Source organism: Bradyrhizobium sp. Leo114 (assembly GCF_055229415.2).
In genome coordinates, this window is the sequence record NZ_JBUYEN020000057.1 from 1 (window position 1) to 40,867 (window position 40,867).

The 40,867-nt window shown below is 60.9% G+C and carries 30 protein-coding genes and 15 pseudogenes; 19 read left to right on the forward strand and 26 right to left on the reverse strand.

The genetic code is table 11. From position 1 onward, the window contains the following. The first annotated feature begins 280 nt into the window (after positions 1-280). Complete coding sequence (locus tag ACZIRK_RS38610) at positions 281-403, forward strand: PIN domain-containing protein (protein WP_283813350.1); 123 nt, start codon at positions 281-283, stop codon at positions 401-403. Positions 404-427: 24 nt separating this feature from the next. Here ACZIRK_RS38610 and ACZIRK_RS38615 read toward each other — a convergent pair. Together ACZIRK_RS38615 and ACZIRK_RS38620 are read right to left on the reverse strand one after the other, a co-directional pair. Then, positions 428-1,436, reverse strand: a pseudogene (locus tag ACZIRK_RS38615) (murein L,D-transpeptidase catalytic domain family protein). Positions 1,437-1,531: 95 nt separating this feature from the next. After that, on the reverse strand, positions 1,532-2,473 hold the full coding sequence (locus ACZIRK_RS38620; RefSeq protein ID WP_130231400.1) for a metal ABC transporter substrate-binding protein: 942 nt from the start codon (positions 2,471-2,473) through the stop codon (positions 1,532-1,534). Between the two features lie 212 nt (positions 2,474-2,685). On the opposite strand from ACZIRK_RS38620, the gene ACZIRK_RS38625 reads away from it, so the two are divergent. From ACZIRK_RS38625 to ACZIRK_RS38655, 7 genes and pseudogenes are all read left to right on the forward strand, one after another. Next, positions 2,686-3,657, forward strand: a complete 972-nt coding sequence (locus ACZIRK_RS38625) for a CobW family GTP-binding protein (protein WP_130231398.1) — start codon at positions 2,686-2,688, stop codon at positions 3,655-3,657. A gap of 10 nt (positions 3,658-3,667) precedes the next feature. Next, positions 3,668-3,874 carry a hypothetical protein gene (locus tag ACZIRK_RS38630; RefSeq protein ID WP_130581344.1) on the forward strand — a complete coding sequence of 69 codons (207 nt, stop codon included), beginning with the start codon at positions 3,668-3,670 and terminating at the stop codon, positions 3,872-3,874. Between the two features lie 78 nt (positions 3,875-3,952). Then, complete coding sequence (locus ACZIRK_RS38635; RefSeq protein ID WP_130231394.1) at positions 3,953-4,393, forward strand: hypothetical protein; 441 nt, start codon at positions 3,953-3,955, stop codon at positions 4,391-4,393. A 147-nt stretch (positions 4,394-4,540) separates the two neighbouring features. Next, positions 4,541-5,177, forward strand: a pseudogene (locus tag ACZIRK_RS38640) (DUF1007 family protein). A 209-nt stretch (positions 5,178-5,386) separates the two neighbouring features. Then, a pseudogene (locus ACZIRK_RS38645) lies at positions 5,387-5,635 on the forward strand (HoxN/HupN/NixA family nickel/cobalt transporter); the annotation flags it as partial. A 265-nt stretch (positions 5,636-5,900) separates the two neighbouring features. Further along, on the forward strand, positions 5,901-6,302 hold the full coding sequence (locus ACZIRK_RS38650) for a HoxN/HupN/NixA family nickel/cobalt transporter (RefSeq protein WP_349644902.1): 402 nt from the start codon (positions 5,901-5,903) through the stop codon (positions 6,300-6,302). Positions 6,303-6,757: 455 nt separating this feature from the next. Then, positions 6,758-8,225, forward strand: a pseudogene (locus tag ACZIRK_RS38655) (replicative DNA helicase). A 108-nt stretch (positions 8,226-8,333) separates the two neighbouring features. Here the strand turns inward: ACZIRK_RS38655 and ACZIRK_RS38660 are convergent. The 5 genes from ACZIRK_RS38660 to ACZIRK_RS38680 all read right to left on the reverse strand — a co-directional run bounded on the left by ACZIRK_RS38660 (position 8,334) and on the right by ACZIRK_RS38680 (position 12,670). Further along, positions 8,334-8,921 carry a hypothetical protein gene (locus tag ACZIRK_RS38660; RefSeq protein ID WP_130228686.1) on the reverse strand — a complete coding sequence of 196 codons (588 nt, stop codon included), beginning with the start codon at positions 8,919-8,921 and terminating at the stop codon, positions 8,334-8,336. A gap of 387 nt (positions 8,922-9,308) precedes the next feature. Next, positions 9,309-9,515, reverse strand: a complete 207-nt coding sequence (locus tag ACZIRK_RS38665) for a hypothetical protein (RefSeq protein ID WP_165421328.1) — start codon at positions 9,513-9,515, stop codon at positions 9,309-9,311. Between the two features lie 82 nt (positions 9,516-9,597). After that, complete coding sequence (locus tag ACZIRK_RS38670) at positions 9,598-9,945, reverse strand: hypothetical protein (protein ID WP_349645111.1); 348 nt, start codon at positions 9,943-9,945, stop codon at positions 9,598-9,600. Positions 9,946-9,980: 35 nt separating this feature from the next. Then, complete coding sequence (locus ACZIRK_RS38675; RefSeq protein WP_130228688.1) at positions 9,981-10,868, reverse strand: DUF7007 domain-containing protein; 888 nt, start codon at positions 10,866-10,868, stop codon at positions 9,981-9,983. 125 nt (positions 10,869-10,993) lie between these two features. Then, positions 10,994-12,670 (reverse strand): ParB N-terminal domain-containing protein, encoded by a 1,677-nt coding sequence (locus ACZIRK_RS38680; RefSeq protein WP_130228685.1) that lies wholly within the window; start codon positions 12,668-12,670, stop codon positions 10,994-10,996. A gap of 300 nt (positions 12,671-12,970) precedes the next feature. On the opposite strand from ACZIRK_RS38680, the gene ACZIRK_RS38685 reads away from it, so the two are divergent. Continuing rightward, positions 12,971-13,156 (forward strand): hypothetical protein, encoded by a 186-nt coding sequence (locus ACZIRK_RS38685; RefSeq protein ID WP_130228684.1) that lies wholly within the window; start codon positions 12,971-12,973, stop codon positions 13,154-13,156. 93 nt (positions 13,157-13,249) lie between these two features. Here the strand turns inward: ACZIRK_RS38685 and ACZIRK_RS38690 are convergent. The 3 pseudogenes from ACZIRK_RS38690 to ACZIRK_RS38700 form a co-directional block, all read right to left on the reverse strand. Next, positions 13,250-18,351, reverse strand: a pseudogene (locus ACZIRK_RS38690) (helicase-related protein). A gap of 98 nt (positions 18,352-18,449) precedes the next feature. Next, positions 18,450-18,843, reverse strand: a pseudogene (locus ACZIRK_RS38695) (DUF3085 domain-containing protein); the annotation flags it as partial. 11 nt (positions 18,844-18,854) lie between these two features. Then, positions 18,855-19,455: pseudogene (locus ACZIRK_RS38700) on the reverse strand (DUF1419 domain-containing protein). A 731-nt stretch (positions 19,456-20,186) separates the two neighbouring features. Between ACZIRK_RS38700 and ACZIRK_RS38705 the strand changes: the two are divergent. Further along, the gene (locus ACZIRK_RS38705; RefSeq protein WP_130228683.1) at positions 20,187-20,375 is read left to right on the forward strand and encodes a hypothetical protein; all 189 of its coding nucleotides are present in this window, start codon (positions 20,187-20,189) and stop codon (positions 20,373-20,375) included. A gap of 46 nt (positions 20,376-20,421) precedes the next feature. Here ACZIRK_RS38705 and ACZIRK_RS38710 read toward each other — a convergent pair whose 3' ends face one another. From ACZIRK_RS38710 to ACZIRK_RS38730, 5 genes and pseudogenes are all read right to left on the reverse strand, one after another. After that, positions 20,422-20,604: a hypothetical protein gene (locus ACZIRK_RS38710; protein WP_130228682.1), complete on the reverse strand. Its 183-nt coding sequence runs from the start codon at positions 20,602-20,604 to the stop codon at positions 20,422-20,424. Positions 20,605-20,664: 60 nt separating this feature from the next. Next, a complete protein-coding gene (locus tag ACZIRK_RS38715) occupies positions 20,665-21,606 on the reverse strand; it encodes a DUF3991 and toprim domain-containing protein (RefSeq protein ID WP_130228687.1) in 942 nt (313 codons plus the stop codon). 226 nt (positions 21,607-21,832) lie between these two features. Beyond that, on the reverse strand, positions 21,833-22,015 hold the full coding sequence (locus tag ACZIRK_RS38720) for a hypothetical protein (protein WP_130228681.1): 183 nt from the start codon (positions 22,013-22,015) through the stop codon (positions 21,833-21,835). 798 nt (positions 22,016-22,813) lie between these two features. After that, a pseudogene (locus ACZIRK_RS38725) lies at positions 22,814-23,543 on the reverse strand (class I SAM-dependent methyltransferase). A 257-nt stretch (positions 23,544-23,800) separates the two neighbouring features. Further along, on the reverse strand, positions 23,801-23,974 hold the full coding sequence (locus ACZIRK_RS38730) for a recombinase family protein (RefSeq protein WP_245474955.1): 174 nt from the start codon (positions 23,972-23,974) through the stop codon (positions 23,801-23,803). Between the two features lie 290 nt (positions 23,975-24,264). On the opposite strand from ACZIRK_RS38730, the gene ACZIRK_RS38735 reads away from it, so the two are divergent. From ACZIRK_RS38735 to ACZIRK_RS38745, 3 genes are all read left to right on the forward strand, one after another. After that, positions 24,265-25,008 (forward strand): DUF6088 family protein, encoded by a 744-nt coding sequence (locus tag ACZIRK_RS38735; protein ID WP_130228679.1) that lies wholly within the window; start codon positions 24,265-24,267, stop codon positions 25,006-25,008. Further along, a complete protein-coding gene (locus tag ACZIRK_RS38740) occupies positions 24,989-26,101 on the forward strand; it encodes a nucleotidyl transferase AbiEii/AbiGii toxin family protein (RefSeq protein ID WP_130228678.1) in 1,113 nt (370 codons plus the stop codon). The genes ACZIRK_RS38735 and ACZIRK_RS38740 overlap by 20 nt, the downstream gene beginning before the upstream one ends. Positions 26,102-26,162: 61 nt before the next feature. After that, complete coding sequence (locus tag ACZIRK_RS38745) at positions 26,163-27,266, forward strand: hypothetical protein (protein ID WP_130228677.1); 1,104 nt, start codon at positions 26,163-26,165, stop codon at positions 27,264-27,266. 272 nt (positions 27,267-27,538) lie between these two features. On the opposite strand, the gene ACZIRK_RS38750 is transcribed toward ACZIRK_RS38745, so the two are convergent. Next, complete coding sequence (locus ACZIRK_RS38750) at positions 27,539-28,357, reverse strand: aminotransferase-like domain-containing protein (protein WP_130228676.1); 819 nt, start codon at positions 28,355-28,357, stop codon at positions 27,539-27,541. Positions 28,358-28,750: 393 nt separating this feature from the next. Here ACZIRK_RS38750 and ACZIRK_RS38755 point away from each other — a divergent pair, with 393 nt between their 5' ends. After that, entirely contained in the window at positions 28,751-29,521 is a 771-nt protein-coding gene (locus ACZIRK_RS38755; protein ID WP_283813302.1) for a DMT family transporter, read from the forward strand. A gap of 543 nt (positions 29,522-30,064) precedes the next feature. Here the strand turns inward: ACZIRK_RS38755 and ACZIRK_RS38760 are convergent. The 4 genes and pseudogenes from ACZIRK_RS38760 to ACZIRK_RS38775 all read right to left on the reverse strand — a co-directional run. After that, the gene (locus ACZIRK_RS38760) at positions 30,065-30,655 is read right to left on the reverse strand and encodes a nucleotidyl transferase AbiEii/AbiGii toxin family protein (protein ID WP_130228674.1); all 591 of its coding nucleotides are present in this window, start codon (positions 30,653-30,655) and stop codon (positions 30,065-30,067) included. A 90-nt stretch (positions 30,656-30,745) separates the two neighbouring features. Continuing rightward, a complete protein-coding gene (locus ACZIRK_RS38765; RefSeq protein WP_474419290.1) occupies positions 30,746-32,191 on the reverse strand; it encodes an IS1182 family transposase in 1,446 nt (481 codons plus the stop codon). Between the two features lie 140 nt (positions 32,192-32,331). Next, positions 32,332-32,616, reverse strand: coding sequence for a hypothetical protein (locus ACZIRK_RS38770; protein WP_165421627.1), 285 nt, complete (start codon positions 32,614-32,616; stop codon positions 32,332-32,334). A 516-nt stretch (positions 32,617-33,132) separates the two neighbouring features. Beyond that, positions 33,133-33,387: pseudogene (locus ACZIRK_RS38775) on the reverse strand (sigma factor-like helix-turn-helix DNA-binding protein); the annotation flags it as partial. A gap of 111 nt (positions 33,388-33,498) precedes the next feature. Between ACZIRK_RS38775 and ACZIRK_RS38780 the strand changes: the two are divergent. Continuing rightward, positions 33,499-33,915 (forward strand): annotated as a pseudogene (locus ACZIRK_RS38780) (transposase); the annotation flags it as partial. Positions 33,916-34,299: 384 nt separating this feature from the next. On the opposite strand, the pseudogene ACZIRK_RS38785 reads toward ACZIRK_RS38780, so the two are convergent. Then, positions 34,300-34,527 (reverse strand): annotated as a pseudogene (locus ACZIRK_RS38785) (IS110 family transposase); the annotation flags it as partial. Between the two features lie 65 nt (positions 34,528-34,592). Beyond that, on the reverse strand, positions 34,593-36,683 hold the full coding sequence (virD4, locus tag ACZIRK_RS38790; RefSeq protein ID WP_130231356.1) for a type IV secretion system ATPase VirD4: 2,091 nt from the start codon (positions 36,681-36,683) through the stop codon (positions 34,593-34,595). Positions 36,684-36,728: 45 nt separating this feature from the next. On the opposite strand from virD4, the gene ACZIRK_RS38795 reads away from it, so the two are divergent. Further along, positions 36,729-36,986 (forward strand): hypothetical protein, encoded by a 258-nt coding sequence (locus tag ACZIRK_RS38795; RefSeq protein WP_207231181.1) that lies wholly within the window; start codon positions 36,729-36,731, stop codon positions 36,984-36,986. Positions 36,987-37,008: 22 nt separating this feature from the next. On the opposite strand, the gene ACZIRK_RS38800 is transcribed toward ACZIRK_RS38795, so the two are convergent. The 3 genes from ACZIRK_RS38800 to ACZIRK_RS38810 form a co-directional block, all read right to left on the reverse strand. After that, entirely contained in the window at positions 37,009-37,257 is a 249-nt protein-coding gene (locus ACZIRK_RS38800; RefSeq protein WP_130231358.1) for a hypothetical protein, read from the reverse strand. A 126-nt stretch (positions 37,258-37,383) separates the two neighbouring features. Then, on the reverse strand, positions 37,384-38,991 hold the full coding sequence (locus ACZIRK_RS38805; protein WP_474419291.1) for a VirE2 family protein: 1,608 nt from the start codon (positions 38,989-38,991) through the stop codon (positions 37,384-37,386). A 28-nt stretch (positions 38,992-39,019) separates the two neighbouring features. Continuing rightward, positions 39,020-39,244 carry a hypothetical protein gene (locus ACZIRK_RS38810; protein ID WP_130231354.1) on the reverse strand — a complete coding sequence of 75 codons (225 nt, stop codon included), beginning with the start codon at positions 39,242-39,244 and terminating at the stop codon, positions 39,020-39,022. Positions 39,245-39,488: 244 nt separating this feature from the next. Here ACZIRK_RS38810 and ACZIRK_RS38815 point away from each other — a divergent pair. Then, a pseudogene (locus ACZIRK_RS38815) lies at positions 39,489-39,929 on the forward strand (transposase); the annotation flags it as partial. A gap of 8 nt (positions 39,930-39,937) precedes the next feature. Further along, positions 39,938-40,105, forward strand: a pseudogene (locus tag ACZIRK_RS38820) (IS256 family transposase); the annotation flags it as partial. A 185-nt stretch (positions 40,106-40,290) separates the two neighbouring features. Here the strand turns inward: ACZIRK_RS38820 and ACZIRK_RS38825 are convergent. Continuing rightward, positions 40,291-40,437 (reverse strand): annotated as a pseudogene (locus tag ACZIRK_RS38825) (transposase); the annotation flags it as partial. Between ACZIRK_RS38825 and ACZIRK_RS38830 the strand changes: the two are divergent. Then, a pseudogene (locus ACZIRK_RS38830) lies at positions 40,437-40,764 on the forward strand (transposase); the annotation flags it as partial. The pseudogenes ACZIRK_RS38825 and ACZIRK_RS38830 sit on opposite strands and share 1 nt — an antisense overlap. Positions 40,765-40,867 lie beyond the last annotated feature (103 nt).

Below are 40,867 nucleotides of genomic sequence, written 5' to 3' on the forward strand. Positions count from 1 at the left end.
GCTTCGCCAAATCCAACCCGATGGTGCTAATCTGTTTCATGGAACGGTTCCTCCTTGTGGCGTTCGAATAACGACCACGTTTTAGCACGATGATGCTGTCGGAGCGGGCCGTTCCACCACATCAATCTGGGTGGGAAGCACTGTCATCCTGATTGCCGCGCGGCACGGAGCGCTTCGGCAAGCGCGCCCTGTCGCTCGATGACGACATCGTTCGGCGTTGGGGAGGATTTCCGGCGAGGCGAAGCGGGCGGGCCGCCATGCTCCGCCTGTGATCGACACGATGCTCGCCGCAACCGCGATGGAGCACGATCTCTATCTGGTCACACGCAACGTGAAGGACACGAAGCCATCTGGCGCGATGGTGTTCGATCCGTGGAACGAGGATGCACAGATGTTTCCTTGAGTCCGCGTGCCGGACGGTAGAAATTCACCGCCCCTTGCAAATCGGCATCGGCCCTTGCGCTGGTGCCGGATGATCCTTCTTGTATTGAGCCAGGATCGGCTCGTGGGTTTCCTTTGGCCAAAATTTTGGAGCGCGGGATTTCGTTCAGACAGGAAGCGTTCCAATATAGTCCCTGGCCGGATAGCGACCGGCCGGCCGCAACCGCTCGCGCGACGGCTTCGATGTCGGCAGAGTTAGGATAGATGTAAAGCGTTGTCGGATTATCCTTCACCATCGCGATGATTAGGTCGGCGTCCGATGGCGACCAACTGGTGCAGCCGTTGCTGCGGCCGCCAGCGTAATCCTCCAGTGTTCCAAACGGAACGTAACCGTCGTGGTTTGCGTACGGACTGCGTGGGTCCTTTCGAAGACAGACGTTCCTCAACAACTCGGCCGGATGCCCGCCGATCTCGCGCTCTCGGGCATTTGCGGTCTCGCCCTCGCCATCAAACTGAACAAACGAGCGTATCAGAACTGCGTCTTGTTTCGCCGAAACACGGTAGTAGCCTTTGAACGACGTCTTCGTCTCGCCGGTTACATAGGCCCCGCCGGCCGTCAGTCTCGAATCCATGGCGTTGCTGAAGTTCTTCGCGCAGCGTCTTCCGTTTGCGAAATCCGCGACGCCTTTCACATCGCGACCGCCGCCGTGACCGGCCGAAATTGCACGAAACAATCGCTCGGATTCGCAGATAACATAGAACCGACGCCCCAATTTGCCTTCGTCTAAATCGTTGGGACGCGTCGCGTCCATGGCGAAGTAGCAAGGATTCTTCACCGCGCCTTGGTTCACTTTTTGCTGGTAAAGCGCACGCGCCCTCTGCAAGACCAGTTCTGTGATTTGATGTTCGCCTTCGCCGACATGTGCCCTCAGCCAAGCTGGAACTCCCGACGGTTGCTGCGCGGCAAAAGACCGCGGCAACGCCAATAAGGCGATGATGACGATGGCACGACTGAAGATATTGACGATAGTCAGAAGAACGGATTTTAACCGCACCAGATCAATTCTCCTGTCGAAGCATTTTGCATGCTAGTTCAAGCGTCGCGGCGTGTTCAACCGTTGGGGCAGGGTCACCCGCCCGGACAAGCACGTCAGTTCCCAAGAGCGCTCGCGATCGTCCTGATATTGTGCCTGACCATCTCGATGTAGTTCGGAGCCTCGCCATTCTCGCTCGTCAGGCTATCCGAATAAAGCGTTCCGCCGATGGCTGCGCCGGTTTCGGAGGCAATCTGGCGCATCAGTCTGGGGTCGCTCACGTTCTCCAAAAACACCGCCGGAATCTTCTCTTTCTTGATCTGCGTGATGATGGTTGCGATATCCCGCGCGCTCGGCTCGGTTTCGGTCGAAACGCCCTCCGGCGCTACGAACGTGAGGTCGTAGGCAGCGGCAAAATAACCAAAGGCATCGTGGGTTGAAATCACCTTGCGCCGCTCTTGGGGGATCGGCGCCAGCGCCTCGCGAACCTCGTGGTCGAGTGCCTCCAGCTTGGTCAGATAGGCCGATGCATTGGCCCTGTACGTCGCAGCGTTGGCGGGATTGGCGGCGATCATGGCGTCACGGATATTGGTGATATAGATCTCGGCGTTCGCAACGGATTGCCAGGCGTGCGGGTCGACTGCCCCCGCGCCGCGATCACGACTCAGTATCTCGCCGGCAGCGACCTTGCGCAACATGATGCCATGGGCAGCGACGAAGGTGGTCGCGGTGCTGCCAGATGATTCCACAAGCCGCGGTAACCAACCCTCCAGTCCGAGGCCATTGACGATGACAAGTCTGGCGCTCCTGATCGCCTCCGCATCGGCGGTCGGCGGCGTGTAGACATGGACGTCACCGTTGGGACCGACCAGCGTTGTGACGTCGACCCCATCACCGCCAACGTTCCTGGCAAAATCACCGAGGATCGAAAACGTCGCCACGACCTTTAGCTTTGTTGCGCCCTGTTGCGCAGAAGCTGGCAAGCTCACCGAGGCTAGTGTAAGGCCAACAAAAATCAGCAGCCGAAACCGTCGAAAGCAGGCCTGCTGCCACGGCATAGAGATGTCGTGTGGCGAACGACGGGTCAATCGAAATGAAATCGCCGTCGAGCGTCCGCGTGTCTGCTCTCAGCCGCCAGAACGGTTGTCCCGCATCTGCCAAGCCCAAGTCTTTCCCTTTGCATCTCCTCCTATTACCTGTAATGTTATAACATTACAATACGGTTTCGCGGCGGCGTTTCGCATCACGTTGCTGAGTGGAAAATGGCCCCATGCCCGATGCTGCACCCCGGCTTCCCGTCACCGTTCTGACCGGTTATCTCGGCTCCGGGAAGACGACGCTGCTCAACCGCATCCTCTCGGAAGCGCACGGCAAGCGATATGCCGTGATCGTGAACGAGTTCGGAGAGGTCGGTATCGACAACGATCTCATCGTCGACGCCGACGAAGAGATTTTCGAAATGAACAACGGTTGTATTTGCTGCACGGTTCGGGGCGACCTCATCCGGATCATCGCAGGGCTGATGCGGCGCAGCCGAGCCTTCGACGGCATTGTCATCGAGACGACAGGGCTCGCAGATCCGGCACCGGTGGCGCAGACGTTCTTCGTCGACGAGGACGTCCGCCGCAAGACGAAGCTCGACGCCATCATCACCGTCGCGGATGCCAGGCATCTCCTCGAACAGATAGACCGCGCGCCGGAAGCGCAGGAGCAACTCGCGTTCGCCGACGTCGTTCTCGTCAACAAGGTTGATCTTCTCGATGTGGACGGGCTCGCAATAGTCGAACGTCGTATCCGAAACATCAACCCATATGCGAAGATTCACAGAACGGAGCGCTGTGGTATCGAGCTCGCCCAGATACTGGGGCAAGACGCCTTCAATCTCGAGCGCATCCTCGAAGTCGAGCCCGGATTCCTCACCGAGGAACACGAGCACGAACACGACGACGGGATCGGCAGCCTGTCCCTGGTCGCAGACCGACCGATGAAGCCCAACAGGTTCATGTCCTGGATTCAGGATGTCACCCAACGCTTTGGTCCGGACATCCTACGCATGAAGGGCATCGCATCGATGGAGGATGACGATCGGCAATTTGTCGTTCAGAGCGTGCACATGCTCGTTGAAGGCGGAAGTCGGCGTCCCTGGAAGGCCCAGGAAACGCGCGAGACACGGCTCGTTTTCATCGGGCGCGACCTGCCAAAGGACCTGCTAAGGCAGGGCTTTGAGGCTTGCTGTGCCTGACAGTGCGCTGATGGGTGAGATCGTAGGATTTGTTCCAAAATCCGAGCTCGAGCGGCTTCGCCTCATTCGCGAAGCGCGCGCGATCTATGACAGCATCTTTCCACCAACCGATGCGGTCGGTGAGCGACCGCATGACGGAGCCGGCAAAGGTGATGCAACCGAACTCAAAGAACCCGCTCCCTCGAAAGGAAACGTCCGGCTGACGGGGCGCTCCTAGCCGCTCGATCGCCATATTTTTCTCGTCCAGTGCGGGGAGATCGCAAATGAAAGGGCGGCCATTGCGCGCGTTCGGCTGATGGCGGTCGAGGCCCAGACGTCGGAAGGGAACGGCTCTTTGGCAGCGGCGACAATGATGATGGCAGGGGCCTTCGCGCGATGCGGAGCCTATCTCGCGCTGGCGGCGCTGATGCTGCAGCTCGCGCTGTCTTTCGCCCACGTCCACACGCATGATCTCGCCTTTTCAGGGGGCGACCGCCCCGATGTCGTGAGCCTCAGGCACGCCAGGTCGACACAGCACGCCGTAACGCAGCTGCCGTCGCGGCTGGCCGATGACGACGACCACTGCCCGATCTGCTTCTCGGGTTTCCTGCTGTCGAACTCTTCGCCACCGGATGCGCCCGCAGATTCGCATCCGCTGCGATTCACCGCGATTGATCGTGCGTTCAATCCGGTTTCCTATCGGATGTTTCAGGCACGTCACGCGGCGTTCCTATCGCGCGCGCCCCCCGCCGCCTGACGTCTTGCTGCCAATTCAAGTCTTCCCGCAGCACAAGTCTTGCGTGGCCCGACGCAAGATGCATGCGTCACCTGACTCCAAACGCATTTGAGACCATCGCTCCCGCTTCTTGCGGAAGCCGTCAGCATCCGATTCGGCGGATAGACCATGACCAGACGCACCTGTTGCTACTGCGCGATCTTTCTCTTGTGGTTGTCCGTCAGCCGCGCACAGGCGCATCCCCATGTCTGGGTCACGTTCCATAGCGAAATCCTCTACGCCGCCGATGGCATCATGACGGGTATCCGCCACGCCTAGACCTTCGATGACATGTTTTCAGCCTATGCCCTTCAGAGCATCTCGCATGCGAAAAAGGGCCAATACACGCGCGAGGAACTGGCCTCGCTCGCCCAAACCAACGTGGATTCGCTCAAGGAATATGACTATTTCACTTACGCCCGTGCCGACGGCAAGAAGCTGAAATTCACTGACCGGAGCGACTACTGCCTCGATTACAAGAACGCTGCCCTTACTGCATTTCACTCTGCCTTTGAAAGCGCCTGCCGTCGCAAAGGCCATGCAGATCGAGATCTACGACCCCTCGACCTTCGTGGATTTCGAGTTCGCCAAGGACAAGCCGGTTTCCTTAAGCGGCGCGCCGCAATGCCTCGTGACCTACGATCTGCCGCACCAGCCAACGCCGGCTGAGCAGGCGCGGCTCGGCCAGCTCGACAGCGTCCCGCTCGACCCCTCCAGCACCTATGGAGAAATTTTCGCCAACAAGATCCTGGTGAAGTGCCCATGACCAGATCGCGTGCTGTCGCCCTGACCACCCTGGCGACGATCCTCGTCGCCTGCACGACCGGTATCCTGTCGGCATCGAGCGCGCCGTTTGGCGCGCCGCATACTGCTGTGCCCATGCCCGGCGTGACGGGCTGGGTTTTTGCCGAACAAGCCGCCTTCTACCGTTCGCTGTCGACCTTCATCCGGGCCGCCAAGGAGGATGGGGCCGCGATGTGGGAATTATTCGGCATCTCCTTCGTGTATGGCGTTTTTCATGCTGTTGGTCCAGGACACGGCAAGGCGGTGATCTCCTCCTACCTCGTCGCCAGCGAGGAGACCTGGCGCCGCGGTGTTGTGCTGTCCTTTGTGTCTGCAGCCATCCAGTCTGTCGTTGCCATCATCGTCGTAGCCATCGCCGCCGTTCTGCTTGGCGCAACCGCAAAAGCGATCGGATTAACCGTCCATCTGGTCGAGATCACGAGTTATGCTCTCGTCATCCTTATCGGCCTCAGGCTTCTTTATGTCAAAGGCCGTGGCTTCCTGATCGGCTGCCGCGAACTGAGCTGGCATCGGACGCCCGATCTGGCTTTTGCGTCGGTTCCGGCTGCCAAGAGTCTAAGCGCTACGACCTTCCGATTGTCCGAGCGGCCGCCTGGCGCCACGGCGATGCGGGGCGGGCAATGCCAGGTCGAGGGATGCGCCGCTCACGAACACGCCTTCCGGTGCCACGACGATCATGAGCATCATGAATCGGCCTGTGGGCCACGTCCATGGGCCCGAGCCGGCGGCGCTCGCCGGCGCAGGCGGCTGGCGGCGAGGGCTCGCCGCGGTGGTCGCGGTCGGTTTAAGACCCTGCTCCGGTGCGATCATCGTCCTTATCTTCGCGCTGGCTCAGGACCTGTTCTGGACCGGTGTGGGCGCAACGCTGATCATGGGCTTGGGTACGGCTGCGACGGTAGCGGCAATCGCAACCCTCGCGGCCAGCGCGCGCGAGGTCGCCAGTCGCATAGCGAAAACGCGGGTAGGACCCGGCATGCTCGCGATGCGCGCGATCGAAGTCGGCGCCGCGGCGCTCATCGTCGTCCTCGGGGCCCTGTTGCTGGCCGGCTACATGGCCAGCGAGCAACTCTGGATGTTCACCGGGTAGGCCTGACGCCATCATTCAAATCGGACGAGCCGACCTGTCATGGCAATTTGTGGCGTTCGCTTTGGTACCAGCCGATCGTCCGCTGCGGTCGGATGCCCGGGGAGGTGAAGCGGACGAGCGGCCATACCAGTCATCGATGCGATCCTCGCCGAGACCGCGATCGGACGCGGTCTTTGTCTCGTGACGCGCAACGTGAAGGACACGAGGCCGGCGGCAGCGATGGTGTTCGATCCGTGAAACGACGATGCAGAGAAGTTTCCGCTGAGCCCACGTTCCGGGCGGTCGCGATAAAAATTCGCAATTCAGCGATTCGGCTCATCACGCACGCGATTCTTTCAGCGGCGCTAACGATTTGGCGCGTCTCTCCCCGGTGCGAACGACGCGCACAAAAGATAGCCTTACGCGGCGGCACTACGATTCGGATGTGTCGTTGATTTCGACCAGCGCAGGACGCAATGGCGCAAGCGGCGCACAGACTGGAACTGGCGGAGATCGAGCGACATCGCGTGATGCCGCACAACATCGAGGCCGAACAGGCGCTGCTCGGGGCGATCCTGATCAACAATGCTGCGTTTTATCATGTGTCCGATTTCGTGAGACCGGACCACTTCTTCGAACCGCTTCACGGCACGATCTACGAGATCGCAAGCGGGTTGATCAGTGCGAACAAGACCGTCACCCCGATCACTATCAAGACTTTCCTTCCCGCCGATCTGGATATCGCAGGGTTGTCGCCATCGCAATATCTCGCCCGCCTCGCTGCGGAAGCGACCACGATCATCAACGCGGCCGACTACGGGCGCACGATTTATGATCTCGCGCTTCGGCGCGAGATCATCAATGTCGCAGACGACATGCGCAATGCAGCCTTCGACGCGGCCATCGATTGCGCGGCGGCAGAGCTGATCGAACGGGCAGAGCAACGTCTCTATGATGTCGCCGAGACCGGACGTTTCGGCGGAGGGTTCGAGACCTTCGACTCGGCGCTCTCCCATGCCATCGACCGCGCGGCGCAAGCGTATCAGAGCGACGGTAACCTCTCGGGCTTGCCGACCGGACTCAGGGACCTCGATGCGAAGATGGGCGGCTTGCAGCCGTCCGATCTCATCATCATTGCTGGTCGGCCGGGCATGGGTAAGACGGCGCTTGCGACCAATGTCGCCTACAATGTCGCAAGTTCATATCAGCCTGCGGCGGCAGACGACGGCTCGCGGAAGGCTGCTGCCGGCGGGATCGTGGCGTTCTTCTCGCTCGAGATGTCGTCGGAGCAACTCGCCACGCGCGTCATATCCGAGCAAGCCGAGGTGTCGTCATCGAGCATCCGCCGCGGCGCCATCGATGAACGGGAGTTCGAGCGGCTTGTCGGCCGCCGCAACGCGATGCGCCGAATCCCGCTCTATGTCGACCAGACCGGCGGCTTGAGTGTTGGCCAATTGGCTGCGCGCGCAAGGCGTTTGAAGCGGCAGCGCGGGCTCGATCTCATCGTGATCGACTATCTTCAACTGATGCAAGGCCGGACACAGCGCGCTGCGCAGAACCGTGTCCAGGAGCTCACCGAGATCACGACCGGCCTGAAGGCGTTGGCCAAGGAGCTCAACGTGCCCACCATCGCACTCTCCCAACTCTCCCGCCTGGTCGAGAACCGGGAGGAGAAACGGCCGCAACTGTCTGACCTGCGGGAATCGGGCTCGATCGAGCAGGATGCGGACGTCGTGCTGTTCGTGTTTCGTGAAGAGTATTACCTGCCAGGAGCCGAGGCCGGACACTGAAGAACATCTGAATTGGGAGGCTGATTTTGCGGCCGCGCACGGCAAGGCCGAGATCATTATCGGTAAATAGCGTCACGGGCCTACGGGCGCGGTGATGCTGTCGTTCCAGGGCGAGTTCACGCGCTTCTCAGATCTGGCGGATGATCGGGGCTGAACGATCGGCGCAAGAGAGAGCAACATGGCAAAGGCCGCTCGTTCGGAGCGGCCTTCGTGCGTGTCGACGACGAGATGATCGGCGGGGCCGAAGCCCCGCCTGCGGCGCTCAGCCGAACGCCGCCATCTGGAGTTCGGCCGCCTTGCGATCGACGGTCTGCCCGGGGTTCTCGATCGGCCGTTCGAAGGGCTTCCAGGCTTCACCGACGACCTGTTCGTAGGCTGCAACAGTGCCTTCAGCCGCCATCCGCAGCGCGTGCGACTGGATGGCCATGTCGGCGGCGAATTCGCGCTTACGCTGCGCGGTGCTGTCGAAGCCGACCGGACCGTCGAGGTCCACATCACGAGCGTCATTGGCGGCCTTCGCCGTAGCGTCGCGGGCTTCCGTCACCGCGCGGCTGTAGAACTGACCCGCTCCGTGGGCGGAGCCGACATAGGCGCCGACGATCCGCTGGAGATGGATCTGCATCGCACGCTCGCCAAGGCCATCGCTGAGGCTCGCGGCCGTCTCGACGATCAGGCGCTCATGGAGATCGCGGATGCCATCGCTGTCGAGAACGGGAAGGCCGAAGCTCTCGGAGATGAGGGTGGCCTGGGTGGCGTCGGGGCAGGCGAGCCTGACCATTTCGAGAGTGGTGCTTTTACGAAGCTGGACGACCTTGGCGGGCTGGCGGGGAGTGCGAGCAGTCTTGGTCATGGGAACATCCTTTCCTTCGGTTTCTCCCTGAAGGCTTGGGCCGGCTCCTGCCGGTCCTCCCTTCGGGTGCGATCGAGAAAAACCGGCGGAAAGACGGGCGCTTCAGGGTCCGGGGCTGCCGGATCGAGCGGAGCGGGTTTGCGGACAAGCAGGGCTTGCAGCCCTCGCGCGGGACGCGGACACGCTTTGCCGAGATCGGCAGTCCCGGCCGCAACGCGGCGCGATAGCGGCCTTGAAGCGCCCGGCCGCCGGTTTACGAGCGCGACAAACCCGAGGGGAGATCCGGCGGGCCGGAACGATGAAGAGAAAACGGGCAAGGATCGCAATGACCTACCGCGAACTCATGCGTCACCCGAGATCGAGAACGACGGGCCAACTTCCTTGATGTCAGGCGATTGCGACTGTGCGCGTCCAGACCTCCGGCCGCCAGAGCCTGATGAGCTCCTCGATCTCGGCGCGGTAGGCCTCCAGATATTTGCGCGACTGGAGAATCGGCGAGGCGGTGCACGACCATTGCCATGGCGATATCGCGATCCGCAGCGAAGACGTTGGACAGGTCGAATCCGCCGAGGCTATCAGCGTCTCACCAGGCAAGGGATGAAGTTCCGACGGTCACGACTGGCCGGTGTTGCTCCTGGCAGTGCGGAGCCGTCGTTCGAACGCCGCGCGGGCGTTGTCATTCATGGTCGCGGTGCCCACGGCTGCGCGATCGCACAGCAAGGCCGGGCCGACTGCACTGGCCGCGAGCATCGAGCCGGTCGGAGAGGAGGCCGCTGCGAGCACAGTACGCCGCGATCGCGGCATCCTGCTGCACGAGCTTGCGGGACAGTGCGTCGATCTCCGGCCGGCGTTCCGCCGTGATTGCCGAAAGATGCGAACGATACCGCTCGAGGAAGGCACTCGGGTCCGGCGCCCTGCCGGCAGGTTTCAGCTTCAGCTGCAGGATCAGCGCCGTCATCCGCCGCGTGATCTGGCGGTCGATCGAATCGAGCTGGCGCTGAATCTCCCGCCGCGCCTCCCGCATGCGGTGAAGGGGCGCCAGGCGATCCGGGGATAGGCTCATGTGACCCTCCCGATCTGCCAGCCGACGAAGTCCGATGGCCCGCCATAGACTTGGTGCCGGCTCGGGTCGATCACGAAGCCAAAGCGTTTGACCTCGTAGTCGGAGGATGGAACGAGGAAGCGCCGCTCCTCCGTTCCAGCTCCGCGCCTGCCGCCGGGCGTTGCAACGCACTCCACGAAGCCTTCGAAGCGACTTGAGGTGATCGCCGAAATCACGATCCAGTCGTTGGCATGCGTCAGCTCAAAACTGCGGCGATCCTTCTCATAGGACTCTCCCGGCGCGAGCACGGTGCCGAAGATCGTCTCCCAGGCGTCCGGCCATGAATCCTTGATCGTGCGTTCGGCGCAGCGGCGCTCGAACGCCGTGAAGAGATGCGGAAAGGTGATCGCAACGATCGCCCATTCCGAATCTTCCTCATACCAGCCGCCCGTCGATCGCAGCGTGGGATGGACCTTGCGGTTTTCCTCGGCCGAAAGCTTGAAGCCTCCATGTCCGGCCGTCGAGTGTCGTTCGACGCCTTCGGCATAGACGGTCGCGCCCTGCGAGGCGCCCCAGGGCGTGTGGGCACGCGAATACACCTCGACGCGGCCGAGCATCTTACGCTCGCGCTGGTGCTCGGCGTTTTCGAGCACGGCGGCGCGGAATGCCGCCTCGTCGGCAAGCACGCCGGAATGGCCGTAGAAGTCGCCGCGCGTCCATTCGCCCATGGGGCGGGAGATGCGCCGGGCCGTGACGAGATAAAGCCGACCGTCGCGGCGGGGCGCCATCGCGAAGGCCGATTCGCCGACAAGTGCGACGAGAAGGCCGTCAGCGCCGCGGCCGAAAGTGACTGCGGGGAATTCAGGCACGGTTTGGTTCTGGCGTGTGGGAGATGACGCATTCATGCTGCGGTCCTGTCCCTCGGTGACATGTGCGGACATCGTGTCCTCCGGTTTTGCGGATGTGTGGAAACAGAACCGCCGCCGGCTTGGCCGGCGGCGGCAGTCGTTCGGAAGAAGAAGGTAGGGACCTATTCGGCCGCCTCCCTGAACGTAGCGGCGTCACCGTCAGCGAGTTCATCGCGGATGCCGTCGACGTCCTCATCCGTCTCATCGGCGTCGTCCGCAGCGCTCGCGTTGGACGACAGCCATTCGGAAAGCTTCGTCGGGTCCGGTGCGAAGAGCGCCGCGGAGTGGACGAAGCGACCCTCCTTGAAGTGCTCGGCGAGCGCAGCGCGGGTGTCCTTCGCGCGCTGGCGCGGCAGGACCGGCGTGTCCTTGCACGACGCCTCGAGCGCGGGGCGCGACAGGCACGAGAGAAAGTCCTCGGTGCCCATGTTGGGCAAGAACTCGTCCGCGCCGATGGTCGCGCCGGCGATACGGGCGACGATGCCGCTGTTGGTGGCGTTCTCGCGGCACGAGAACACATCGATGAGCATGGCGCGGGCTGAGATGCGCAGCGTGTCCATGTCGAAGGCGAGCTTGCCGTCACCGTCGAACAGCCCCGCCGTGTGCTTCGCCAGGCGGCTATGGCCGTTATGGAAACCGACGCTTCCCGTCGTGACGGAGACGTTCTGACCGAAGGCAAGGATCAGCAGCGCCATCAGCGTGTCGTCCTCGACCGGCGCACGGCCGAGGGCTTCGCGCAGCGCGTCCGTGCGGTAGTCGCCCATCATCTCGATGCCTTTGCGCGTCACATCGGGACGAGGTTTCGAGACTACGCCGACATCGTCCGGAGCGCTGACCGCGTCCGGCGCAGCCTTGCCCTTCGACTTCTTCGCTTCGGACATGCGGTAATGCACCGTCTGCACGCGGCCCTCGCGGTCGAGATACATTGCGGTGCAATCGGACTTCGTCGGCTTGCCGTGGACCCGTTCGGCCTTCGCCGGCAGCTTCACCTCTCCCCAGTTCGTGGTCTCAGCGATGACGCCCTTCTTCGGCAGGTTGTTCGCCATCCACTCATGCTGCGCGCCGAGATAGGCCTCGACATTAGTGGTGTAGCGGCTGTCCTCGTCGGCCGGAGCAAACAGGTCCTCGACCCACTGAATTCCGTACGCCCGCGTGAGATCGTCACCGAAGCTGGCGTGCCGTGCATACATGTGCGTCTTCTGGAGGCCTTGCGCGACGCTCCACCAGGACACCTGCGGGTCCGCCTTGGATGGCTTATGCTTCTTCCAGACCTCCTTCTGCTCGTCGAGCGAGGCGGCGGCGATAGTACGAAGCTGCTGCTCGTTCGGCATGTCGCCCCTGGCCATGTGGTCGAGCATGGCGGGCAGTACGTTCGCGAGCAGGCGCAGCTTCCTGATCTGACGCACGGGAAGCGCAAGCGCGACGCCGATCGCCTCCTCGGTCCAGCCAAGCGCCACGAGGCGCTCGATCGCCCGCCACTGGTCGACCGGGTTGAGCGGTTCGAAGGCGATGTTCTCGACCATCGAGCGCATGGCGCCATTGTCGTTCGCCGCCTCGTCGACGATGACGTCGATCTCGTCAAGACCAGCAGCAATCGCTTGTTTCACGCGGCGATGCCCGGCATAGATGATGTAGGCGTTGCTGCCGCCGGCCTCTGACGTGATGACGGGCGGCTGCACGATGCCGACAGCCTTGATCGTCGCCAGCAGCAGCGCGTCGGCCTGCGGCGTGGATTTCGTCTGACGCAGGCGGTCGGGGTTTTCCTTCAGCGCGCGCGGATCGACCTTGATGAGACGCATGGGAATGCTCCTTTTTGGGGTTGCAGACCGGCTCGGCCGGCCTTTCTCGTCTTCTTTCCGAAGACATCCCCTGGCCCCGCGGAGCGGGCGGGCCGGTGCAACTGCGGCCGAGCATCCCTGCCCGGCAGGACCAGCAGGGCCAAAGCCCTGCGCAGGACGACGGGCCGGGATCGCGCAGGCGGCGGTTGAGCTTCAGCGCCAGCGACCCGCCCGGTCTGCGAGCGGGCTTTTTCCTCTTTTCCTCTTCTTTTCTCACGACCCGCGGGTTCTCTTTTCAGGCCATCTCCTGCATAGTGCGGCATGGCCAAAACAAAAGTGACCTTCAAAGCCGTCCGCATTTCAGAGAGCGACTGGAAAATACTGGCGGATTACCCGGGCAGCGAACAGCGCGAAATCACAGGATTCACCAGCAAGGCAGATGCCGACGACTGGATAAACGGAGACCGCAAGATCGCGTGGCTCCGCTCTCAGGGTTACGCCAAGTGACGCGGTAGCTCTTCAACGCGTCATTCAGTGTACTGGACTGCACCCCTGAAGTGAGACACGGTAATTGCGGTGACAGAGGGGTGCTGAGAGCGTCTAAGCCGCGATCGCCCTCACCTCGCCTACCCCTTCGATGTCCGAGGAGAGCGCCTTCTCGACCTCGACGAGTTGCCGGCGCTTCTCGGCGAGCTCGTCGGCGAAGGCAAAGGCGCCGCCTTCGCGGGACTGATAGGACGCAAGGCGCCGCCGTGCATCGGCGAGACGCTGACGAAAGCGTTCCCGTTCCCCCTCGAAATCAGCGAGCGCGTGCTCCAGGCGGGAGACTGCGCCAAGCGGGGCCACGGTGACTGACAGGTCGATCTCGTATTCGGCGGCGGTCCGCAACAGCATGGTGGTGTAGCGATAGCCGTCGCGTCCGAAGCGCTCGCCGGAATATTCGAGGTCGAAGCCGCCGATCGAGGCGATGACGGTTTCGCCTTCCTGCTGAAGCTGCACGAGGGTCAGAATTTCCCTCATCAGCGCGCGGCCGGCCTCCTTGCGTTCGGTATAGGGCCTGCCATTCATGCTCATCGCAAAGGCCTCGCCCGCTGTCGGCACAAGGCGTTCGATGTCTTGTCCGATCTGCGCGATGCGCCGGGTCGAAAACTCGATCTCGCGCTCGGCGTCGCGCATCTGACGGCGCACGGCATGCTGATCATCGACATGAGCGGCGCGCAAACGCTCCAGCCGCGCGATGTCGGCCTCTAACCCCGCCTTCTGCATCAGGCGCTGGTCGCCGGATGCGATCGCCTTCGCCATGGCGAACTGGTTCGCCTGCCCCTCGCCCAAATCTTCGAGCCGGCGAATCGAGGTATCACCCGAGAGCGCGGCCGCGATGAAGCGGGCCTTGCGCTCATTGTTCTGCCACATGGTCGCATCGAGCGAGCCCTCAGTCGCGTAGGCGAAAACATCGACCTCGTCGTGCTGATTGCCCTGACGCACGATGCGCCCTTCGCGCTGCTCGATCTGGGAGGGCAACCAGGGCACGTCGAGATGATGCAGCGCCTTGAGGCGCAACTGCGCATTGACCCCGGTACCCATCGTGTCGGAGGAACCGATCAGGAAGCGGACTTTGCCGGCGCGCACGTCGCCGAACAGGCGCTGCTTGGCCTCGGACTTCTTGTAGTCCTGCATGAAGGCAATTTCCGGGGCGGGCACGCCCATGCGAATGAGCTCGTCCCGGATCCAGCGATAGGCCGAGAAGCCCCGGCTCTTCTCGACGCTGATCGTGCCAAGATCGGAGAAGATCATCTGCGCCGCGCCGGGACGCTCGTACGGCTTACCGTCCGGGCGCACATAGGGGTTTTCCGCGGTCTCCTTCCAGATGCGGAAGGCGTTCGCGATCAGATCGTTGAGCTTGTTGTCGGGCTCATTATCATTGTCGGGATCGACAAACCGCAGGTCGATCGCCGCGTGGCGACCGTCCGTGATGACGGAGAGCAGGATGTCGTCGCCGGGCTCCGGCGGCCGATCGCGCATCTCGATCTCCTTGATGCGCTGGTCGAGCAGCGTTTGGTAGCGCCTGAAGGCGGCCGTCGGCTTGGACGTCAGGATCTGGCGCCGGCCGGTCGAGAGTGACGGCACTTTCAAATATTGACGCAGATCGTCCGGCATCACCACGTCGGCGAAGGAGCGGAACATCGCGATCAGCTCCGGCACGTTGAGGTGGCAAAGCGCGTCACCGGCTTGTACTTACCGGACGGCTGGAGCTCGAGCTCGGTCGAGACGTCTCCGAAAGTCGAGGCCCAGGCGTCGAACTCGTGCAGGCCGCGCTCGAGAAGCGCGGCGTAGCCGAGATAGCGCTGCACGGAGAACATCTCGCCGAGCGTGTTGGTGATCGGCGTGCCGGAGGCGAGCACCAGCGCCCGGCCGGGGTTCTTCGTCTCGATGAAGCGCGACTTCACATAAAGGTCCCAGGCGCGCTGCGAGCCGTTCGGATCGACACCCTTCAAGGTGCTCATATTGGTCGCGAAGCTGAGCTTCCTGAACTCCTGCGCCTCGTCGACGATGATTTGGTCAACGCCGATCTCGGAGATAGTCAGAAGGTCGTCCTTGCGGGTCGACAGGCACTCCAGCCGCTCCTTCAGACCCTGCTTCAACCGTTCGAGCCGCTTGCGCGAGACACGGTCGTCGCTTTCGACCTTGGTCAGCAAGGTTTCGTAAAGCTCCAGCTCGTCCTGGATCATCTGCTGCTCGAACGCCGACGGTACGGCGATGAAACGGAACGCAGAGTGCGTGATGATGATAGCATCCCATGTCGCCGTCGCCGCCCGCGACAGGAAACGCTGCCGCTTGTCCTTGGTAAAATTGGTCTCGTCGGCGACGAGAATGCGCGCCGCCGGGTAAAGCGCCAGGAACTCGCGCGCCGTCTGCGCCAGGCAATGGCCGGGCACCACCAGCATGGCCTTGGCGACCAGGCCAAGCCGCCGCTGCTCCATGATCGCGGCCGCCATGGTCATGGTCTTGCCGGCGCCGACGGCATGGGCCAGATAGGTTGAGCCCGCCGAGACGATCCGCCAGATGCCGCGCGTCTGGTGGCCATAAAGAGAAAAGGCGCCAGAGGCGCCCGGGAGCTTCAGATGCGAGCCATCGAAGGCTCGCGGTGCGATGTTGTTGAAGCGGTCGTTGTAGACGCGCGCCAAACGGTCGGTGCGATCAGGGTCGGACCAGATCCAGCGCTGGAAGGCATCCTTGATCTTTTGCAGTTTCGCCTTCGCGGCCTCGGTGTCCACGACATTGAGCACGCGCCGCTCGCTCATCTCGTCCTTGATGGTGTCGAAAATCTGCGGCACGCGACTGTTCAGCGCATCCGCGAGAAGCTCCCCGGCATGCCGGCGATCCGTTCCCCATTCCGACGTGCCGGCCGCCGTCCATCCGAGCTGACGCGCTTCCACGGTCCAGGAGGCCAGTTCCTGCATGTGATGGATCTTAATGTCAGCGTCCATCGTCTCCTTGACGAAGGCGACGATATCGGCGGCCGGAATCCAGGGCGCGCCGAGCCGCGCGGTGATATCGGAGGGGCGCAAATCGACAGGCTGCACGCCCTGCAGCGCCGTAACGTTGCGCTCATAGGACGGATCGAGCGCGATCGCCGCTTCCGCCACCTTCAACTTGTCGCGGACGTGGCCCGACAGATAAGCGTCCGCCGTCTGCCACGATCCGTCCGCCGGATCGCGAAAGATGGCGCTGCCGAGTTCGGCGACGACGTCCTGGGCGCCACGATGCAAGAGCTCTGCGATGTGCTCGACGTCGACCCGACCACGCTCGTTGAGCACCACGGCAAGCGCGTCGGCCGCGCTGGTGATCACCGGCGGCGCCGGCGGCGAGATCACGCGCCCGGTGAAAATCGCGCCGGGCTTTGCGGTATTGGTCTCGAGGTCATAGTCCTCGATCGAGGCGACCAGCCAGCAATCGGGATCGTCGAGGAAGGGCTGGATGTTGGGGCGGCGATGCGTCTCCCGTACCTCGCCGGTCTCTTCGTCCTCGGCGGTTAAGACGGTGGTGAAGTTGACCGGGCCGAAGTCCCGCACGAAGGTCGACCAGGCGATGCGTAGCCTGACCTGGGCCTCCTTCCAGGGGCAGTCGAACTCCTGCGCCTTCTGCACCTCACGTACCGCATTGCGGATCGGGATGAGCTTCCTGATGATGCGGACATGCTTTTCCGGGATGCCATCGGCGCTGCGGCCCTGGCGGACCTTCACGGAAACGGGTTGGCCGTCGAGGATCTGCATCAGGCCGAGCGCTTTGTCGAAGAAATAGCTGCCCTCGCGCACATACAGGTCGGACGGCAGATCGGCGCCGGCCGGATCGCCGGCGTCCTCCAGATGGGGATCGAGCACGTCGGGTTCGCCGTCGTAGAGCGCTTCCGGAAGGAGAGCGATGACGGCCGAGAGTGCGACGTCGAGGTCCTCGCCTGCGCGGGGAGAGCATGTGTAGGTCTCGCCGAAGGGACCGGAGGCGAGACCATGGGTGCCGAGCACTGACTGCAGATGGTCAGCAAACCAGCTGTTCACGCGGATGGCGCCCTCATCCTGCGTCGCAGGACGGACTTCATCGACATCGAGCCAGGACCGATCGCCTTCAGGGTCGCCGATCTTGCGCTTCCGGAAGAACAGGATGTCGACGACGACGTCGGTTCCGGCGCTGGCGCGGAAACTGCCCTCGGGCAGCCGGATCGCAGCAATCAGGTCGGCGGATTTGGCGATATGCTCGCGCGCCGACGCATCCGCCTTGTCCATCGTGCCCGAACTGGTCTCGAAGGCGGCGAGCCCGCCGGGCTTCAGCAAATCGACCGCCCGCGCAATGAAATAATCATGCAGGCGAAGGCCCAGCGACCGGTACGCACGATCCGAGCGCACAGTGCGGTCGGAGAACGGCGGATTGCCGATGGCAAGATCGAAGCTCGCCGGCAGCTCCGTGCGCGCGAAATCGCCGGCGATGATGCGCGCCCGCGGCTGCAACAGGCGCACGATGCGTGCCGTGACCGGATCGAGCTCGATCCCGGTGACATGCGAGGCCTCGCGGACTCCCTCCTGCATCAGCGCCGGAAACAGCCCTGTGCCGATACCGGGCTCAAGCACGCGACCGCCGCGCCAGCCCAGACGCTGCAGGCCCGCCCAGATGGCGCGGACGATGAACTCCGGCGTGAAATGCGCGTACTGGGTACAGCGCGCGAGCGAGGCGTGGTCGAGATCGCCGACGGCATCCTCAAGGTCTATTCCGATCGCCTCCCACCCCTTGCGAAACTCGGCCTCGCCCGGCCGCCGGAACACGAAGTTCGCAAGTTCGGACGCGCCGAATCCGGTGAAGCGGATCAGCTGCTCCTGTTCCTCAGGCGTAGCCGCCCGCTCATCGGCCTCGATGGCGGCGGCAAGCCGGATCGCGGTGATGTTATCGCGGGCGCGATCCTTCCAGCCCTTCGCCAGGGCGCGGTCGCCGGGGAGATGGAAGTTCGCGCCGCGCGTGCGGCGAGCGGATGACGCAGAAACCGGGGCCGCCGCGACCTGCGTCGCGGGGGCTGGTGTCGATGGATCGGGATCGTCGTCATCGTCCGGCTCGGCGGTACCGACGCCGGCGAAAGCGGTGACGCCGAGGCCGAGGCCGGACGACAGCGCTGTATTGCCGAACAGGTCGAGGGTGAAGGGATCGTCTTGCGCCATTGGAAATCTCCTTGTGATGAGGGCGCAGGTGCCGTCGTCCCGCCGAGCTCGCTCGGCGGGTGCGGATGGTCACGGTGGATTGGGGATGGGAGGCGCTCGCGCACGATGAGCGACAGCGAGACGTCGGTCTCGCTCAGCTGCACCCGCAGATGCGTGTAGCGAAAATCACGATTGACGAGAGGGATGAGCCGCTCGGCTTCGATGAACTCGATGCCGTCATCGCCGCCGAAATGGCGGCGCTTGTAGTCGAACCAGTCCGGATTGCCGACCGGATGGCATTCCTCGGAATAGACCACAAGCGGGCGAGCGCCATCGCTGAGCTTGCCGTTCGACATGATGTAGACGCCGTTGTCACCGACACCAAAGACCGGGCTTCTCGCCCTCCCCAGGCTTTTGGCCGTAATAGGGATTGCGGAACCCGCCATTGGCGGCGGCGTCGGATTTTCCGCGCTCGATGACCGTGCGGACGGCGGGGATGGGGAATGTGAACATTACCACCTCCCTCACGCCGCGATCGCGTCAGGCAGGTAGCGCAGATGCACCGGCAGTTTCACGGCGATCTCTGCGCCAGTCAGCTGGTCGAGCAGCTTCAGCACCGTGCCGCGCTGGCCGCCGTAGACCAGCACCGTGCGCTCGCCGCGCAGATGCTCGGCCCAGCGTTCTCCGGCATAGCCGCGATAATCATCATGCGTGCTCGACCAGATGTGCTCGAGCCGCTCTTCCCGCGTCATCGCTTTCACGGGTCGCGATTCACGCTCGATGATCGCCTGCTTCATGCGCTCCGGCGAGCCGCGATCCGAGAGATCGCAATAGCCATGGAAGAACCGCTTGCGGCCGTCGACCAAAAGCGAGAAGAAGACGCTTGTGACCGCCAGTCATGAATTCGCGCATCGCGAACATGTCGGCGCGCATCCAGAGCGGCGGCAGGATCTCGAACATATGGTCGTGGTCGGCCTGACCGATCTCGAACCACTCGCCGCGATAGAGAACGCTGTCGTCATTCTCGGAGCGGTTCGGCCGCTGCGCGTGGCGATCGAACATGCGGAACATCTGCCGGCGGTCGGCGATCTCCTGATAAACCTTGCGGATCGGAGAGAGGGTCATGAGCGGGCTCCTTTCAGCCTCGTCGGGCTGAAGCGCGGCTCATCATTCCGATTCCGCCATCGTCTTCAGCCCTTCCTGACCCCTCCTCCGCGGCCACCTCACCGACCGGCCGGGTCAAGGGCCGCGGCACGCGGGCGAAGCTTCACCCTTGACGCGGCCGGCGGGCATGCGGCAGCCGGGCTTTCCTTTCCCTCCTCTCGATCTTCATCTTGCTGCCGGGATGTAGCTGTTCGTTCCAATCCTCTGCGGCAGGCCGTAGCCGCTCGTAGTCGCAGCTGACTTCCTGCGCGACGGCCGCGAGCCGCTCGGCATAGACCTCCCCTGCCGATTGTTGTCGGTCGGCGACCACCGTGCGACCGGCCGCGCGCTCAGCGCTCGAATGGCGGCGACCGCCGCCGGCGCTCAGCCGCCTTCCGTGCTCTCCTGGATTATCTCGACGTAGCTTCTGGCTCGATGGGCCGAAATGCCGGTCGATCAGGCGTCGAAGTTCTTGCCTGAAAAGTTCTCAGTTCAAGACGACGTTCAGCTCCCCTATCAGCTCACACTCGGCGCGAAGCGCCCGAGGCGAATCCGTGATTGTCAATGCAGCAATTTGCAGGCCACGTTTGCGGAACGTGAGACGTAGGCTGGTCATTACCAGCCCGCATGATATGTCGGCGGGTGGCGGCCTCGGCCAAAGCTCAGACACTTCGACCGGGGCCGCTCTTTCGCCCATTCTCATCAGGGATTCTATGCCAAACTCCAAAAAGAAGAGGCCAGTCATCCGGCGGGAATACACCAAGGATGATCTGAAGGCGCTCAAGGCACACTCGAAGGCCAGGACGCCTATCGCCAAGATCTCGAAGCAAATGAAGCGCACGGTGCCGGCGCTTCGGGCCAAGGCGCATCAGCTCGGCATCGGGCTCGGCCACCAGCGCTGAGCCCACGGCGGCGGGGGAGTGGCTGAAGATCAGCGCGAAATGCTCGCTACAATTCGCAGGCGTCGACCTCCTCGTCCGGGAACTTCTCGGACTCGAGGTCGAGCCTATCCTTCGCCTCTTCCAGCTCTCCAGTGATCAGGACGTAGTCTTCGAACGTGCTCGACGAGCTGATGTGCTTTTCGATCAACCGCCGCAGCTCGACCCTGAACTGATGTTTACTGAAGGTCATTCGTCTCCTCCGCACCGCCCAACGCCGGGCCTGGTTCTTTAACAGCGCGAAGCGCTCACCCTAGCATGCGGCAGCCGGGTTTTCTTTCTCGTCCCCCTGCTTCTTCCTCTTGCTGCTCGGATGCAGCTGTTCATTCCAGTCCTCCGGCGCGGGCCGCAGCCGCTCATAGTCGCAGCCCACCTCCTGCGCGATGGCCACGAGCCGATTGGCATAAACCTCTCCCTGCCGATTGTTATCGGTCGCCGCGACGAGCCGTGCGCCCGGCTGCGCGCTCAGCGCTCGAATGGCGGCGACCGTGGCCGGCGCCCAGCCGCCGCCGGTGCTCAGATAAAGAGTATCAGGCCGCTGGTCTTCGATCGCCGCCAAGCTCATGGCGTCGATCGCGGCCTCGGTGATGCAGAGCCGGGCCGCGTTCGCCGGTCCTAAACGAAACAGCACCTTGCCGCCGCCGCTGGCGAAGCCGCGCCATTGCGGACCGCGCTCCTCCCAGCCTGTGACCACGCCGTCAATGTCGAGATGCGCCGCCCACATGCTGCCGTGAGGGCCTTCACGCAACCGGTCATGCCGGACCGCAGCGCGGATGACGGCTTCCGGGATTGCACGCTCGTCGCGCAGATAGCGCCAGGTCATAGAACCTGGCCAAGGCTTGCTCCGCGCGCGCCAGCGATCAGCAGCAGCAGCAGCCGCATCGTGCGCGCGGGATTCTCGCGTCCAGACGGGCTCCGCCGGCACAAAGCCGACCAGGTCGGACACTCGCTGCAGCGCCTCGGGAAACGCGATGCCATCGAGATGCTCCACCAGCGAGAAGACGTCGCCTCTGGCGTCGGATAACGCGTCGAACCAGCCCCTCCCCAGATGGATCACGATGATGATGTGGCCGCCGCGGCGATATTTGACTGCTTTGCGTGTGCTTTCCTTCAGATCGATCATAAAGCCGGCCTTCTCGAGCACGGCGGCGCAGGGCACGCGATTTTTCAGCTCTTCGATATCCTTTTTTTCCATCTCCACTTCCCGGCGCACTGCCGCGCCGGACCTTTCCCGCTTGAATTTCTTATCTCCCGCAGCTTGCGGGACCACTCGCCCCTGCCGCGAAGAGCGAAGGGGGCAAGGGCGCGGCTGGCAATTGATGAATTATGCGGGCCACCCGGCATCATCGCGTCGGCCGGCAGCGGCGCAGCCTCCCTTGCGGCCGCCCGCTCGCCAGCGGCACACAAGGGTAAAACCCGGCTCAATGAGCCGGGCTGACCTCGTGTGGATCGTATTCGTGCACAACAGTGACATCGGCATCGTCGAGTTCGTCGCTCGGCATCACGCCGTATGCGCCATCGACCTTGAAGAGCGTGATCGGGACCATCAGGGTGCGGGCGAGCTCGAAGGCGTTGGACTGGGCCAGGGAAAGATCGTGCGACATTTGAGGGCTCCATCGTAAGCGAGGCCGATCCCCGCTCGATGGCGTCCCTCAGTGTCCTCAACCGGCCGCGATCACCGCGAAGCCGAAGGCGCAGCGGCGGCATGCTCCCATAGCCGACCCCTTGAGGGTTGATCGTGGAAGGCCGGGCGGAGGACCAGGAAAGCCATCCATAGAGAGCGGGGTCGCGGCCTGCGCAGTGATTGGCGCCCTCCTGCGCGATCTTTTCCCGGCTGCTGATTCATGGCGTCGCCCTCGGCTGTTGGTCCCGCGTCACGGATGACGTCAAAGCGAGAAATGCATTCGCGGCGGCAAGTGATATTGGCACTGCCGTTCAATCAGTCCTCGCCGCGGACATCCGTTCGGTGCCGAGTCTCGTCCTCGACGAACGCCTGGATCAGTCATCGTGTTGCGTGTGCTCTTCGGGCCGACTTTCGGACAGAAGCGCGGACCAGACAGAAGCCGTAAGCGGCAACGATCGTCACCCGAAGGGCGGAGACGCTTCGCGGCTCCGGTCGCAAGCGAATGCTTGCGGGTAGAGCGTGACCGACCGACAGGGAGGGGCCGCCCAGAATACTTCGCTTGCGCCCGGATAGGAGACATTCCTCCACAAGCCCGCGAAAGTCGCGATGGGCCGATGGCGTAAGGCATCGACATTCCCACCTGCCAGCCTCCAATCGATCAAGCCGCGACGGTGAGACCGTAGAACAGGCCAATGCAGGTCTTGCCATGCCGGCCGAACAGACGTGGTCCTTGGCAGACACCGTTTCACCGCAGTTCGTCCCGCGATTGCACGCCGGATCATCGTTGTGCGGACATCAGCAGCATCATGGGCCGCTCCAACTCCTCCGCCAGTCCCGGATTATCGTTGATCTGCTCTGCCGTCGGAGCGAATTCCACCATATGGCGGATCGTAAATCCGGCCGCGATCAATGTGTTCAGCGTCGTCCCGATCGTCCGATGATATTTGAGAACGCCGTCGGTGAACCAGTTGGTACGGCGTTCACCTTCCATGGCATAGCGGTTCACCGGCCATGTCTTGCGTCCGTCCTCGTCGTTCCACCAGCACGGATGCATGGCGGCCATGTAGATCGGATGCTCGATCGTGAACACGAAGTGCGAGCCCCGGCGTGAGAGACCGATGCACCATGCGCACCAGCCGGTCGAAATCCTCGATATAGTGGAAGGTCAAAGCGCTATAGGCGAAGTCGAATGAAGCCAGGGGCAGTTCAAGCACCTCCAGATCCGCAACTCTGTACTTGATCGCAGAGTCGGGGGTGTCCGCCTTTGCCCGCACGATCATCTTTTCGGATATGTCCAGTCCGACCACCGACTGGGCACCATACTCTCGTGTCCAGCGGGCAAACCAGCCGAAGCCACAACCCATGTCAATGATGCGCTTGTCCTTCAGATCGGGCAGCATGGCGCGGATAGCGGGCCATTCTGGTGCTCCGGCGAGACCATGGACCTGCCGCGGAAGCTGGCTGTAGCCGGCGAAGAATTCGGGGTTGTCGTAGATGTTCTGTGCCATTGTTCACTCCATCGTAGTACCGATGGACGAGGCACACGCATAAAAAAGCCCCGTCCGTCTGAGACAAGGCAAAGCTGCGGGTATGCGATACGTTTATGCTAACGTGATCGGCTTCCCTGCATCCCGCCCGTTGGGATGCCAGCGACCCGAGCAACAATATGCGTATCCGTAAACATGCTGGCATTATTTGATGCCGCGCGATGCCTGTCAACACTGCGCCGCTTCTCACCCTCAATGACCGTGTTCTATCGTTGCGGTCATTCGAGCCAAGTCATGCCAGTGCTTGTCTGCGTCAACATGCGGCCAGCCGGCGTGTTGGTGTCGATCGCAATCCCGCACCCGCCGCTTCGATCTTCTCCCTTTAAGCTGCGTGACAGCGGGTCGAGCTTCCAGGCCACGACGACATCGCCGTCGCGGAGCTGGCCGATCATTTCCTGAAGTTTGGCCGGTGTCCCCCATCGGCCCCACTGGGAGCCTCTTCGAATAGCCGCTTGCACCCTGCGGCGTTGAGCGCGCGAGCCTGTGCCGCATTCGATCGCTCGTCTGCCTTCGACATGCGGGCATGGCCAATCAGATAGATTTGACGTCAATTCGGTCCTTTCGCAACCGGGGAGAAAAATGAGGTCTGACCAACGTTTAAATATATATTCTGGTCAGTAGCTGTTCCGGCTTGCTACTGACCATATTTTATATATAATGTTCGGACAGCTCTTGGTGGCCGATGCCCGACCCCACGTCCGACACTCTCGATCGCATCCATGACCGGATCGCCCAGGCGGCGCCGGCTGGTGTGTGGTCGCGCGCCGATTTTCTCGACATCGGAACGCCGAACGCTGTCGAGAAGGCGCTGCAGCGGCTGACCCTGCGGGGCGACATCCGCCGGCCGTATCGCGGTCTCTATGACAAGCCGGGAACCGGCAAGCTAACCGGAAAGATGGTGTTTCCGCCACGTGCATCTTTCATTGATGCCATTGCACGGCGCGACAAGCTCCGCGTGCTGGTCGACGGCATGACGGCCGCGAACGACCTCGGCTTGACGACGGCCGTTCCGGCGCAGTCGACGATCTATGCCGATACCTATCCGCGGACGATCGAGATCGAGGCGAGCGCCGGTGATCCGCAGGCGACCAAGCCGGTCATCTACAAGCTCGACTTCAAGCGCATTTCGGCCAAGACCGCATTCTGGGCGGGCCGTCCCGCCATGCGCGTGGTCCAGGCACTGACATGGTATCGGGATGAGCGAACGAGCCTCGATGCGGCGGTGAACGGAATCGTCCGGCATCTGTCGCGCGATCCGAACCGGGAAAAACTCGTACAAGATCTACGCGACAACGTCCAAGCGGTCCCGGCGTGGATGTACCCGCTGATCGAAACGATTGCACGTAAGCTCTTCGCGGAGAGTCACAGCGACGGCGACCCGAATCCTGAGGGCGCAAAAGACGGCCATGCAGAAAACGTTCATTGAAATCCTGCGCTCGAGCGTCGACGATCGTCGCACAATCTTCTCGACGGTTGCCGCTTATCTGGAGACAGAGGCGCATAACATCGAGAAGGATCTCTATGTTTGCTGGGTGCTCGACTTCCTGTTCAATCGGCGGGGTGATGATCCCATCGGTCTTTATTTCAAGGGCGGTACAAGCCTCAGCAAGGCGTATGGACTGATCCATCGCTTCTCCGAGGATATCGACATCGGCATCTATAAGGCCGATTTGCACGTCCCGCTGGAAGCCGAGATCGCCGCCCTCTCGTCCGTGAATCAGCAGCAGCGCGCGCTCGCCGATAAAGTCGACGAGGCCGCGCGACTATACATCTCGGGTCCGCTCAAGGACGAGCTAACGAAGGAGATCGCAGCCGTCGAGGAAGCGGCCGACCAGGTGGGACACTTCTCACTCGGCTTCGGCTTCGACACGTATCGCAACAAGGAAGCGCTCGACATTTTAGTGGTCGGCTACAAGAGCGTTTTCGACAGGGGCGACGCGTATGTGCAGGCGGCGGTCCGCATCGAAGGGGGTGCGCGTCCTGATCCTGAGCCGGCCGAGCCTCGCGAGATCGTGCCCTACATCGCTTCGGAAATGCGAGAGGGAATGGACCTCACGGTGAGCAGCGTGACAACGGTCAAGCCCGAGCGGACCTTCTGGGAGAAGGTGCTGATCCTGCACGCAATGACCGAAATGATCGAGAAGCGAAGCGCGGAAGGAAAGCCCGACCGTCCGGTGCCCAATCTCAATCGCTACTCGCGCCACTATTACGACGTACACCAAATCTGGAGCCACCCGGACTATGGCGTGGCCACGGCGTCAATGCGCGATCTTGCGGAAGCCTGCCGGCAGCACAAGGAGCTTATGTTTCGGGCGCCGGATCACCGCTACGATCGCGCCGTGCCGGGCAGCTATCGCCTCGTCCCGACTGCAGACATGCGGGCCAAGCTCGCCGCCGACTATGAACGGATGTCGGCGATGATTTTCGGCACGCCGCCCACCTTTGCGGACGTCATGGCGAGCATCGAGGCCCTCGAGCTGCACCTGAACACTGCACCAGGCGGACCTCCCAATGCATAGAAGGAGGTTGTGCCGAGAAAAACGCACAGCACTCGGCGGGGCACAATGATAGGATCAAGGCATGAGTGAAGTTCCAGAGAACGACCCAGTGCGACTGCCCGATCCCGCCTCGATCGAGGCGGTCCTCGCACGTCTTCCGACCGGAGCTGACGAAGCGGCGCTGGCGGCGGCGCTCACAGAGGCATTTCCGGGATTTCCGTTTTCGACGACGGACACCGACGACCAGTATTGGCGGGACACGCGCTCGGTGATCGCTGCCGACGGGACACGGATTGCAGAATACCGGCCGTGGATGGAGGCCGAGCTTGCCAAGGACAACGGCGACATTGGCGCCCTTTGGACTCGATTGCGCGAGAGCGACCTTCAGATTTCGGAATGGCACGGCAACAGCGTGTACGCCTTCGCGCCGACTGGACCGGGCGCGGCGGACTATGTGCAAATCCGTCTCGGCCGGGAAGTCGAATGGCGCGCCGGGCCGATCGTCAATCCGACGTACCGCCCTTGGGGCAAGGGCGAATTACTCGATCCATCATGGATCACACACCAAGATATGTCCGACGACAAGGTAATCGCCGGTCCGCTCTATCGGATGCTTGGGCGCGCGGGCAGCAGCGTCGTCCATGTCCGGAGCTTCCTGACGCGGCGTGCCCGCCTCGAGCGCGAGAAGCGCGAGGCGCAGCGGCCGGAGATGGAGCGCCGTGTAGTGCGGGAAGTGACGCGGCAGGGCACGACCGAGACGCCGTTCCTGGAACTGGTGCCGGACTGGTTCGAGTACGTGCCACGGGAGAATCGCTTCTTCCAGGATTGGGAACAATCAAGCGCTTCGGCCGAGCGGGTCTACGCGCACTGGGCGCTCGACATTTACGACTACGACGACAAAGGCACGCGCGAGGTCGGTTTCGTGCCGCGCCCGCTGCATCTGCCGGAAGAGAGGCTCATCGCTGGCGACGCCTCGGTTCATATTCTGATGGATCGCGTTGAAGCCATCGACCGTGAGGTCGGCGTCCCATTTGGTTGGTTCTTCTTGATGACCCATGGTAGTCGGGTTGAGCCAGAGGTTGGTCAAGCGATCGCCAAGGGCCTGCGTGACCAGCGCGTGGTCTTGCCCGATCGGGATGATGCGCGCGTGCTGCTGCGCTGGGCCGAACGATCTTACGGATTCTGACGCGACATGTTCTCCGAATCAAGTTCATCTTGGCGGACCGGACACGACCGAGCGAGGCTCATCGATCTCCGTTGGTGAAGATGCGAAATCCTTGACACCCGCCGGAACCCTCGTCTAGGAGCCAAGCGGCGTGAGGTTTCGGTCCGGAGCTGACCGCACACTGCCTTCCAACGAGCTCCCCAATTCGTTAGCACCTCATTGATAGCATTGTCACGCCGATCTCGGCAGCAATGGGATGTAGACCAATCGCGTGAAGGGGGTCTTGCCGTCTGTTAGGGTTCGGCACGAGCCTGAGCGAAATAGTCCAGGCATTCGCGAAGCGAGTCGACGGAGCGCGATACTTGTACCTCGGTGGCGAAGTTCGCATAACCTAGAAGCAGGCCTTGCTTGGGTTCAGCGCTGACATACCGCGATGAGAGGCTCGATACGCTTAAGCCCTTCTGGCCGGCGAGCTCGCAAATTGCGACGTCTGTAGACGGTCCATCGATCGTGGCGAAGATCTGGAGACCGCAGCTCTTTCGACAGACGGAGATTCGATGGCCGAGCTGAGCGGTCAGCGCATCGATCACCATTTTACTCCGGGCTGCGCAGATACTGCGCGATCTCTTCAGATGAAGGGCGAAATGACCCTCAGCGATGAAGGCTGTCAAGACCTTCTGCTGCAATAGCGAAATCCCGTCCAGCAGAGACTTTGCGGCTCGCCTCAGGGGGGCGACGGCCTCATCTGGGCACACGATATAGGCGACCCTCAAACTCGGGTGGAGTGTCTTACTGAACGTGCCAAGATAAAACGTGCGGCCATAGGCGTCCAAATTGTGCAAGGTTGGCAGGTGCTTGCCTTCAAAGCAAAACTCGTTGTCATAGTCGTCTTCCACGATCCAGGCACCCGCCTCCCTTGCCCAATCGATCAGTGCAGTTCTCCTGCGTAATGACATGCAAACACCAAGTGGGCTCTGCTTGGTGGGAGTTGTGACAGCCATCCGGGCGTGAAAGGCACTTTGATAACCATCGTCGACGCTGATTCCTTCGGAGTCCACAGCAACAGGGACAGCCCGCATTCGAAGCTGTTCAACTATTGCAGATGTCGGCAAATATCCGGGATCCTCGATTCAAATCGAGCTATCGGAAGGGACCAGTGCATTCAGGAGCAGGCTCAAAGACTGTCGGTACCCGCTGGTGATGAAGACCTGGTGTGTCCCGCTCCGAATTCCGCGCGCGACGCCCAAATAGCCAGAGATTCAGGCGAGGTGTTGGCGGAGGTTGCGACTTCTTTTGCCAGGAGAGCGTTGCTGCGCGTCGCGAGCGATTCGACGGCGCGCGCTATCAGTTCAAATAAAGGCACACCCGACACGCCCAGTCCGCATAAGTTTTTTTGCTGCGTAGGGCGAAAAAATTTCGGGCAAGGTCGACGACGTCCGAAAGTGCAATCCACGATTGTATATGTTAAAGCTCGGCGGTGCAGTCTCCGGTATCAGTCGAGAATGATGATTAGCGCGTCCCTGAAAAATTGGCTTACGCTAGACTTTGTCACGAGACGGGATTTCGTTGGTACAGGTCTGGGCCTCGCTGCGATCGCGTGCATTTCGGTCCGGCCTGTGCTCGTGAAGCTGGCTTATGTCGAGCTTCAAGACCCGATCACGATCCTGGCAATGCGAATGGCGTATTGTTGGCCGATCGCCTTAGTGCTTCTGCTTGTTTCCGGGCGTCAGATGCAACAAACGAGTCCTGCCGCTCTCACAATAAGAGAAAAGTCACTCCTGGTCCTGATGGGATTTTCCGGGTTTTACGTGTCAAGCTATTTGGACTTTTGGAGTCTGGAGTTTCTTTCGGCAGGAACCAGTCGCCTCATAACGTACAGCTATCCAAGTTTCGTGATGGTATTTTCCATCCTGATTTTGAGACGATGGCCAACAATTTCTGAGGTTGGTGCGCTCATCATCACCTATGCAGGGTTCTTGGCGCTCTTGGTCGGTGGTGCGTCAGTTGCCGGACCGGAAGCGGCCACGTTCGACAAACACTTCATGGAATGGTCGCCCGAGGAGGACGCACTGCGGATCGCGGCTGACCTCGTCAATGATCCGTCGATGCCGATTGATACCGGGCAGGTCGCTCAGCGCGATGGATGGGAACCGAGGCGGATGAATCCGGCACTGACCTATCTTTTGGCGAGAAAGCTGATCGTCGACTATCAGGTGCTTGCCAGTCAGTACAACTCGATCCGCGTCGTGAAGACGGAGCCACACGCCGCTTCGTAAAAGCCGAAGCTGATTGAGTTCGCGGTCAAGGTAGCCATTCAGTCGAGAGATTTGAATAGCCGCACCTAGCGCGATGTAGGCGCGGCAAAACCTTCTGGATTAGATCTGCAGAACCTGATCCCCAAACCGGTCCCCAGGAGGCTCTGCAACCAATTATCTTGAATAATATCGTTATTTCAGTCGGTTAAGATAGATTTTCAGGCGTCATTTTGGAGGGCTATAGCGTAAACGTAGTTCTCATCATCGCCCCGGTGCGGTGCGCCATTTCGGCCCCAGCAGTGAATTCAAACCGCGCTTTTGAACGGCCGCATACCGTTATAGTCGGTGTGTCCGTTCTCCTTGACGGTCGAGGGTGAGTTCTTCCAGTTAAGCATTTGGTAGGGTGCGCCGCGGAGGCGGCCACGAGTGCGGGCTAGGCCAGAGGAGCCTTGATTACTCTGCGTGTTTATGCCGACTGCCGAACGATCCGGAATGGGTACATGCGTTCCAATTACATAACGAAGATCGGCGCCTTGTGCCGGTAGCGCGGCGTGTTCGAGGTTCCTATTTCGGGTCCGGGATAACTTGGGCGATTTCCTTCATGCGTTGGAGACACGTGCTCGCAAGCGGCCGCCACTCATCGGCGATAGCGAGTTCATCGAGCTGCTGTCGCAGGAATTCTTCTAATATCCCGGATAGCCTGCCGGAGATTCCGGCCTTCAGGTGAGCCACGTAGTGGAGATTATCGCGCAGCAAATCAGGGAAAAGGGAATCGACGACGACGATATCGAGGACATCGCGTATTTTGAGCATGCTCCCTCGGTAGTTCAGCTTCTTGAGCGCGATTTCGACTGGATGTTCTACTTTTATCGTGTGCGAGGTGCCCGGCCTGACTTCGATGGTTTTGGATTCGACAGGAAGCTCGGTCACCGACCCGGCGACGATGAAGTCGATTTCACCCTCTGAATAGATGAGCTTGAGATAGTGAGCTGCTTCGTCGTAGACCTCGCATGCCCAGACTTCTTCGCCTCCGAGGCGCGGCGACATTAAAGCGATGTATTGCGGATCGTCGATGAAGGCGTCGATGTCCTTGCTGAGGCGGTGTCCGCTGTGGATCTTGGTTGTGTGCAAACGGGACGCGGCCGTGGTCGACAATCGTTGCAGGCCACGCGTTCCAACGTCCGATAGCCGGCCAAGGTGGATAGAGGGACGCGTTATCGCGCTTTTGGACGCACTTTCCGGCCTTCAGGCGGCGCGGATGGCTGCAATCAGGCGCGGTTTGCCGACGATGTTCATCACCCGTGTGAGGTTATAAGCGAGAACATGCAGCGCCATCTCGGCGGCGACATTCCTTAGGCGCTTCATCAGGAAGTGCGTCGCACCCATACGGGCTTTGATCGTGCCGAAGGGATGCTCAACCGTCTCGCGCCGCGTCCGCATGGCGTCGGGATTGGAATCGAGCCGTCTCTGGACCTCCTCGACCACATGCTCATGCTCCCAGCGCGTGATGCGGCGCTCCTTGGACGGCGTGCATTGGCTCTTGATCGCGCAGCCTTGGCACGCCGCCGTCGACCAGTAACGGCGCAGCGTCATTCCATGCTCGATGTTGGTGTAGTGATAGGGCAGCAGCTGGCCGGATGGGCAGCGGTAGACGTCCTCATCAGGCAGGTAGGCGAAGTCCTGTTTGCCGAACCGGCCCTCCGCCTTGGCGTTCGACGTCATGGGCTTGGGCAAGGTGACTGCAACGCCAGCCTCTTCGCAGGCTAATATCTCCTCTCCGTCGAAATAGCCACGGTCGGCGACCGCCTCGAGCTTGTCCACTTCGAGCACTTCTTTGGCTTGCTTCGACATCCGAGCAAGCTGCCCACGGTCGTTGCCGACGTTTATGACCTCGTGCGTAACAATCAGATGGTGTTCGGTGTCCACCGCGACCTGGACATTGTAGCCGACGACACCCGATCCGCGTCCGCTGGTGGCCATCGAACGGGCATCCGGATCGGTGAGCGATATCTGTTGATCCGGCGTGTTGCGCATCTGCGCATCAAGCACTTCCAGGCGGCTCATCTCCTGCTGCAGCCGAGCGATCTTTTCCTTGATTCTCGTCGTCTTGATGCTGATCGCTTCCGATGGCTCCTGCCGATCGGCACTATCGAGTTGACGCAGATATCGACCGACGCTTTCCTCGATCTGCGCCATCCGCCTCGCCATCTTGGCATGCGTGAAGTTGCGGTCGCGGTTGTTCACCGCCTTGAACTTGCTGCCGTCGATTGCGACGCTTGGGGTCTGCAACAGGCCCATTTGCCGGCACAGGGCAACGAACTTCGCACAAACCTTCCGGATCGCCGCGCCATTGTCCTTCCGGAAATCGGCGATCGTCTTGTGATCGGGAACCAGGCGGCCGATCAGCCACATCACCTCGATATTGCGGCACGCCTCACGTTCCAGGCGGCGACTGGATTGCACCCGATTGAGATAACCGTAGATGTAAAGCTTCAGAAGGACTGCCGGATGATAGGAGGGCCGGCCCGTCTCCTTCGCGATCACGCGCTCAAACCCCATTCCATGCAGGTCGAGCGCCTCGACGAACGCATCGATCACATGGACCGCGTTGTCCTCGCTTACCCAATCCTCCAGGCATTCCGGCAACAGCGTCAGCTGGGATCTGTCCGCGCCTTCAACGAAGCGTCCCATCCGTATCCCCCAATCAGGAAACGGAGCAATCGTAGCCGACTCGTGGCTTTTCACACAGCCAGGATCATCAACCGCCCCCCAGCACCCAATCGGGAACGGGCTTTCCGTTCGCTCGAAGGCGGTCTAGGCCTACAATTGTTCTATCGAGCAGAAGCTGCCAGTGGGACAAGCTCGCTCTCCAAATCAGGGTTGTGCTCGCCCGTCTTAGTCTTCACGACCACGTACGCTTCGGCGAGCTCGGACTTGGAGATACCGTGTAGTGCGGCAAAGCCGAAAACCAATCGCGGCGATACGTCGGTAAAGAACGCTGCAACGTGGACTGGCCATTCGCTGATCTCGGCCCGCGCAATGCATTGGTGAAGGATTGCCGCGCTGATATCCCGCTTGAAAGGTGCGTTGACGGTAGCCAACACAAGCTTATCCACGGCCGAACTACCTTCAGCCGAGCCAATATAGTGTCCCCTGTCCGCCACGAAATCCATCTGACTAATATAGGATTTTTCTCAACTTAGTCGACCTTTGGTCGACCAGTAGGTTAAAGTTTCCCGACTGACCCAAGCCGCGTAAATAGCTGATTGTTCCACCAATTTGGCACAGCCGGCTCGATCCCCCCACCCCGACCAACGGAAGCCGAGCTGTGCTGGACGCAGGTCCACTGGGCATCACGGCGGCAAAGCTTGGCATTTGCCGCCCGCCCCCGAAACGTCCGCCTCCGGGACCCGGGTCTCCCGCCGGTGCGCCGCCCGCAAGGACGCCATGTAACGAGCACATAACCCGTCCGCTCGGCTCTTCGGGACCCGATCCAAGCGAGTTTACCTTCTCTTGTCTCATCCCCAGCGCAAATGATGATCCGGGGTCATCACAAAGCTCGGACGTCTCACCTTCGGACGTCGGAGCCTTAGCCGGCCACAAAGCGTCTGACGGGCATTCCCTCTGCCGTGGTCGGGAATGGGCCGCTGGGGGCTCTGCGACGCAGGCTTCGGCGCAGGGAAAAGCAGCAGCTCCAGGTCTTCGTCGGTCATTCCGGCCGGCAACGGCCAGTTCAGCCCGGCAGCCCCGGCTCGGCGCAGATAGCTGTGCACGGCGCCGTTGCTGATGCCCAGGGTGCGCGCAATGGCTCGCTCCGGCAAGCCTTGAACATGTTTTAAGCGGAGAACCTCTTTGATCCGGCGCATCGACAATCTCTGGGTGGGCATCGGCCTTCCTCGTTCACTGACGAGGCAGTTCCTAAGCCGGTTGAGTTGTCGGCCGAAGCGGGCTGCGCTGCTGAAAACTTGCTCACGATCCCGCGAAATCCGTGCTCACGATCCCGCGAAACATGCAATCTCGTCGCCATCATCGACTGGGCGAGCCGTGCGGTTCTGGCGTGGCGGTTGTCGAACACGATGGACGTCTCGTTCTGCGTGGCGGCGCTGGAAGAGGCGCTGGCGAAGTACGGCACGCCGGAGATTTTCAACACCGACCAGGGCAGTCAGTTCACCAGTGCGGCCTTCACCGGCGCGTTGGCGGGTGCAGGGATCAAGATCTCCATGGATGGCCGCGGTCGTTGGATGGACAACGTCTTCATCGAGCGGCTGTGGCGGTCGCTCAAGCATGAGGACATCTATCTCAGAGGCTATGCCGACGGCCGCAAGGCCAAGGCAGGGGTCGCAAGCTGGATCGCCTTCTACAACGATCGTCGCCTTCATCAGGCGCACGGCTATCGCACCCCGATGGCGGTCTGGCGCGAACGGATGCAGGCCGCGAAGGCTGTGGACATGACGGATGCAGGCCGCGAAGGCTGTGGACATGGTGGACAACGCTGCCGCGTTGAACCACATGCCCATCTGTGGACGCCCCGGTGGATGACAAGAAGAACCGTTCGATTAGGTGTTGCGCGTAGTCGGGTGCTGACATCTGTCCGGCCTTTATTGCGACCGTCATATGTCGCGGGCCCGTATGGGAGTTCGCGGATCAGGTCCAAATCACAGCGGCGTACTTGGAAGCACCTGGGCATGTACTGGTTTTCCCGACCCCGTCCCATCGACTGTTGCGCCGTACCTTCCGTTTGACCTTCCTACCTCCTCGACGACCTCTGGTCGGGCGGACTAAGCGATTAAGCTAAGCGATTAAGCCGCTGCGACCGGAGCTTTGTAGACCCCACCGTTGACCATCAAAGCCCAAACGGTGCGAGCCATCTTGTTGGCGAGAGCGACGGCGACAAGCATGGGCGGCTTACGAGCGAGCATGCACTCCAGCCATGTCCCTTGCGATGGACCGCGTCAGCGAGCCAGCTTCACCACCGCACTCGCCCCGATGATGAGGAGACGCCGCAGCGTTCGCTCACTACTACAGGTCTCCATCAATTCGGAGGAGGCTCATCCGACGCGCCAACTGACGCCGGCTGCCGCTCAGCGGAAGGTCAAGTCAGATTATGACGGCGGCGCTTCTGCAGTGAGATAATCCGGTTGAGCAGCGCGCGCTGGCGCGCCACCGCCTCGTCTTCGTCCGACTCCAACACAGGTCCTGTCTGATGAGCCTTTGCGCCCGCGAATGCACGGTCCCCCGCCTCGTGCTCGCACCGTTTCCTTATTGCCCCCTCATCGGCGGCGCCAGGTTGCGCTTCCTCTTCCGACGTTGAGGTTTCTACCTCATGTCCGATCCGACGATTATCCGGATCCTTGTCGACAACATCGAGATAGTTCTCGCCGTGGGCGAGATTGATGGAATCGGTAGCGAACGTGTCTGCTTGATTAACGGCAAAACACCCGCGGTCGCTTGTGCAGACGATCTCTTCTCTCTCCTGCACGCACTGCAACGGCTTAGCGGATGCGGCAACTTGCTGAGTAATGGGCTTTGGCTCCGGCAGTCGGCCGGTCTGGCTCTCGAAGATGCGCCTTAGTATGCGGTCTGAGTAGTATTTCACTTTGGGCATTTGCAGGGGTGGCTGTCCCTTGATGAGGACGATCTCGCTGTTCTCATCGATCAGGCGGACCTGCTCCGGCCGCATCAGGTTGGCTCCCTGATCCGAGAGCTGGATGTTGGTGTCGAACATTCGGCTTAGCGTGAATGACTTCGACTTGGCGCGGAACGTGTAGTCGCCGACCGCCTTGGAAATGTAGATGGGCGTCTCGTCGTCGGCCGCGGCCATGAAGACCTGCACCCCGGTGTTGCTGAGGAACGTCTCCCTCCCCGCCTGATCATACAGGCCGGTTAGAGCCGAGAGGCTCTGTACGACGAACATGAACCGGCCCTGGTAGCCCGCGATTGTGGTGACGGCCGTCTCCACTGACTCCAGCTTGCCGAGATGCTTGAACTCGTCAAGCAGGAACAAGACCTCAAATATCTCATCTTTGGTCGGCATAGAGCGCTGCATGACCGCCACTACTTGCTGAAAGAAAAGGCGAACCAGTGGTGCGATGACCAAAAGGTCATTTGGGCTCACACAAAGATAAATTGTGGTCGGGTCGCGGCGGAGATCGTAGATCGAGAAGTCGCATCGCGTCGTCGCCGCTTTGATTAGCGGGTCCGCCCAGAGGTTAAGGCCAGCATCTCCAAGGACCGACGTGTAGGACGTGAGAATCTTGGTGTCATTTCCTGCCATGTTATCAAAGATGCGGCGCGCTTCTTGGTTCTGACACTCCTCCGCCAACTGGGCAAAGAGCTTGTACTTTTCTCCGGGCAAGGTGAACAGGTCATAGACGGCGCCAATCGTCGGCGTGCCACGCTCGATGCAAGCGAGCACACCGGCGGCGAACAGATCCCTTGCGCCATCGATAAAGCCTTCCGACCCTTTGCCCTTCGGCGTGAGCAAGTTGTAAGCAAGACGGCGCGCTTCGCTAAACTGCCGCTCCGACGGCATAGAGACGATGTCAAGAACTGGATTGTAGCTATGGGTGCGCCCTCCCGGGTCCATCGGGGCGAATTTAACGATCTGGTCGCCCCGGGCTTTTCGCGCGCGCGACGTCAGCTCGAACAGTTCGCCTTTAACGTCAAGCGCCAGAACCGAGCCGTTGAACGTCAGCAGCGTAGGAATAACAATCCCGACGCCTTTGCCGGCGCGGGTCGGCGCTACCACCAGGCTGTGCGGCTGCTCGCCATTGCTCAGATACTGACCCGGCCAGCCCGGACCCACCGTCTTGCCAAAGATTGGTCCGGAAATCCTGTGATAGGGTACGATATAGCGAGCTTTTTTCATCTCACCAAAGCGCGCCCAGCGGGCCGTGCCATGGTGCTGAGGCTTCAGCACTATCGCGGCTAGCATAAGCGACGCGACGACAGCCGTGAGGCCGATAATCGTCACTCCGCGGTAGAAGACCTGCGTCACATAGCCTCGGTAAAAGGGCGCCTCGTACCAAATTGCCAAGATGTCAAAGTTCTGGATCGCCTGGAGAGTAACGCCATCCTGGAAATTAGCATAGACGCTCGCCAGAAATACGCCGAGCGGCAGCGATAAAGCTGCACCGAATGAAAGCCTTTCAAGTTTCTGGCTGGACCCCAATGATCGTCTCATGTCCTGAGTCAACAATACGCATCGCTAGCCCCGGTCACAGTAGCAATGCTGCGCCGTGCCGTTTCACGTCACACGATTGGGCATTCGATTTTTTCAGCCATCGACATCGGGAGGGCCCACGCCGCTCTTGGCTTCGCACTCATCACCGACAAGGAAATCGGGCGCGGCATCTATGGCAGCGTCCCTCGCCCGCGCTTTATGCTGCATTGCTTCTGCAGCCCTCATTTGCTTGGCATTTTTCTCATGCTCTTGAAGGGCCCTTCAGGCGCGTCTTCAATTTTACTCCCAACACTGTTGTTGTAACGACCTTCGCATGGCTGCCCACCTATTTCGTTTCACGTTTGTACAACTTGCCAAGGGTATGTTTGGTTTCGGGTAATTGGAAGGTGCGTTCGTCGAACGTGGCCGACCTTTTGTTCCAAAGCCTTCGATGGGACGTAATGTTTCTGCCCAGCTCGTTTCCCTGCGGATCCAGCAGAGATGTAAGAGATGTATATGACTCTCCAGTTCGCTCAGCTTGATTGGTTTTTTTTAATGTCGACCATGAGTTGGCTCTTCTGCAAAGTTTTTCGATCTAAAGGGAACCATGGAAGGCTGTCGAACTCATGCACAGCGCCGCGTGGAACGGCGTTGCCGGTTGTCCTTTGACAACCGGCTTTCTCCACTTACACGCGCGGCTGCGTGCGCACAATTGTCAGGTTTACGAACTACGGGCATGGTCGCGTATTCTGTCGTTCCGATCGTCGTATCTGTCGCTTGGCGGCCGCTGCGGCCTGCTCGTATCGCTGGTGCCGCCCGACTCGCCGCCCTGACGCGACAGAAGCTGTTCCGTTACGCTATTTGGAAGATCCATCTTTTCACCCTTATTCTTCTCTTGGCCAGCCCTCTGCATAGTTTGAGCAAGTGACGTGAATGAGGGTTTCGTGTAACTTACGCCGCTCGCCTTTCCATCCTGGGCGTAGAATATCTTTTCTGGCGGGTACGTATCCATTATGGATTTGCCGTCCGGCAATTCAATTGAATGACCCTCAACAAGGGTCCCATCTACCTCCACGAGTACGCGATCATGGGATGCGTACTTATCAAGCATCTTATTCCAAAGCGCATTTGGTTTGAATGTGCCCCATTGCGGGTTGATGCCATGCTCTTTGCACACCTCCCGAAAGTATTCAGGATGCTTCTTTGATAGAAAGTCCGGTGTGACGAACGTATTGCCCTCCGGCATTCTGACTATAATCCGATGGTCCATTGCATCCATGGAGGGTGGTCCCTGGACGGCTTGCACCGCTACGTCGTCGGGTAGTAGGTCGACAACTTCCTTTATCGGGAAGTATGTCGTGTCGATCTTCACATAGGCACTGTGGGTATCCTGGTTATAGCCGCGGCTTTCGCCGACATAGTCGCGTAAGCGGTGCGTGGCCTGATTCTCTCCAAGCGTGCGCTCGATGAAGTCGATGGTTTGGTAGCCATGAAGTTTTGACTTCAGCCATATGGTGCCGCCGAGACTGGCTTCTAGTTTCCTAGCCGTACACTCATGATAACCATCGTCCGGAAGGCGCGAAAACCCTTTCATGACTCCGCTCTTCATTCGAAGCATGATGTCGGGAGCTTGCTCGCCGCTAGTGTGCGGATTTGTATGGGCGACCTCTCGTCGCCTGTACCCGGCTGGAGTCTTGTAACGTTGCTCTTCGCCATCGAGTTTAAAAGTCGGAACGATTTCGGGTTTTCCACCCTTAAGCACTATCTTTCCGTCATTATCTCTCTTTTTTGTTTCGCCGGCTGGGAACAGGTCGTTATCACGCTCCGCGGTCAGCCCAAGTGCTGTCGTGAGTTTCCTGAACTCCGAATTTTTGTATTCTATCGTGGTTTTTTGACCGTCGGCAGCCGTAATGGCATTCCAAAGTCCATTCTTCGTATAGTAGTTGCCTGCGTACTCGATGTAGATAAGCTCCTCGTCCATCTGCTTGGCGGTTTTGTTGCCGAGCTTGGGGAGAGCCTGAAAGTCCGCACCAGTAAAAAACGTGTATACGTTCTTCTCAAGAGGGTCTTCGAAACCGTTCGAATTTAACAGCACTATGCTGAGGCCGTGTTCTCTAAGCGTGGTGTCCTTGACCGCAATCAACAGGTCGTCGGTCGAGGGAAGTTTGGCGGCATCGGTGCGCCGGTTTACCCTGAGTTGAAGCGCTGCCAATCTTTTAGCGGTGACGTCGAGATTATCGCCGACCACAGAGGGGCTGCCCGTATTGACGACCTCGGAGCCGTCTGGATTATCGACGGACTCCACCATGTTTTCATCATCTGCAGCCACGTAGCGATCCTTCAGTAAACTTCGACTTTCAGCGGTGAATGCTCGTTTTCTGCTTTTCATCGCGGGCCTTAACAGCTTTTAGCAACGCCATAAGCCGGCGTTCACGAGAATTCATGAATAGCTTGGGATCGTCCATCGGTGCGTAGTCGTCCGCGTCGATATCCAAAAGCGTACTCAGTTCACGTGATGGCCGAACGCTGCTTACAGTTTGACCGCGCCCGGAGTGAGGTGATGGACGTTTTACGAGCGGCAAGTTGACTTTCCTTTCGATATCGAGCTCAGAAGTCGCCGCTTTGTTATAGACCTCTCAACTCCTGGAGCGTCAACGTTGAATCGAGCTGCATTTGTAATGTGTTCGTATCGGAAACGCTTCTCGTTTAGAGCTCACTCTGAAGTGAGCACCGCCGGCGCGTCGAAGCCTGCCAGAACCTCACATGAGAGCGATACGCCATGAACGAGCATAGCAACATTGTCCCATTGCGTCAGCCCGATGAGATCGACGATCCACTGGGCCGCTCCGTTTGCTAGACGGAGGGCATGATGACGACGAAGACACGACGCAAGATCGATGCGCCGTCGAAGTCGCCCGGGTAACGATTCGGGATGGCGCGGTGACCAGCGATGGCGATCGGATTCGCTTCACCTCGGCGATCCTGCCGTTGTGGGCACGGCGCACGAAGAGTTTGGACGCACTTTTGCCGGTGCTGTACCTGCGAGGCATTTCGACAGGCGACTTCCAGGAGGCGCTGGCGGCGCTCTTGGGCAAGGATGCGCCGAATCTTTCTCCGGCGGTGGTTTCCAGACTGACGACGGAGTGGCAGAGCGAGTACGAGCGTTGGCAGAAGCGCGATCTGTCGGCGCGCCGGTACGTATACGTGTGGGCGGACGGCGTCTTCCTGCAGGCTCGCATGGAAGACCACAGCGAATGCATGCTGGTGTGACGAATATTTTGCGATCTGGGGCTCGGCAGCTGCTTGCGCAGGCTGTCGAGATGGAAGCCGAGGCGTTTCTCGCCGCGATGAAGGGCTTGAAGCCTCCCGACGGCCGCGATCGCCTCGTGCGGCACGGCCATGGTCCAGTGCGGACGATCCAGACGGGGATCGGCGCCGTTTGAAGGCAAAGATCGCGCTGGAAGCTGTGCGGGAGCAAGCGACGGTGGCCGATCTGGCCCAGCGCTATGAGGTTGAGCTATGCGGGAAGGTGGGTGATGACGGCCTGAGATAGGCGGCGTATCGAGGCGGGTGAAGGCGTTGTCGAAGGCGATCCGCCGCACCTTCGGTTCGGCCGCTGCGATCCAGCGTCACCGACGGCGATTTCCGGGGCCATCTTCAGCCCACGGATTTTCGCCTCGACGAGCAGTTCGTGCCAGCTCTGCGCGCTCTCGCGCACGCCGACCTGGAAGCCGATGAGTTCCTCCTTGCCTTCCGGCGTCGCGCCGATCAGCAGGCGCGCTCGGCTTCTGGAAGGCGCTCGACGAGGTCTTTCCCGCCACGCGACATCAGCGGTGCTGGGTGCACAAAACCGCGAATATTTTGAACAAAGTCTCTGTGTCGGTACAGGCCAGCATGAAGAAGGATCTGCGCGAGGTCTATTTGGCGCCCAACCGAGCTTCGGCCGAAGTGGCGATCGACGTCTTTGCCGAGAAATACGGAGCGAAGTACGATAAGACGGTCGCGTGCCTGACGAAAGATCGCGACGCTGCTGGCCTTCTACGAATTCCCCGCCGAGCATTGGGACCACTTGCGGACGACGGATGAGATGGACAAGCGCTTTCTTCATGGCCGAGACGAAGATTGCAAAGGTCGCCGTAAGTCCATTCTTTTGTTCGGTCGCGCTGCGGGCCATTCTTCCGTCCCGGCCACCGATCTCGCAGCCG

What these genes read in the sequence shown, in the direction of transcription:
- ACZIRK_RS38610 (WP_283813350.1), top strand. Translation starts at nt 281, where the DNA reads ATGCTCGCCGCAACCGCGATGGAGCACGATCTCTATCTGGTCACACGC.
- ACZIRK_RS38620 (WP_130231400.1), bottom strand. Translation starts at nt 2,473, where the DNA reads ATGCCGTGGCAGCAGGCCTGCTTTCGACGGTTTCGGCTGCTGATTTTT.
- ACZIRK_RS38625 (WP_130231398.1), top strand. Translation starts at nt 2,686, where the DNA reads ATGCCCGATGCTGCACCCCGGCTTCCCGTCACCGTTCTGACCGGTTAT.
- ACZIRK_RS38630 (WP_130581344.1), top strand. Translation starts at nt 3,668, where the DNA reads ATGGGTGAGATCGTAGGATTTGTTCCAAAATCCGAGCTCGAGCGGCTT.
- ACZIRK_RS38635 (WP_130231394.1), top strand. Translation starts at nt 3,953, where the DNA reads ATGGCGGTCGAGGCCCAGACGTCGGAAGGGAACGGCTCTTTGGCAGCG.
- ACZIRK_RS38650 (WP_349644902.1), top strand. Translation starts at nt 5,901, where the DNA reads ATGAATCGGCCTGTGGGCCACGTCCATGGGCCCGAGCCGGCGGCGCTC.
- ACZIRK_RS38660 (WP_130228686.1), bottom strand. Translation starts at nt 8,921, where the DNA reads ATGACCAAGACTGCTCGCACTCCCCGCCAGCCCGCCAAGGTCGTCCAG.
- ACZIRK_RS38670 (WP_349645111.1), bottom strand. Translation starts at nt 9,945, where the DNA reads ATGCGGGAGGCGCGGCGGGAGATTCAGCGCCAGCTCGATTCGATCGAC.
- ACZIRK_RS38675 (WP_130228688.1), bottom strand. Translation starts at nt 10,868, where the DNA reads ATGAATGCGTCATCTCCCACACGCCAGAACCAAACCGTGCCTGAATTC.
- ACZIRK_RS38680 (WP_130228685.1), bottom strand. Translation starts at nt 12,670, where the DNA reads ATGCGTCTCATCAAGGTCGATCCGCGCGCGCTGAAGGAAAACCCCGAC.
- ACZIRK_RS38685 (WP_130228684.1), top strand. Translation starts at nt 12,971, where the DNA reads ATGGCCAAAACAAAAGTGACCTTCAAAGCCGTCCGCATTTCAGAGAGC.
- ACZIRK_RS38705 (WP_130228683.1), top strand. Translation starts at nt 20,187, where the DNA reads ATGCCAAACTCCAAAAAGAAGAGGCCAGTCATCCGGCGGGAATACACC.
- ACZIRK_RS38710 (WP_130228682.1), bottom strand. Translation starts at nt 20,604, where the DNA reads ATGACCTTCAGTAAACATCAGTTCAGGGTCGAGCTGCGGCGGTTGATC.
- ACZIRK_RS38715 (WP_130228687.1), bottom strand. Translation starts at nt 21,606, where the DNA reads ATGGAAAAAAAGGATATCGAAGAGCTGAAAAATCGCGTGCCCTGCGCC.
- ACZIRK_RS38720 (WP_130228681.1), bottom strand. Translation starts at nt 22,015, where the DNA reads ATGTCGCACGATCTTTCCCTGGCCCAGTCCAACGCCTTCGAGCTCGCC.
- ACZIRK_RS38730 (WP_245474955.1), bottom strand. Translation starts at nt 23,974, where the DNA reads ATGATCGGCCAGCTCCGCGACGGCGATGTCGTCGTGGCCTGGAAGCTC.
- ACZIRK_RS38735 (WP_130228679.1), top strand. Translation starts at nt 24,265, where the DNA reads ATGCCCGACCCCACGTCCGACACTCTCGATCGCATCCATGACCGGATC.
- ACZIRK_RS38740 (WP_130228678.1), top strand. Translation starts at nt 24,989, where the DNA reads ATGCAGAAAACGTTCATTGAAATCCTGCGCTCGAGCGTCGACGATCGT.
- ACZIRK_RS38745 (WP_130228677.1), top strand. Translation starts at nt 26,163, where the DNA reads ATGAGTGAAGTTCCAGAGAACGACCCAGTGCGACTGCCCGATCCCGCC.
- ACZIRK_RS38755 (WP_283813302.1), top strand. Translation starts at nt 28,751, where the DNA reads ATGATTAGCGCGTCCCTGAAAAATTGGCTTACGCTAGACTTTGTCACG.
- ACZIRK_RS38765 (WP_474419290.1), bottom strand. Translation starts at nt 32,191, where the DNA reads ATGGGACGCTTCGTTGAAGGCGCGGACAGATCCCAGCTGACGCTGTTG.
- virD4 (WP_130231356.1), bottom strand. Translation starts at nt 36,683, where the DNA reads ATGAGACGATCATTGGGGTCCAGCCAGAAACTTGAAAGGCTTTCATTC.
- ACZIRK_RS38795 (WP_207231181.1), top strand. Translation starts at nt 36,729, where the DNA reads ATGCTGCGCCGTGCCGTTTCACGTCACACGATTGGGCATTCGATTTTT.